Origin of the sequence: Flavobacterium ginsengiterrae (assembly GCF_039539785.1) — a bacterium.
In the GTDB taxonomy this organism is placed as follows: Bacteria; Bacteroidota; Bacteroidia; order Flavobacteriales; family Flavobacteriaceae; genus Flavobacterium; species Flavobacterium ginsengiterrae.
In genome coordinates this window covers 173015-230685 of record NZ_BAABDU010000004.1, presented here as the reverse complement: position 1 = coordinate 230685, position 57671 = coordinate 173015, and the positions used below count along the sequence as shown (strand labels likewise).

General features: G+C 34.1%; 51 protein-coding genes (2 of these 51 running past the window's edge). 39 read left to right on the top strand and 12 right to left on the bottom strand.

All coding sequences use genetic code 11. The features are described from left to right. A protein-coding gene (locus ABD859_RS11450; protein ID WP_345144370.1) for a M1 family metallopeptidase crosses the window boundary here: on the top strand, positions 1-414 show its 3' end. Its footprint begins 1857 nt before the window's first position; 414 of the gene's 2271 nt are visible here — the last part of the coding sequence; its start codon lies beyond the left edge, outside the window; it ends in the stop codon at positions 412-414. A 20-nt stretch (positions 415-434) separates the two neighbouring features. Here the strand turns inward: ABD859_RS11450 and ABD859_RS11445 are convergent, their stop codons facing one another. After that, positions 435-680 carry a hypothetical protein gene (locus tag ABD859_RS11445; protein ID WP_345144369.1) on the bottom strand — a complete coding sequence of 82 codons (246 nt, stop codon included), beginning with the start codon at positions 678-680 and terminating at the stop codon, positions 435-437. A 201-nt stretch (positions 681-881) separates the two neighbouring features. On the opposite strand from ABD859_RS11445, the gene ABD859_RS11440 reads away from it, so the two are divergent. The 13 genes from ABD859_RS11440 to ABD859_RS11380 all read left to right on the top strand — a co-directional run bounded on the left by ABD859_RS11440 (position 882) and on the right by ABD859_RS11380 (position 14862). Continuing rightward, positions 882-1517 carry a GNAT family N-acetyltransferase gene (locus tag ABD859_RS11440; protein WP_345144367.1) on the top strand — a complete coding sequence of 212 codons (636 nt, stop codon included), beginning with the start codon at positions 882-884 and terminating at the stop codon, positions 1515-1517. A 61-nt stretch (positions 1518-1578) separates the two neighbouring features. After that, positions 1579-2772 (top strand): argininosuccinate synthase, encoded by a 1194-nt coding sequence (locus ABD859_RS11435; protein WP_345144365.1) that lies wholly within the window; start codon positions 1579-1581, stop codon positions 2770-2772. Continuing rightward, positions 2765-3742, top strand: a complete 978-nt coding sequence (gene argC, locus ABD859_RS11430) for an N-acetyl-gamma-glutamyl-phosphate reductase (RefSeq protein WP_345144363.1) — start codon at positions 2765-2767, stop codon at positions 3740-3742. Before ABD859_RS11435 ends, argC begins: the two co-directional genes overlap by 8 nt. A gap of 157 nt (positions 3743-3899) precedes the next feature. Beyond that, entirely contained in the window at positions 3900-5039 is a 1140-nt protein-coding gene (locus ABD859_RS11425; RefSeq protein WP_345144361.1) for an aspartate aminotransferase family protein, read from the top strand. Between the two features lie 98 nt (positions 5040-5137). Then, a complete protein-coding gene (locus ABD859_RS11420; RefSeq protein WP_345144359.1) occupies positions 5138-6331 on the top strand; it encodes a glutamate-5-semialdehyde dehydrogenase in 1194 nt (397 codons plus the stop codon). Positions 6332-6510: 179 nt separating this feature from the next. Then, positions 6511-7272 (top strand): glutamate 5-kinase, encoded by a 762-nt coding sequence (proB, locus tag ABD859_RS11415; RefSeq protein ID WP_345144357.1) that lies wholly within the window; start codon positions 6511-6513, stop codon positions 7270-7272. A 140-nt stretch (positions 7273-7412) separates the two neighbouring features. After that, positions 7413-7793: a GxxExxY protein gene (locus ABD859_RS11410; RefSeq protein ID WP_345144355.1), complete on the top strand. Its 381-nt coding sequence runs from the start codon at positions 7413-7415 to the stop codon at positions 7791-7793. A gap of 83 nt (positions 7794-7876) precedes the next feature. Further along, positions 7877-8830, top strand: a complete 954-nt coding sequence (locus ABD859_RS11405; RefSeq protein WP_345144353.1) for an N-acetylornithine carbamoyltransferase — start codon at positions 7877-7879, stop codon at positions 8828-8830. A 103-nt stretch (positions 8831-8933) separates the two neighbouring features. Further along, the gene (argB, locus tag ABD859_RS11400) at positions 8934-9707 is read left to right on the top strand and encodes an acetylglutamate kinase (RefSeq protein ID WP_345144351.1); all 774 of its coding nucleotides are present in this window, start codon (positions 8934-8936) and stop codon (positions 9705-9707) included. Positions 9708-9963: 256 nt separating this feature from the next. Further along, positions 9964-11034: a M20 family metallo-hydrolase gene (locus ABD859_RS11395; RefSeq protein ID WP_345144349.1), complete on the top strand. Its 1071-nt coding sequence runs from the start codon at positions 9964-9966 to the stop codon at positions 11032-11034. Between the two features lie 171 nt (positions 11035-11205). Beyond that, positions 11206-12486 (top strand): argininosuccinate lyase, encoded by a 1281-nt coding sequence (gene argH / locus ABD859_RS11390; RefSeq protein ID WP_345144347.1) that lies wholly within the window; start codon positions 11206-11208, stop codon positions 12484-12486. Between the two features lie 208 nt (positions 12487-12694). Then, positions 12695-13693, top strand: coding sequence for a DUF2157 domain-containing protein (locus ABD859_RS11385; protein ID WP_345144345.1), 999 nt, complete (start codon positions 12695-12697; stop codon positions 13691-13693). Then, a complete protein-coding gene (locus tag ABD859_RS11380; RefSeq protein ID WP_345144343.1) occupies positions 13690-14862 on the top strand; it encodes a hypothetical protein in 1173 nt (390 codons plus the stop codon). Before ABD859_RS11385 ends, ABD859_RS11380 begins: the two co-directional genes overlap by 4 nt. 81 nt (positions 14863-14943) lie before the next feature. Here ABD859_RS11380 and ABD859_RS11375 read toward each other — a convergent pair whose 3' ends face one another. Further along, entirely contained in the window at positions 14944-15486 is a 543-nt protein-coding gene (locus ABD859_RS11375) for an HD domain-containing protein (protein ID WP_345144341.1), read from the bottom strand. Positions 15487-15506: 20 nt separating this feature from the next. Continuing rightward, positions 15507-15896 carry a bacillithiol system redox-active protein YtxJ gene (gene ytxJ, locus ABD859_RS11370; protein WP_345144339.1) on the bottom strand — a complete coding sequence of 130 codons (390 nt, stop codon included), beginning with the start codon at positions 15894-15896 and terminating at the stop codon, positions 15507-15509. A 202-nt stretch (positions 15897-16098) separates the two neighbouring features. Here ytxJ and clpB point away from each other — a divergent pair, with 202 nt between their 5' ends. From clpB to ABD859_RS11345, 5 genes are all read left to right on the top strand, one after another. Continuing rightward, positions 16099-18699, top strand: a complete 2601-nt coding sequence (gene clpB / locus ABD859_RS11365) for an ATP-dependent chaperone ClpB (protein WP_345144337.1) — start codon at positions 16099-16101, stop codon at positions 18697-18699. Between the two features lie 358 nt (positions 18700-19057). Beyond that, positions 19058-19948, top strand: a complete 891-nt coding sequence (locus ABD859_RS11360; RefSeq protein ID WP_345144336.1) for a DUF808 domain-containing protein — start codon at positions 19058-19060, stop codon at positions 19946-19948. Between the two features lie 262 nt (positions 19949-20210). Then, positions 20211-20621, top strand: coding sequence for a hypothetical protein (locus ABD859_RS11355; protein ID WP_345144334.1), 411 nt, complete (start codon positions 20211-20213; stop codon positions 20619-20621). 175 nt (positions 20622-20796) lie between these two features. After that, positions 20797-21213: a hypothetical protein gene (locus ABD859_RS11350; protein ID WP_345144332.1), complete on the top strand. Its 417-nt coding sequence runs from the start codon at positions 20797-20799 to the stop codon at positions 21211-21213. Positions 21214-21355: 142 nt separating this feature from the next. Further along, a complete protein-coding gene (locus ABD859_RS11345) occupies positions 21356-22246 on the top strand; it encodes a carbon-nitrogen hydrolase (protein ID WP_345144330.1) in 891 nt (296 codons plus the stop codon). 293 nt (positions 22247-22539) lie between these two features. Here the strand turns inward: ABD859_RS11345 and ABD859_RS11340 are convergent, their stop codons facing one another. Next, the gene (locus ABD859_RS11340; RefSeq protein ID WP_345144328.1) at positions 22540-23802 is read right to left on the bottom strand and encodes an OmpA family protein; all 1263 of its coding nucleotides are present in this window, start codon (positions 23800-23802) and stop codon (positions 22540-22542) included. A 200-nt stretch (positions 23803-24002) separates the two neighbouring features. Continuing rightward, positions 24003-25520, bottom strand: coding sequence for a choice-of-anchor I family protein (locus ABD859_RS11335; protein ID WP_345144325.1), 1518 nt, complete (start codon positions 25518-25520; stop codon positions 24003-24005). A gap of 186 nt (positions 25521-25706) precedes the next feature. On the opposite strand from ABD859_RS11335, the gene ABD859_RS11330 reads away from it, so the two are divergent. Continuing rightward, the gene (locus tag ABD859_RS11330; RefSeq protein ID WP_345144323.1) at positions 25707-26747 is read left to right on the top strand and encodes an agmatine deiminase family protein; all 1041 of its coding nucleotides are present in this window, start codon (positions 25707-25709) and stop codon (positions 26745-26747) included. A 214-nt stretch (positions 26748-26961) separates the two neighbouring features. Further along, positions 26962-28146 carry an endonuclease/exonuclease/phosphatase family protein gene (locus tag ABD859_RS11325; protein ID WP_345144321.1) on the top strand — a complete coding sequence of 395 codons (1185 nt, stop codon included), beginning with the start codon at positions 26962-26964 and terminating at the stop codon, positions 28144-28146. A gap of 119 nt (positions 28147-28265) precedes the next feature. Here the strand turns inward: ABD859_RS11325 and fahA are convergent, their stop codons facing one another. Next, positions 28266-29549, bottom strand: coding sequence for a fumarylacetoacetase (fahA, locus tag ABD859_RS11320; RefSeq protein ID WP_345144319.1), 1284 nt, complete (start codon positions 29547-29549; stop codon positions 28266-28268). Positions 29550-29658: 109 nt separating this feature from the next. On the opposite strand from fahA, the gene glyA reads away from it, so the two are divergent. The 4 genes from glyA (at position 29659) to ABD859_RS11300 (ending at position 33532) form a co-directional block, all read left to right on the top strand. Then, on the top strand, positions 29659-30933 hold the full coding sequence (glyA, locus tag ABD859_RS11315; RefSeq protein ID WP_345144318.1) for a serine hydroxymethyltransferase: 1275 nt from the start codon (positions 29659-29661) through the stop codon (positions 30931-30933). A gap of 227 nt (positions 30934-31160) precedes the next feature. Then, positions 31161-31754, top strand: coding sequence for a MiaE family protein (locus ABD859_RS11310; RefSeq protein WP_142449243.1), 594 nt, complete (start codon positions 31161-31163; stop codon positions 31752-31754). 238 nt (positions 31755-31992) lie between these two features. Continuing rightward, positions 31993-33033 carry a GMP reductase gene (locus ABD859_RS11305; RefSeq protein ID WP_345144315.1) on the top strand — a complete coding sequence of 347 codons (1041 nt, stop codon included), beginning with the start codon at positions 31993-31995 and terminating at the stop codon, positions 33031-33033. A 1-nt stretch (position 33034) separates the two neighbouring features. Continuing rightward, on the top strand, positions 33035-33532 hold the full coding sequence (locus ABD859_RS11300) for a GNAT family N-acetyltransferase (RefSeq protein ID WP_345144313.1): 498 nt from the start codon (positions 33035-33037) through the stop codon (positions 33530-33532). A gap of 293 nt (positions 33533-33825) precedes the next feature. On the opposite strand, the gene ABD859_RS11295 is transcribed toward ABD859_RS11300, so the two are convergent. Further along, positions 33826-34404, bottom strand: a complete 579-nt coding sequence (locus ABD859_RS11295; protein WP_345144311.1) for a pentapeptide repeat-containing protein — start codon at positions 34402-34404, stop codon at positions 33826-33828. A gap of 159 nt (positions 34405-34563) precedes the next feature. Here ABD859_RS11295 and aspA point away from each other — a divergent pair, with 159 nt between their 5' ends. The 7 genes from aspA to ABD859_RS11260 all read left to right on the top strand — a co-directional run bounded on the left by aspA (position 34564) and on the right by ABD859_RS11260 (position 42165). Beyond that, positions 34564-35973: an aspartate ammonia-lyase gene (gene aspA / locus ABD859_RS11290; protein WP_345144309.1), complete on the top strand. Its 1410-nt coding sequence runs from the start codon at positions 34564-34566 to the stop codon at positions 35971-35973. Between the two features lie 227 nt (positions 35974-36200). Continuing rightward, complete coding sequence (locus ABD859_RS11285; protein WP_345144307.1) at positions 36201-37397, top strand: BamA/TamA family outer membrane protein; 1197 nt, start codon at positions 36201-36203, stop codon at positions 37395-37397. Between the two features lie 112 nt (positions 37398-37509). Beyond that, on the top strand, positions 37510-38130 hold the full coding sequence (locus ABD859_RS11280) for an outer membrane beta-barrel protein (RefSeq protein WP_345144305.1): 621 nt from the start codon (positions 37510-37512) through the stop codon (positions 38128-38130). Positions 38131-38291: 161 nt separating this feature from the next. Further along, entirely contained in the window at positions 38292-38966 is a 675-nt protein-coding gene (locus ABD859_RS11275; RefSeq protein WP_345144303.1) for a response regulator transcription factor, read from the top strand. Position 38967: 1 nt separating this feature from the next. After that, positions 38968-40371, top strand: coding sequence for an ATP-binding protein (locus tag ABD859_RS11270; RefSeq protein ID WP_345144301.1), 1404 nt, complete (start codon positions 38968-38970; stop codon positions 40369-40371). A gap of 77 nt (positions 40372-40448) precedes the next feature. Next, positions 40449-41171, top strand: coding sequence for an adenine nucleotide alpha hydrolase family protein (locus tag ABD859_RS11265; RefSeq protein WP_345144299.1), 723 nt, complete (start codon positions 40449-40451; stop codon positions 41169-41171). A gap of 46 nt (positions 41172-41217) precedes the next feature. Next, positions 41218-42165, top strand: a complete 948-nt coding sequence (locus ABD859_RS11260; protein WP_345144298.1) for a bestrophin family protein — start codon at positions 41218-41220, stop codon at positions 42163-42165. 105 nt (positions 42166-42270) lie between these two features. Here ABD859_RS11260 and ABD859_RS11255 read toward each other — a convergent pair whose 3' ends face one another. Then, the gene (locus tag ABD859_RS11255; protein WP_345144296.1) at positions 42271-43695 is read right to left on the bottom strand and encodes an aminotransferase-like domain-containing protein; all 1425 of its coding nucleotides are present in this window, start codon (positions 43693-43695) and stop codon (positions 42271-42273) included. 93 nt (positions 43696-43788) lie between these two features. On the opposite strand from ABD859_RS11255, the gene ABD859_RS11250 reads away from it, so the two are divergent. Together ABD859_RS11250 and ABD859_RS11245 are read left to right on the top strand one after the other, a co-directional pair. Continuing rightward, positions 43789-44706, top strand: a complete 918-nt coding sequence (locus tag ABD859_RS11250; protein ID WP_345144294.1) for an EamA family transporter — start codon at positions 43789-43791, stop codon at positions 44704-44706. A gap of 288 nt (positions 44707-44994) precedes the next feature. After that, positions 44995-47253 carry an acyl-CoA dehydrogenase family protein gene (locus ABD859_RS11245; protein ID WP_345144292.1) on the top strand — a complete coding sequence of 753 codons (2259 nt, stop codon included), beginning with the start codon at positions 44995-44997 and terminating at the stop codon, positions 47251-47253. A gap of 107 nt (positions 47254-47360) precedes the next feature. Here the strand turns inward: ABD859_RS11245 and ABD859_RS11240 are convergent, their stop codons facing one another. Next, positions 47361-47705 carry a 5-carboxymethyl-2-hydroxymuconate Delta-isomerase gene (locus tag ABD859_RS11240; RefSeq protein ID WP_345144290.1) on the bottom strand — a complete coding sequence of 115 codons (345 nt, stop codon included), beginning with the start codon at positions 47703-47705 and terminating at the stop codon, positions 47361-47363. A gap of 124 nt (positions 47706-47829) precedes the next feature. Between ABD859_RS11240 and ABD859_RS11235 the strand changes: the two genes are divergently transcribed. From ABD859_RS11235 to ABD859_RS11215, 5 genes are all read left to right on the top strand, one after another. Continuing rightward, entirely contained in the window at positions 47830-49473 is a 1644-nt protein-coding gene (locus tag ABD859_RS11235) for a DUF6377 domain-containing protein (protein ID WP_345144289.1), read from the top strand. Positions 49474-49681: 208 nt separating this feature from the next. Beyond that, entirely contained in the window at positions 49682-51898 is a 2217-nt protein-coding gene (locus tag ABD859_RS11230; RefSeq protein WP_345144287.1) for a glycoside hydrolase family 3 C-terminal domain-containing protein, read from the top strand. A 221-nt stretch (positions 51899-52119) separates the two neighbouring features. Next, positions 52120-52767, top strand: a complete 648-nt coding sequence (locus ABD859_RS11225; protein ID WP_345144285.1) for a DUF1349 domain-containing protein — start codon at positions 52120-52122, stop codon at positions 52765-52767. 102 nt (positions 52768-52869) lie between these two features. After that, the gene (locus tag ABD859_RS11220) at positions 52870-54003 is read left to right on the top strand and encodes an acyltransferase family protein (protein ID WP_345144283.1); all 1134 of its coding nucleotides are present in this window, start codon (positions 52870-52872) and stop codon (positions 54001-54003) included. A gap of 239 nt (positions 54004-54242) precedes the next feature. Further along, positions 54243-54626: a hypothetical protein gene (locus ABD859_RS11215; RefSeq protein ID WP_345144282.1), complete on the top strand. Its 384-nt coding sequence runs from the start codon at positions 54243-54245 to the stop codon at positions 54624-54626. Positions 54627-54668: 42 nt separating this feature from the next. Here the strand turns inward: ABD859_RS11215 and tyrS are convergent, their stop codons facing one another. The 3 genes from tyrS to ABD859_RS11200 all read right to left on the bottom strand — a co-directional run. Continuing rightward, on the bottom strand, positions 54669-55871 hold the full coding sequence (gene tyrS, locus ABD859_RS11210; RefSeq protein ID WP_345144280.1) for a tyrosine--tRNA ligase: 1203 nt from the start codon (positions 55869-55871) through the stop codon (positions 54669-54671). A 409-nt stretch (positions 55872-56280) separates the two neighbouring features. Further along, positions 56281-57387 carry an NADH:flavin oxidoreductase gene (locus tag ABD859_RS11205; protein ID WP_345144278.1) on the bottom strand — a complete coding sequence of 369 codons (1107 nt, stop codon included), beginning with the start codon at positions 57385-57387 and terminating at the stop codon, positions 56281-56283. Between the two features lie 6 nt (positions 57388-57393). Then, a protein-coding gene (locus ABD859_RS11200; protein ID WP_345144276.1) for an ArsR/SmtB family transcription factor crosses the window boundary here: on the bottom strand, positions 57394-57671 show its 3' portion. It continues 25 nt past the right edge of the window; the window shows 278 of its 303 coding nt (coding positions 26-303); the start codon falls outside the window, past its right edge; it ends in the stop codon at positions 57394-57396.

Below are 57671 nucleotides of genomic sequence, written 5' to 3'. Positions count from 1 at the left end.
CTTCCGGTAGAGATCTGGCAGCGTAATAATGAATGGTCTTTCAAACATAATTCTACTGAAGAAATTGAAAGCATTACCTTAGATCCTGATAATGCATTCCCTGATAATAACGAATCAAATAATGTTTGGACAGCAGGAAAAGGAAAAATTGAAAAAGATGTTATTCTGGACGGATATCTTGGAACTTTTGTTACAAACAGAGCACCGCTTACAATTGAAGTTACAGAGAAGAACAGCACATTGAGCGTTGAAATTACAGATTTTCCTAAGTTTACAGTAAAACCAGTTCCAAACGAAAAAGATACTTTTGAATCTAAAGGAGCAGGTTTGAAATTCAAATATAATGAAGCTAAAACAGGTTTTGATATGATTGTTTTAGGAAACGGACAAGTGCTCCCTTTTACTAAGAAATAATATCTTTAAATATAAATAGCTTAAAACCCGATAATTACTTTAATTATCGGGTTTTGTTTTTGTGTAAATTCACAAAACGCAAAAAAAATGTTAGAATTTAATTTTTTTGTTTTGTAAAATAAAAAATAGTGTACATTTGCAGCGATGAATAAAATAAGTTTACATATAACTTCTTTGTCACGGACAAACTCACCGATTACTTCTCCCGAAGTACGGACACTATTTCTATAGTATCCACTGAGTTTTATAGCCGTATATTTATTCATATCCATTTTTCATTTTGAAATCACATAATTTGTCCATTGGACAAACATATCCTAAAACTACATATTTTTTTGTGAATTTTCTTGATCAAGTTTTTGATTTTGAGAATGTTACTTCTTTTATGCTTAATTTTATTGGATTCAATTCTGGATTTCAATCGAATCAATATGCTTTAATTTTTAACTCTAACTTCAATTATTGAAATGAAGATCTCTATTGTTGTTACCCAGGAAGAACACTTCAAATTCGCACAGGAAATCTGCGATACGATAGAATCATCTGCCTTGTTAAGAGGTACGGGGATTGCTAAAAGAACTCCTGAGTACATTCAGAAAAAAATGTCGAATGGTGATGCGATGATTGCTCTGGCCGATGGAAAATTTGCAGGTTTTTGTTATATCGAAAGCTGGGAACACGGAAAATTCGTGGCGCATTCTGGCTTAATTGTGCATCCTGATTATAGAAGTTTAGGTTTGGCAAAAAAGATAAAATCGAAAGTTTTTGATTATTCTTTGAAAAGATATCCTGATGCTAAAATATTCGGAATTACAACTGGTTTGGCGGTTATGAAAATCAATTCAGATCTAGGATATAAGCCTGTTCCATTCTCAGAATTAACAACAGATCCGAGTTTTTGGGCGGGCTGTAAAACCTGTACAAACTTTCCAATTTTACAAAGCAAAGAAAACAAAATGTGTCTTTGCACCGGAATGTTATACGATCCAAAAGAAAAACAAAAAACACCGCCGAGACATCCTTTTAATGAGGCTGTTTTAAGCAGACTTAAAAAAATCAAACAAGCTTTATTCTTAAATAAAATAATAGCATTTTTTGTTTAAACCATTAATTAGAAAAAATCTCAACTGCTGCATACGAAAGTATTAGCCTAAATTATAAAAAATGAAAAAAGTAGTATTAGCTTATAGCGGAGGATTAGATACCTCGTATTGTTTGAAATATTTAAAAAATGAAAAAGGATACGAAGTTCACACTGTTCTTGTAGACACAGGAGGATTTTCTGCTGAAGAATTAACAGCTATTGAATCAAGAGCTTACGAATTAGGAAGTGCGCAACACGCCAACCTTACCATCGTAGACAAATATTATGATAAAGCAATAAAATATTTGATTTTCGGAAACGTATTAAAAAATAATACTTACCCGTTATCAGTAAGTGCAGAGCGTGTTTTTCAGGCAATTGAAGCTATAAAATACGCTAAAAAAGTAGGAGCAAGCGCAATCGCTCACGGAAGTACAGGTGCAGGAAACGATCAAATTCGTTTCGATTTGATTTTCCAGACAATCGCTCCGGAAATCGAAATCATCACACCAATTAGAGATTTAAAATTATCAAGACAAGAAGAAGTAGATTATTTGGCTCAAAACGGAGTTCACTATTCTTGGGAAAAAGCTCAATATTCGATCAATAAAGGGCTTTGGGGAACCAGTGTTGGAGGAAAAGAGACTTTGACTTCTGGTCAGCCATTGCCAAGTGAAGCTTATCCTTCACAATTACAAAAAGAAGGAGAAGAAAAAGTTACACTTCATTTTGAACAAGGAGAATTAGTTGGTCTTAACGGAAAAACTGATAAACCTTCAAATAATATTGTAGCGTTAGAAAAACTAGCAAACGCTTACGCAATTGGTAGAGATATTCACGTTGGAGATACCATTATCGGAATTAAAGGAAGAGTTGGTTTTGAAGCTGCTGCTCCGTTAATTATCATCAAAGCGCACCATTTATTAGAGAAACACACTCTAGGAAAATGGCAGCAATACTGGAAAGAACAACTAGGAAACTGGTACGGAATGTTATTTCACGAAGGTCAGTTTCTTGATCCGGTTATGAGAAACATCGAAACTTTCCTTCAGGACACTCAAAAAACTGTAAACGGAACAGTAACAGTTTCATTAAAACCCTACCATTTCTCACTTGACGGAATTGAATCTGAAAATGATTTAATGAACACAGGTTTCGGTCAATACGGCGAAATGAACAATGCTTGGACATCTGATGATGCAAAAGGATTTATTAAGATTTTAGGAAATGCTCAAAACATCTTTTCATCTGTAAACAAATTAGATCATGATTAATGTCGGAATTATTGGTGGTTCGGGCTACACGGCCGGAGAACTCATCAGAATTTTAATGTATCATCCAAAAGTAAACATCGATTTTGTTTACAGTACAACAAACGCCGGAAAGCCTCTTTCTGTAGCGCACCATGATTTGATGGGCGATATAGAAATGAACTTTACAGACGAAATCAATCCGAATGTAAATGTGGTATTCTTGTGTTTAGGACATGGAAAATCGATTTCATTTTTGAAAGAAAATCAGTTTGGCGGACATACTAAAATCATCGATTTAGGAAATGATTTTAGATTGAATAAAGATGCTCATTTTGAAGGAAAAGATTTTGTTTACGGTCTCCCGGAATTGAACAAAACCGAAATCAAAAAAGCAAATTATATTGCAAATCCGGGTTGTTTTGCAACTGCTATTCAATTGGCATTATTGCCTTTAGCAAAAGACGGATTGTTGAATAATGACGTTCATATTAATGCGACAACAGGTTCTACGGGAGCGGGAGTTGGTCTTGCTGAAACATCTCACTTTAGCTGGAGAAACAATAATTTCTCGCATTATAAAGCTTTTGAACATCAGCATTTAGGTGAAATCACAGAAAGTTTGGTGCAGTTACAGGATGATTTCGAAAGTGAATTGCTTTTTATTCCGAACAGAGGAGATTTTCCAAGAGGAATTTTTGCAACGCTTTACACGAAATCAGACGACAGTTTAGAAACTCTGGTTGCAAAATATGAAGAGTTTTATAAAAATGAGCCTTTTGTAACGGTTACAACGACGAACATCAATATGAAACAAGTCGTACAAACTAACAAATGTATCATTAGTTTATTGAAAAAAGGAAACCGGGTTCTCATAACATCAATCATAGATAATTTAACCAAAGGTGCTTCGGGACAAGCGATTCAAAACATGAATTTAATGTTCGGATTAGAAGAAAGCACAGGTTTACATTTGAAACCAATCGGATTTTAATTTTTTAGTTTCAAGTTTAAAGTTTCAGGTTTCACGTTCTGTACGTGACTTGAAATGAATAAAAAGAAACATAACTAGTTTTTAGTTTTAAAGTCTCAGTTTTCACATTCAGTGAATAACTTGAAACTTGAAACCTGAAACAAAACAAACAAAAAAAATGAACTTATTCAACGTTTACCCATTATACGACATTACTCCAGTAAAAGCAGTTGACTGCACAATTATTGACGACAAAGGAGTAGAATATTTAGATTTATACAGCGGACATGGCGTAATTTCCATCGGACATACACAGCCGGATTATGTGGCTAAATTGAAAAATCAAATTGATAATTTAGGATTTTATTCAAACGCGATTCAGAATCCTTTGCAGGTTGAATTGGCACAGAAATTAGGAAAACTTTCTGGTCTTGAAGATTATGAATTGTTTTTATGCAGTTCTGGAGCTGAAGCAAACGAAAATGCTTTAAAATTAGCTTCTTTCCATAACGGAAAATCAAGAGTTGTGGCTTTTGATAATTCTTTTCACGGAAGAACTTCTGCAGCCGTTGCGGTTACCGATAACAAAAAAATTGTTGCTCCAATAAATGCACAGCAAGAAGTTACTTTTCTTCCTCTAAATCAAATCGAATTAGTTGAAGCTGAATTAGCAAAAGGCGATGTTACAGCAGTAATTATAGAAGGAATTCAAGGAGTTGGAGGTTTAGATCAGGGAACAACGGAATTTTTTCAGGCTTTGGAAAAAGCATGTAAAAAATACGATGTCGTTTTAATTTTAGACGAAGTACAATCAGGATACGGAAGAAGCGGTAAATTCTTCGCTTTTCAACATCACGGAATCAACGCTGATATCATCTCCGTTGCAAAAGGAATGGGGAACGGATTTCCAGTTGGAGCGATTTTAATTTCTCCAAAATTTGAAGCAAGTTTTGGATTATTAGGAACTACTTTCGGCGGAAGCCATTTATCTTGTGCAGCAGGAATTGCCGTTTTAGACGTAATTGAAAAGCTTGATTTACAGAAAAATGTAAATGAAGTTTACGAGTATTTCTTAGAAAAAATCAAAGAAGTAGACGGAATCAAACAAGTAAAAGGAAAAGGATTAATGCTTGGAGTAGAGTTTGATTTTGATGTTGCTGCTTTAAGAAAGAAATTAATTATTGAAAAACACATTTTTACAGGAAGCGCCAACAACAAAAATCTATTGAGAATTTTACCACCGTTGACTGTGAAAAAAGCAGATATTGATACGTTTGTAAAAGCGTTGAAAGAAAGTTTAGAAGAATTAAAAAACTAAACAATATACTATTATCCTGGCAGGTTTTTAAAACCTGTCAGGTATAAAAAAGTTTCGATTACAAGAAACAACCAAAAAACAACCAACCACTTGAAATTATGAAACCATTATCAATTGAAACGCGCAACGTAGTTTTGCGGACCATGGCAAAACTGGTCGAACAGGAGCGGAATCAGATTATTTTGACTAATCAGGAAGATCTTGCAGATTACGACGGTTCTGATCTTGCGATGGAAGAACGCCTGAAAGTAGATGATAAAAAAGTAGATGAAATGATTTTGTCATTAAATCAGTTAGCATCTCAGGAAGATCCAGTTGGAGTTGAGCGCTTTCATTTTACACACGATAATGGAATCAAAGTCATCAATAAAACTGCAGCTTTTGGAACGATTTTAATTATTTACGAATCGCGTCCTGATGTAACCATTGAAGCTGGCGGAATCGCTTTTAAATCCGGTAATAAGATTTTATTAAAAGGAGGAAAAGAGTCTTTAAAATCCAATTTAAAAATTGTAAGTCTTTGGCATAAAGCTTTAGAAGAAAATAAAGTTTCAAAAGACTGGGTTGAATATTTAAATTATAACAGACAAGAAACCCAAGCCTTTTTAGAAAAACCAACACAAAAAGTAGATTTAATTGTTCCGAGAGGAGGAGAAAAATTAATTGAATTTGTAAAAGCACACGCGACTTGCCCGGTTATCGTAAGCGGACGCGGGAATAATTTTGTTTACGTTCATAAAGATGCCGATACTGATTTGGCTTTAAAAATAATTTTAAATGCTAAAACAGCTAAAATTTCGGCTTGTAATGCAGTTGATAAAGTTCTAATTGATTCAAAACTTCCCAATTTTGAAGGGTTTACTGCTATTTTAATCGAAACATTAAAAGAAAAAAATGTGGAAATTATTGTAGATAAATCGCTTGAAAGTTTTGAAGATACAGAAACACTTCAAAACGAAGATATTTGGTACGAAGAGTTTCTGGATTATAAAATAGTAATCGGAACCATTGATTCTGACGAAAATGCAATCGACATGATTAATAAATACTGCGGAGGACATTCGGCAGCAATTATTACAAGAGATAACGAAGTTGCCAAACAGTTTATGGAATCTATAGATGCTGCAGCTGTTTATCAAAATGCGTCAACACGTTTCACAGACGGCGGACAATTCGGCCTTGGCGGTGAATTAGCAATCAGTACCGATAAACTGCATCAACGAGGTCCAATTGGTTTACAGCATTTGGTAACTAATAAATGGTACGTTTACGGAGAAGGACAGATTAGGTAATTTTAGAGTTCAGATTTTAGATTTTAGATTGTGAATTACTGATTTTTGAATTTGATATTCATTGGAATTTGGAATTTAAATTTGGAATTTAATTAAAGTTTTAGCTTTGCGAACTTAGCGTTTATATAGACAAACAAAATCAAAAAAACCTTGCGCCCTTTGCGGTTAAAAAACAAAATATGGGTAAGAAACGGATTTTATTAAAAATAGGAAGTAACACCTTAACAAAGGAAACCAATCATATTTCTCGGGGAAAGATTGAAGACCTCGGAATTCAGATTGCAGCTTTAAACGACGAATATGAATTTATCATCGTAAGTTCTGGAGCAATTGCAGCGGCAAAGCAATTTGTAAAGCTGGATAATCAGGATAAAGATGTTTTTGTCAAACAGGCTTTAGCTTCAATCGGACAGCCACATTTAATGCGGATTTACAATGAAAATTTTAAGGATTTAGGATTAAATACCTCGCAGTGTTTACTTTCTTATTCTGATTTTGAAAAAGAACAGACCAAAAAGAACATTGTAAATACGATTAATGTATTAGTTAAAAACAATTACATTCCGATTATCAATGAAAATGATACCGTTGCGACAGATGAGATTCGGTTTGGCGATAACGACAAATTAGCGGCATTAACGGCAGTTCTTTTAAATGTTGACATTCTGATAATTGCAACCAATACAAACGGAATTTATACGAAAGAATCCATTCATAATGAAAATCCGGAAACCATAAAATTAGTTGAAGATTTAAAATCTCTTGAAAAAGAAATCGGAGATTCAAAATCCTCGCACGGAACAGGAGGAATGCAGTCGAAAATAGAAGCTGCAGGAATTGCAAAAGCAGCCAACATAGAAACCTGGATAGTCAACGGATTAAATGATAATTTTATACTGAAAGCATTAAAGGAAGAAATTTCTTTCACAAAAATTGTGTAGATTTATACGCGGATGAAACGGATTTGCTATCGCAAAGACACGGAAAAGAACGGATTTTTTATTTATTAAATTAAAAATTTGTTTTTATTAGTGTTTTCACGAAGTGAATTTGTAGAATCGGTGTCTAAATTGAAGCAAACATGAGTACAGGATTATTACATGAAAAATTGACAAAAGAGATTATTAAAACTTTTTATGAAGTTTACAATGAACTAGGATATGGATTTTTAGAAAGAGTTTATCAAAATTCATTGTATTTAGAATTAAAAAGTAAAGGTTTTTTTGTTGAAGCTCAAAAGAAAATTAAAGTTTACTACAAAGGAATTGAAGTCGGAGAATATTATGCCGATTTAATCATCTTAGAATTAAAAGCAGCTGATTGTATAATTCCTGAATTCGAAAATCAAATTATAAATTATTTAAGAGGAACAGATTGTGAAATAGGTTTGCTTTTAAATTTTGGAAAAAAACCGGAATTCAGAAGAAAGATTTTTGAAAATAAAAGAAAAACAAGAATATAAAAATCCGTATAAATCAGCGACTTCGCGATAGCGAATCTGTTTTATCAGCGTACAATTTTTGACACAAAAAACAAAGAAAACAAATGAATTACATCTCAATAAAAGAAATCAACTCATTATCAAAATGGGTAAAACAAGCGATCAAAATCAAAAAAAATCCGCTTAAAAATCAAAGTTTAGGAAAGAATAAAACGCTGGGAATGTTATTCTTTAACCCAAGTTTAAGAACGCGTTTGAGTACTCAAAAAGCGGCGATGAACTTAGGAATGAACGTTATGGTAATGAATTTTACCAACGAAGGCTGGACTTTAGAGTTTGAAGACGGAGCTGTAATGAATTCTGGCGCTTCAGAACATATCAAAGAAGCGGCTGAAGTAGTCTCTCAATACTGTGATATCATCGCAATCCGTGCTTTTGCTGGTTTGGCTGATAAAGAAAAAGATTATCAGGAAACGGTAATTTCAGGATTTTTGAAATACGCTACAGTGCCAATCGTAAACATGGAAAGTGCTATACGTCACCCGTTGCAATCATTAGCAGATGCAATTACGATGGAAGAATTTAAGCCTAGACACAAAAACAAACCAAAAGTAGTTTTGTCTTGGGCTCCACATCCAAAAGCGCTTCCGCAGGCAGTTGCAAATTCATTCGTAGAAATGATGCAGATGCAAAAAGATATGGATTTTATAATTACACATCCAGAAGGTTATGAATTAAGCCCGGAAATTACAAAAGACTCTAAAATCGAATACGATCAAGACAAAGCCTTTGAGAATGCTGATTTCGTTTACGTAAAAAACTGGAGTAATTTCAACGATTACGGAAAAGTAACCAATTCAGATCCAAACTGGACAGTTACAGCAGAAAAAATGGCTTTAACCAACAACGGAAAATTCATGCACTGCCTTCCAGTTCGTCGTAATGTAATCGTAAGTGACGAAGTTTTAGACGGCGAAAACTCAATTGTAATTGAGCAGGCGAATAACAGAACGTATTCGGCACAATTAGTTTTACAGAAGATTTTGAAGAAATTATAAATTTAAGTTGCAAAGTTACAAAGTGACAGAGATTCAAAGTTTTATTGACTTTGAGAAAAAACTCTGATCCTTTGTCTCTTTGTCCCTTTGAACCTTAAAGATAATGAACGTTTCAGTAATAAAAATCGGTGGAAATATCATCGACAATCCATTAGAATTAGAGCAGTTTTTAACTGATTTTTCTAAAATTGAAGGGCATAAAGTATTAGTTCACGGCGGTGGAAAATCGGCTACAAAAATGGCGCAGAGTATTGGTTTGGTGCCGCAGATGATTGATGGACGCCGAATTACAGATGCTCCAATGCTTGATGTTGTGGTCATGATTTATGCAGGACAAATCAACAAACATATTGTAGCTCAATTGCAGGCAAAAGACAATAATGCAATCGGATTTTCTGGTGCTGACGGGAATTTGATTCAATCAACGAAAAGAAATCATCCAACGATCGATTATGGTTTTGTAGGCGATGTAAAGCAAGTAAATACTAAATTACTGGCAACTTTATTAGAAACTGGAATTGTTCCTGTTTTCTGTGCGATTACACACGACAAAAACGGACAATTATTAAATACAAATGCCGATACAATTGCAAGCGAATTGTCAATAGCTTTATCTGAAGTTTTTGATGTAACGCTAACATACTGTTTTGAAAAACAAGGCGTTTTGCAAGATTCAGAAGACGATTCATCTGTTATATTAGAAATCAACGAAACATTATATAATAAACTTAAAGAAGAAAAAGTAATCCACTCCGGAATGATTCCAAAACTGGATAATTGTTTCAACAGTTTATCAAGAGGCGTGCAGAAAATCAAAATTGGACATCATAGAATGCTTCAAAATTCAGATGTTCCGCATACCACAATTACGTTATAAAAAAGTTGCCACAAATTGACGCTAATTTTCTCAGTTAAAAGAGAAAATAGTTTTAGGTTCATATTAAAAAAATCATTTTGATTTTAAATCTGTGACAAAAAAGTAATTTGCTAAAAGTAGTGTAATTGGTGGCAAAAAAACACATCTGCGCAGTACTTTTAAAGATTAATTTTAGAAATTTGCGCAAACTTAAAATGTCACAGTTTGAATAAAAAACTTTGTGACTTTGTGCCTTCGTGGCAAACAACTCATACTTATGAAGAATATTGCAACGCTTACCAAAGAAGCCATTGAATTATTAAGAAACCTGATTGAAACCCCTTCATTTTCAAGCGAAGAAGATCAAACAGCTCTTTTAATAGAAAATTGGTTCAATCAAAACGAAATTCCGTTCAAGAGAGAAAACAACAATGTGTGGGCTTTCAATAAATATTTCGACGAAAACAAACCAACACTTTTATTAAACTCACATCACGATACCGTACGTCCAAATCAGGCGTATACAAACGATCCGTTTAAAGCTATTGAAAAAGACGGTAAATTATTCGGTTTAGGAAGCAACGATGCCGGAGGTTGTTTAGTTTCGCTTTTAGCAACATTTGTTCACTTTTACGAAAACCAAAACTTATCACACAATATTGTGATTGTGGCTTCCGCCGAAGAAGAAAGCAGTGGTAAAAACGGTTTAAACAGCGTTTTAAAACACTTGCCAGAACTAGATTGTGCTATTGTTGGGGAACCGACTTTAATGCAATTAGCTGTAGCCGAAAAAGGGCTTTTAGTTTTAGATGTAAAAGTAAAAGGAACCGCAAGCCACGCAGCGCATCAAAATGATGATAACGCATTATACAAATCAATTCCGGTAATGGAATGGTTTAAAAACTATAAATTCGACAAAATCTCAGACGTTTTAGGTCCCGTAAAAATGACCGTGACGCAGATCAACGCAGGGAAACAGCATAATGTTGTACCGTCAGAATGTGATTTAGTAGTAGATATTCGTGTAACGGATCGCTATACAAATGCTGAAATCTTAGAAGTAGTAAAAGCAAACGTAAATGCAGAAGTAACACCAAGATCAATGCATTTAAATGCTTCGTCTATTCCGGTTGAGCACGGTTTAGTTCAAGCCGGAATTGCGTTAGGAAGAACAACTTATGGCTCACCGACACTTTCAGATCAGTCGGTTTTAAGCTGTCAGTCTTTAAAATTAGGACCTGGAGAAACGTTGCGTTCGCATTCAGCAGACGAATTTATTTTTGTAAATGAAATAGAAGAAGGAGTCGATCTTTATATTAAAATATTGACTGATTTCTTTAAATTATAATATTAATTAGGAGCTAATCCCGCTATCCGTTCCAATCTTTTCCTGGCTAAAGGAGCCAGAAAAAGGATTTCCACTACTATCGGGGCTAGAAACACCAACAGTATAAATCAAGACGTTTTGGGGTTATAAGATCTAAAATCTAAAAATCCAAGAAGTCTAAAAATCTAAGTTATGAAACTTTGGGAAAAAGGAATACCAACAGATAAACAAATCGAGCAATTTACAGTTGGAAACGACCGTGAACTGGATTTAGTTTTAGCAAAATACGACGCTTTAGGTTCAATCGCTCACGCAAAAATGCTGGGACAAATTGGGTTATTAACTGAAGAAGAAACAACTTCTTTAGTCGATGCTTTAAATGAAATCATTGCAGATATCGTAGTTGGAAATTTCGAAATCGAAGACAGTTTTGAAGACGTACATTCAAAAATCGAATATTTGCTGACAGAGAAACTTGGCGATGCAGGAAAGAAAATCCACACCGCACGTTCTCGTAACGATCAGGTTTTAGTTGATGTTCATTTGTATTTAAAGGACGAATTAAAAGCGATCAAAGAACAGGTAAAAACATTGTTTGATTTGTTAATGGAATCGGCAGAAAAATATCAAAACGTTTTATTGCCAGGATATACACATTTACAAATTGCAATGCCATCGTCTTTCGGAATGTGGTTTTCTGCTTACGCTGAAAGTTTGATTGATGATGTAACAATGCTGAATGCAGCTTCGAAAATTGTAGACCAAAATCCGTTAGGTTCTGCAGCAGGTTACGGAAGTTCATTTCCAATCAACAGAACTTTTACCACTCAGGAATTAGGTTTTGAGACCTTAAAATACAATGCTGTTGCGGCACAAATGAGCCGTGGAAAAGCAGAAAAAACAGTTGCTTTTGCCATGACAAGTGTTGCAGGAACCTTATCAAAATTTGCAATGGATGTTTGTTTGTATATGAGTCAAAATTTTGATTTTATTGGTCTTCCGGCACATCTTACAACAGGTTCAAGTATTATGCCTCATAAGAAAAACCCGGATGTTTTCGAATTAATCAGAGGAAAATGCAATAAGATTCAGGCGCTTCCTTATGAGATTACTTTAATTACGAATAACCTTCCAAGCGGATATCACAGAGATTTACAACTTTTAAAAGAAGGTTTATTCCCTGCGATTCAAAACTTAAAAGCGTGTCTGGATATTGCGATTTTCTCAATAAAAGATATCACGGTAAAAGAAGGAATATTAGAGGATAAAAAATATGATTATTTGTTTACAGTAGATACTTTAAACGAAATGGTAGTTGACGGAATGCCTTTTAGAGATGCTTACAAAGCTGTTGCGGAACAATTAGAAGCAGGAACGTATAAATCTCCAAAAGAAACGAAACACACACACGAAGGAAGTATAAATAATTTGTGTTTAGATGCAATTAAAGATAAAATGAAAGCAGCTTTCTAAAAGCTCTTTTAAATCTAAATAAAGATGCTAAGTCTATAAACTGCTAAGCTTCTAAGTTTTTCTTTTTAAAACTTAGAAGCTTAATTTTTTTATATTTTAGAATCTTAGCACCTGGAACCTTGTTTCTTTAAAATAAGTATTTATACCTTAAGAAAATTCGACCTAAATTCTATACATTTGAGAAATAGTTATTTTTAAGTTAAGAAATATGACGCAATTTGACGAACAGTTAACTCAGGAGCTTTTCGAGAAAAATTTAATTACTGAAAATCAGTTTCAGGAAGTTAAAGAATATCGAAATCTCAATATTTTCTCTTTAAATGTAGAATTAAAATTATTGCTTTCTCTTGCAGTTTTAATGTTTACCACCGGAATAGGAATCCTTATTTATGATAATATAGACAGTATTGGTCACATCGCACTTTTGGCTATTTTATTTATAGTAACATGCGGATGTTTTTATTATTGTTTTAAAAATTCTAAAGGATTTCAAAAAAATGAAACTACATCAGAAAGTCCGTTTTTAGAATATGTCGTATTAACTGCAAATGTTTTAACCTGCATTTTTATAGGTTATCTTCAATTCAAATATGAAGCTTTTGGAACTCATTATGGTCTGGCGACGCTGGTTCCAACAATTGTTAGTTTTGGATGTGCTTATTATTTCGATAATAAAAGTGTTTTAACAATTGCTGTTACAGGTTTGGCGGCGTATGTTGGTCTTTCGGTAACGCCGCAGGATATTTTTAACGACAATAATAACTTTTATGCGAATCAGAGTTTGAGTTATTCGGCTGTTTTTCTGAGTGTATTATTAGTTTTATGGACAACTTACAGCTATAAAATTAACCTAAAAACGCATTTTGCATTGGTGTATCTCACTTTTGCACTTCACATTATAAGTGTTGCGTGTATAAGCAATATGGTTGGTGATGAGTTAACATGGCTGTTTTTTACTTTAATTCTGGCTGGTTCATCTGTTTATTTTTATAAAGCCAGTTATCAGCAAAAATCAATTTCGCTGTATGTTTTTATGATTATTTATGCTTTTATAGGATTAAATATTCTTCTGTTTAGAATCTTTGATCATATTGATTTAGATGATTTCTGGGAACTTTTGATTCTTATTCTGCCGATTTACGCAATTGGATCAATTGTAATGTTTATAAGATTGATTAAAAAATTCAACAAAGAAATTTCAAAATGATAGTACACGATAAAAATTTGTTGCACAATGCAGCTTTGATTGATGAGGCTGAAAATCTTGAAAATGGCGGTTTTATCAGCAAAGAACAAAAAAAGATCATTAAAAAATCACTTCCGGCTTTTAATAGTCAAAGTAATATTTTAGTTCGTATTGGATTCTTTTTATTAGGATCATTTCTTCATTCGTCAATTTGCGGGGTTATTGCTCTTGTGGGATTCAGCGGTATGTCAGATTCTTTTTTAAAGGTTTCTATGTATCTTTTTGCGATTATTGGTTTTGCCGGAGCAGAGCTGCTTGCTTCTCAAAAATACCATAATCATGGTTTAGATGATGCTTTTATTTTGGGAGGCATTTTAAATCTTGGAATTGCGGTTGTTTTTTCAACAGAACACTATTATACGGGAATTATTCCTGCCATTTTTATCGCTGTAGCTTCTATTATCGCTTTTCTTCGATATCTGCATTTGCTGTCAATGCTTGTTTTTTGTTTTGCTGCTTCGGCTGTTTTATTTTTTGGAATGTTTGAAATTGGCGATCTAGGAAAAACAATTCTGCCATTTGTGGCAATGCTGGTTTCGGGCGGGTTTTATTTCTTTACAAAACAAAGACTTAAGCATTTAAAAGAATCTTATTATTATAACGGATTATTGTTAGCAAACAGTTTTTGTTTAATTCTGTTTTATCTTTCCTGTAATTATTTTGTAGTAAGAGAACTTTCATTAGAACTTTTAGGAGTAGACGTTCTTCCCGGGCAGGATATTCCGTTTTCATTTTTCTTTTATGCTTTTACATTTTTAGTTCCTGCGGTTTATCTGGTTCAGGCATTAAGAACAAAGGACAGAATAATGCTTTGGATAAGTTTTGCAGCAATAGCATTCACAATTTTTACGATTAGATTTTACTATTCTGTTCTGCCTATTGAAGCCGCATTAACTATTGGCGGACTTATAATGTCTGCGATTGCGTATTTTTCTATTCAAAAATTAAAAAATAAGGAATCAGGTTTGACTTTTAAACCAGATAGAATTACTCATTCAACTGCTATTTTAAATGCCCAGACTTTAATTGTTGCTTCGGCTTTAGGAGTAAAACCAGAAGTAAAAACAACTTCGCCAATGGATTTTGGAGGCGGAGGATTTAGCGGTGGCGGATCTGGAGGAAGTTTTTAAATATATGTTGTAAAATGTAAAAAGTGAAATGTAATCTGTATTCCAGTTTACATTTCACTTTTTAATTTTTTACAAAGAAAACTAATCTAAGTATCGCTCGTATTCTTCTATTTTACTGCGTAAACGATTTTCTAAATAAGCGTTTCCGCCTTTTAATTTTTCTAGAATAATAGCCGCTTCTTTTTTATAATTCTGTCTTTTAAGATTGTCCCAGGTTTTTGGCGGTTTTTGCAAATTTGTAATTCTATCCGCTAATTTTACAGCCCAGACTTCTTTTCTTAGTTTTGAAATTCGGTCTAAACTATCCAGCATTTTTTCTTCTTTTGGGAGATTTTCATTTTTAGTAAGCGCCGAAACTCCTTTGGCAATTTCCAGTCCAAATTCTGTTTCCAATTCCTCAAATGTCGTATTGGTATCTTCTAAAGTATCATGAAGCAAGGCAACTTGAACAGCAAAATTCAAATCAAAATTATCAGAATGATTTGCTGCAACCAGAATTTCCATTGTAACATTACTTAAGTGAATAACATACGGAAGATTTGAATCTGTAATCGTTTGATTGTTTTCTAAATGCTTTATTGTGGCAAAAATTATTGTTTTTTGATAAACCGTCTGAACATCCATTTAAATCATCTTTAGAATTACTAAACTTTACTTTTTAAAGCTTCGGCATCGATATCACTATGCGAAACATTGTAAACTGCTTTTCCGTTTTTGATTAAAATAAGTTGTGGCGATTCATGATACACACCAAATCGGCTGGCAATTTCATTGGAAACATCTCTGTGAGCAATTAAATCCAGAAAGTAAGCATCAACAACTCCTTCAAGATTGTATTCTCTTTCAAATTGTTTTAAAGCCATACGGCTTATACTGCATCTGGTACTGTGTTTAAAGATTACAACCGGCTTTTCGTTAGAAATAGCTTCAATTTCCATTAACTGATGAATATCAGTCAATTCTGTCCAGTTTACTTTACTTTTTGAAGCTTCTGAGTTCTCTGAACTTCCGAAGATTGAATTAAAAAAACTCATATTTGGCTTGTTTTATGACTTTTTGACGTGTAAAAATGATTAAATTCAAGTTTTTAGCGTCATTTTGTCTGTTTTTTTACTATGGAATATAATTTGTCTATTCGAACACAAAGTTAAATTATTTTGAGTTAAAAAATGATCTCAATAAATCGTAACTTTAATCTTATAAAATAAATAACAATCAATCATAAATCGAAAAAATATGAATATAAATAAGTTTACTATTAAATCGCAGGAAGCCATTCAGTTGTCGCAGCAATTAGCGCAGCGAAACGGCCAGCAGCAAATTGAAAATGAACACATTTTCAAAGCTATTTTTGAAGTTGATGAAAACGTAGCGCCATTTATTTTGAAAAAATTAAACGTAAATGTGCCTTTGTTTTTACAAATTTTAGACAGTACAATTCAGAGTTTTCCAAAGGTTTCCGGAGGTGATATTTTACTTTCAAGAGACGCTAATAAAGCTTTGAACGAAGCTGAAATTATTGCACAAAAAATGAACGACGAATATGTTTCGATCGAACATTTAATCTTAGCCATTTTTGATTCTAAAAGTAAAGTTTCTCAGATTTTGAAAGATCAGGGCGTTACTGGAAAAGGTCTTAAAGCGGCGATCGAAGAATTACGTAAAGGCGAAAGAGTAACTTCGGCTTCGGCAGAAGAAACCTATAATTCGTTAAATAAATATGCTAAAAACTTAAACGAATTAGCCAGAACGGGAAAACTGGATCCGGTTATTGGTCGTGATGAAGAAATTCGCCGCGTACTTCAGATTTTGACTCGTAGAACCAAAAACAATCCAATGCTTATTGGTGAGCCCGGAGTTGGTAAAACGGCTATCGCAGAAGGTTTGGCACACAGAATTGTTGATGGTGACGTTCCGGAAAACCTGAAAGATAAAATCGTTTTCTCATTAGATATGGGAGCTTTGATTGCCGGAGCAAAATTTAAAGGTGAGTTTGAAGAGCGTTTAAAATCGGTTGTAAAAGAAGTTACAGCGGCAGAAGGTGATATTGTTCTTTTTATTGATGAGATTCATACGCTTGTAGGAGCGGGCGGAGGTGAAGGCGCAATGGATGCTGCCAACATTTTGAAACCGGCTTTGGCTCGTGGAGAACTTAGAGCAATTGGTGCTACAACTTTAGATGAATATCAAAAATATTTTGAAAAAGATAAAGCTCTTGAAAGACGTTTCCAAAAGGTACTTATTGATGAGCCGGATACCGAAAGCGCGATTTCAATTTTGCGTGGTATTAAAGAAAAATACGAAACGCACCATAAAGTTCAGATTAAAGACGAGGCAATTATTGCGGCTGTCGAACTTTCACAGCGTTATATTACAAATCGTTTCTTGCCAGATAAGGCAATTGACTTAATGGACGAAGCAGCTTCGAAACTGCGTATGGAAATCAATTCAAAACCTGAAGAATTAGATGTTTTGGATCGAAAAATTATGCAGCTTGAAATTGAAATTGAAGCCATTAAACGTGAAAAAGAAGAAAGTAAGCTTAAAATTCTTCACATGGATTTGGCTAATTTAAAAGAAGAACGCAACGAAATCTATGCAAAATGGAAATCTGAAAAAGATATTGTTGACGGAATTCAGGCTGTAAAACTTGAAATTGAAGATTTTAAATATGAAGCTGAACGCGCTGAACGTGACGGCGATTATGGAAAAGTAGCTGAAATTCGTTACGGAAAAATCAAAGAAGCACAAGAACGTCAAGAAACGCTGCAAAAACAACTGCAGGAATTTCAACAAGGTAATTCTTTAATTAAGGAAGAAGTTACAAGAGAAGATATTGCTGAGGTTGTTGCAAAATGGACAGGAATTCCTGTAATGAAAATGCTTCAGACAGAAAGAGAAAAACTATTGCATCTTGAAGATGAATTACACAAACGTGTAGTAGGTCAGGAAGAAGCGATTGAGGCTGTAAGTGATGCCGTGAGAAGAAGCCGCGCCGGTTTACAGGATATGAAAAAACCAGTTGGAACATTCTTATTCTTAGGTACAACCGGAGTTGGTAAAACGGAGCTGGCAAAAGCTTTAGCCGAATATCTTTTTGATGATGAAAATGCGATGACTCGTATCGATATGAGTGAGTATCAGGAACGTCACAGTGTGAGCCGTTTAGTTGGTGCGCCTCCGGGATACGTAGGTTACGATGAAGGCGGACAATTAACAGAAGCCGTTCGTAGAAAGCCGTATTCTGTAATTTTGTTAGACGAGATCGAAAAAGCGCATCCGGACACGTTCAATATTTTACTCCAGGTTTTAGATGAAGGCCGATTAACTGATAATAAAGGACGTCTGGCTGATTTTAAAAACACGATTATTATTATGACTTCAAACATGGGAAGTAATATTATTCAGGATCGATTTGAAAACCTGAAAGGAAGTGTTGAAGCAGCAATGGAATCTGCAAAAGATGAAGTTCTGGGATTATTAAAACAAACCGTTCGTCCTGAGTTTATTAACCGTATTGACGAGATTGTAATGTTTACACCGCTTACAGTTGATAATATTTCTAAAATTGTAACGCTGCAGTTAAAAAGTGTTACCAAAATGCTGGCACTGCAAGGTATTACAATGGATGCAACTCCAGAAGCTATTGCTTACTTGTCAGACAAAGGATATGATCCGCATTTTGGTGCAAGACCTGTAAAACGTGTGGTTCAGAGAGAAGTTTTAAATCAATTGTCGAAAGAAATTTTGGCAGGAAATATAACAACAGACAGTATCATTCTTCTTGATGCTTTTGATGGAAAATTGGTTTTTAGAAACCAAACAGGTAATGTTTAATGATTTGTTTAGTTAATTATTACATTCGAAGGACACCGGCAGCAATGTCGGTGTTTTTTATTTATAACCGTGAATAATGAAACTTTTAGAAAAATTAATATAAAGAAAATTTTGTTCTTAATTCTCAAATTTACAGTAACATAAAAACAAATTACTATGAACAATTTATTTAGAGGATTACTGGCTGGTTACGGAGCAAAAAAATTAGGCGGAGGATGTTTTGGAACGATAATCGTTTTTATAATTCTTTGGGTTTTATTAGGTCAGTGCAGTTAAAATTAAATCCAATTTTCGTTAAAGAGATTAGCGTAAAAAGTAGTAGATTCGCACAGCTAAACATAAAACAAAGACAAATATAATGGCATCAGGTTTTTTCGTATTATTAGACGATATCGCAGCAATTATGGACGACGTTGCTGTAATGAGTAAAGTTGCAGCAAAAAAAACAGCAGGGATTTTAGGCGACGATTTAGCCGTAAATGCAGAGAAAGCTTCGGGATTTGCATCCTCAAGAGAGCTTCCTGTTTTATGGGCAATTAGTAAAGGATCGCTTCTTAATAAAATAATTATCCTGCCGATTGCGTTTTTATTAAGCGCATTTTTTCCGGTAGCGATTATTGTAATTCTAGTTCTTGGAGGCTTGTTTTTAGCTTACGAAGGAGCAGAAAAAATATACGAATTTATTTTTCCTCATAAACATGAAGAATCTGAAGGAATTACCGAAGAGACTTTTACGGAAGAACAAATCTTGGAAGCAGAAAAAGGAAAAATTAAGTCTGCAATCGTAACTGATTTTATATTATCTGTTGAAATCGTAATTATTGCATTAGGAACTGTTATTGGTCAGCCTATTGCGCAGCAGATTATCGTAACTTCTATTATCGCACTAATTGCAACGATTGGTGTTTATGGTATTGTAGCGCTTATTGTTAGAATGGATGAAGCTGGTTATAAACTTATAAAATTCAGCAAAAGAGAAAAAAGCATCTCAAAATTTATTGGGAATATTTTGGTAAAAGCACTTCCGTTAGTTATTAAAGGTTTAACGGTTGTTGGTACAATAGCTTTGATACTAGTTGCAGGCGGTATCTTTGTACATTACATTCCATATTTTCATCATATAGCAGAGGAAATCAATATTCCTTCTATTATTAAAGAATTTGTAATAGGACTTATATTAGGTTTTGTTGTTTTAGGTCTTGTGAATTTGTTTAAAATGATTTTCAAAAAGAAAGAACCAGCATCGTAATTATACTTTCTAAAAATATAAAAAAACACCAGTCGAAAGACTGGTGTTTTTTTTATTTCTACTCATAAATGATTATCAATATCAATAGTTTTAAAAGTTTGTTTTGTACAGTAAAACTTACTTGTATGAAAAATATTTTAAACAATAAGTTTTTCAAATTCAATTGTTTAGTCTTTTTAATATATCAATTAACATTTTGTATAAGCAACCATTATCGTCGCTTTACATCTTCATAGTAATTAACAATTAATTATTATTTTATATGAAAAGTTTTAGATTAAATTTTGCTTTAGTAGTATTATTTTTAACAATTGCATTTGTTTCATGCAATAATGATGACGATCATGCTGAAGCACCTGTTAAAACAAAAACAGCATTTGTAACAGATATTAAAGGGCCGGCAACGGGAAAAGTAAATGATGAATTGAGTTATGATGTAACTTTTGTGCTAGACAATGCTTGTGGCGAATTTGTAAAAATTAGTGAAACAGCAATTGGCGCTGCAAAAGGATTTCAGGTTGAAGTAAAATATCCTTCAGAAGTTTGTACACTACAGATTCCGGAACCTAAAAAAACAATTTACAAATTTAAATCTGCAACAAAAGGAACTTTTGAAATCAAATTTAAAAAATCAGAAACTGAATTCTTAACTCAAAAAGTGGTTATTGAATAGGTTTTAGCTTTAGGTTATATTAACCATTTTGCATCTGTTTGAAATTTTAAAACATTTGTAAAATGGTTTTATTTTTAAAGACGTAGAAAAAAAAATAGATTATTTAACATTTTATCAAGCAACCTTTGTATTTTAGCTTCATCTTCATAATAATGAACAATTAATTAAATTTTATATGAAAGTCTTTAGATTACAATCAGTTCTAATAATGTTATTTTTGGCCGTTTCTTTGGTTTCATGCAGCAGTGATAATGATAATAAGAGTGAAACACCGCAAACTACTTCGAGATCTGCAAATGTTACTGCAATCAGCGGGCCGGCTACTGGCAAAATTGGAGTTGATATTAATTATGATGTTTCGTTTATCGTAGATAATGCTTGTGGTCAATTTGACAGAATCAGCAGTATATCTATAGGAAAAGAAGAAGGATTTCAGGTAGAAGCTAAATATCCATTAGAAACTTGTTCAAACCAAACACCAACAGCTCTTCATACTGTTTATACTTTTTCACCGGTTTCAAGAGGAACTTTTGAAATTAAATTCAAAAAATCAGAAACAGAGTTTTTAGTAAAAAAGCTAGTGATTGAATAGTTATTCTACAGCATATTAAACGAAACCATTTTACAGCACTGTAAGATGGTTTTTTTATTTAGAAATATTTATCATTTCATAGACATCTCCGTTTTTGCTGTTCCTTTAAAAATTACTATTTTTGCACTCTAAATTTTATGTCATGTCTAAAAGAAAATATAAAATATCCGTTATTCAGTTAAATCTGAATGATGTTGCCGAAAATAATCTTAAAAAATGTATCAGCTGGGTAAGAGATGCTGCAAGTCAGGGAGCAGAAGTTATCTTACTTCCGGAATTATATAGCAGTCATTATTTCTGCCAAAGTGAAGATGTAGATAATTTTGCATTAGCAGAACCATTGTACAGTACTTCATTTATTGCTTTCAGCGAATTGGCAAAAGAACTTGGAGTAGTTATTATTGTTCCTTTCTTCGAAAAAAGAATGGCTGGAATTTATCACAATAGTGCTTATATTATTGATGCAGATGGAACTGAAGCTGGTTTATACCGTAAAATGCACATTCCGGACGATCCGCATTTCTATGAAAAATTCTATTTTACACCGGGAGATTTAGGTTTCCAAGCTATCGAAACTAAAAAAGGAACTGTTGGAACATTAATCTGCTGGGATCAATGGTATCCGGAAGCGGCTCGTATTACAGCTCTTAAAGGTGCAGAAGTTTTATTTTATCCAACAGCAATTGGATGGCATCCTAAAGAAAAAGAACAATACGGTGAAAACCAATATGGCGCCTGGATGAATGTAATGAAAGGGCACGCAGTTGCAAATGGAGTTTTCGTAGCAGCAGCGAATAGAATTGGTCTTGAAAAATACATTGACGGAACTGAAGGAATTCAATTCTGGGGAGCTTCTTTCATTGCTGGACCACAAGGAGAAATTTTAGCTCAGGCTTCTCATGATAAAGAAGAAATCTTAATTGCTGAGGTTGACTTAGATTTACAAGAAAACGTTCGTCAAAACTGGCCGTTTTTCAGAGACAGAAGGATTGATGCTTTTGGAGATATTACAAAAAGAGCAATCGATAAATAATTAGGATTTACCTATAATTAAAAAAGCTGTCTTTTCTAGACAGCTTTTTTTGTATGCTCCAGCGGAGCAAAATATTTATAGTGTTTCAGCACAATACAAATGAAAAGAGCTCCAGCGGAGCGATATCTATAAATTGTTAACATGTCGCTCCGCTGGAGCTCTTAATGCACATGTCTTTTCTTTTCCATAAATATTTCGCTTCTCCGAAGCTCTTTTGTAATTTATATTTAAAACAAAAAAGAACTGTTTCATTATTGAAGCAGTTCTTTTTCTTGTTTTTATGTTTATAGGGATTACTTCACCTGGAAAGTAACTCTTCTTACGATTTGACGAGCTTCTTTAGAATTTTTATTTACAGAAGTATCTTCACCGTTTGCAATTACATTTAATCTTGAAGCATCTATTCCGGCATTTACGGCTACTTTTTTCACAGCCTCAGCTCTTTTTCTAGACAATTCAGTATTGTAAGATGTGTTTCCAATTTCATCAGCATATCCAATAATGTCAGCTGATTTTCCTGGATTGTTTTTCAAGTATTTCACTAAGAAATCAACACCAGATAAAGAAGCATTTGTTGGTTTAGACGAATTAAAGTCGAAGTAAACATTTACATAGCCGCCATTGATTAACTGTTCAACAGATCCGTTTGTTGCTGTTTCGCTTCCTTTTTTAACATAAGTGTTTTCTAAGTAGCTTTCTAACTCGTCAGGCACACCATTTTGATTTGTATCAATAGATTGACCTTTTGTGTTAACTGCAACACCAGAAACAGTGTTTGGTTCTAAATCGTATAAATCAGCTACACCATCTTTATCAGAGTCAATAAGACCTGTTTCGATTACATCAACTCTTTTTTCAAGTTCACCAATTCTGTCTTCTTCGCCAACCCAGTCAGCATGTTTTTCGTTTTTACCTAAGTAGAAAGTTAAACCAACAGAAGCATTTAATAGAACTCCATCAAATGAACCAGTTGTAGTATTTCCCATTCCGTCAAAGTTCCAGTTTTGTCTTCCGTTTACAATTCCGGTAAGGTCTCCAGTTAAAGCAACTCGGTTACTTAATTTAATTTGTCCTGTTAAACCGGCAATTCCGTGCGCCATGTAATCTTGTCCTCCAAAACCAGTTTCAGTGCTGATTTGCGAAACTCCAAAACCACCATGAGCCAAAATACCAATTGTATTAGTCCATGTTTCAAAGTTTAAAGCACGTCCAATGTTTACAACACCTTGGAAACTAGCTCTTACATATCGGCTTTCAAAATCAGGAGTGTTTTTTTTCTCTTTAAACTGATCGTATCCAACATCTAATTTAACCCCGAATTTTGGATTAAACATATATCTAACACCTAGATCCCCGTGAAAGAAATTTAATGATTCAGTTGTATAACCTGCAGTCATTGCTCGGGTTGGTTTGTTAACACCACCATTTAGTTCGATAGACCATTTGTTGTATTCAGGTTGGTTGGCTGCTGGTTTTGCCGACGTAGTAGCCATATTTTGTGCACCTGCTGTTAGTGCTAATAGTAAAAGGGAAAATGATGCTAATTTCTTTTTCATGATATCAAAAATTTAATTGGGTTTTTATTTAAACTCCAGACAAAATTAAAGGTCATGTTTAAGACAAAGTTCTATTTACTCTTACATAATTTCCACTAATTAACGTATAATTCTGAAAATCTGTTAATTAAAATTCAATTTTTAATCAAAAAAAAGGGTAAAATTTAAATTTTACCCTTTTTGAAATAGCGAAATAATGGTTATTTTAAATCTGGCTGATAAATTTTTACAGTTCCGTCGCCTTCGCTGCTTACTACTAATAAACTTCTTTTAGTAGGGCTTTTTGAAGCTGGAATAAAAAGAATTCCTTCTGGTGCATCGCCTGTTTTTACAGTTTGTAAATATTGAGGAGAAACTGGATTTGTAGCGTCATAGACCATAAAAGCGTCAGATCTTTCAAGACCTACGAATATAATATTCTGATTTCCCATTTTTGCAGCAACTACCGCTTCTGGTTCAGAACCCTTGTCGTCACTTCTTTTATCATCATACGTTCCTAATTCGTTTGTTTTTTTGTCAACATCATTTTTGCTGTCATAAACAATTTTTCCAGTGTTGCCGTTCCAGATAGAGAATGATCTTGCACCAAAACTTACCATTTCGTCTAAATCACCGTCACCGTCAGTATCTCCCATATCGGCAACAAGATTTAATCTTCCCATATTGGCATCTAATTTTAAAGTTGCTGCATCTGGAAAAGCAGTTGGGTCAAGCTTCATGTTTTTCATACGTTTCACATCAGAATAAGCATTGTATTCTCTTGCATCACCTTCATTGGCTGTAACAAAGTACGGAGTGTTATTTACCGTAAAATGACTTATAGCATCCGGCATATATAATCCTTTTACTTTCCATGGATTAAAAGCAATTTTGTCATCACTGTCACTCACATCAATTGCATTTTCGGCAGTATTAAAATCTTTTAAACCCAAAGGATAAATAGCAGTAATTGTTTTAGAAGTTAAATCAACTTTTGCAACGCCATTGTTTTCTTGTAAAGTTACCCAAGCCGTTTTAGAATCATCAGAAATTGTAATGTATTCCGGTTCAATATCCTGAGCAAAACTTTTAGCAAATTTTGAAATTCTGAATCCGTCTTTTGCTAATGCAGCTGCCTGACCTGCAAATGAGCTAAAATCAAGTGTCGTAACTGTATAAGAAGCAGTTTCGATAATTGAAATCGTTCCGTTTGGATCTAATGAATAATCTGTATTTGGTTCCCCTTCATTTGCTGTCATAATATATTTACCATCTGGAGAAAACGTAATCATATCAGGTAATGCACCAACCGTAACTTGTTTGATTAAACTGTAATCTGAAGTGTTAAAAACAGCAACTTTACCATTTGCCTGTTTGTTAGTAGTCGATTCTAAAGCAACAGCAAGTTTTCCATCAAAAACAGAAACACTGTTTGCAGCACCCTCATAAGCAGCTAAATCAATTTGTCCAATTTTGGCTGGTTTCGTTGGGTCAGTAATATCAATAATATCAATTTGGTTAACTCCGCTGTTATTTACCGTAAATAATCTTTTTGTTTTTTCGCAGTAAGCAGAGATTTCGGCTGCAGCTTCACCGCCAATAGTAATAGATCCAATTTCTTTAAAAGTTCCCGGATTTTCGTTTATTGTAACTTCTGGTTCGTTTTTAGGATTTTCATCGTTATTGCAGCTTGTCATAAATACAAGAGCGGCTAATAATGTGATGCTTAAATTTTTCATTTTGATTGTGTTTTAGTTTTCGCCAAAAGTAATTCCCGGATTTGGGTGGAATATTAAGGATGTATTATTTAATCTTTAACTTAAATTTTATAAGATATTTTATATGAAATGTTACATCTTTTCAAAGACTTGTTTTATAATCCTATCGAATGATTATCTTTGCACTTTCTAAATTAGAACGTATTTATGTCAACAAATAATAGAAGATTTCCAGCAGAATGGGAAAAACAGCAAGGAATTGTATTGTGTTTTCCACATAATGGTAATGACTGGCCGGGCAAATATGAAGCTGTTCAATGGGCTTTTGTAGAGTTTATTAAAAAAGTAGCCGCATTTGAAACTGTTTTTTTGGTAGTTGCCGATGAAAAATTAAAAGAAAAAGTTGCCGAAATGCTTGAAAGAGCTCGTGTTAACCTTAGTAATATATCGTATATCATTCATAAAACGAATAGAAGCTGGATGCGTGATTCGGGACCTATTATTGTAAAAAATGGTTCAAAAAGAGAAGCATTAAACTTTAATTTTAATGGCTGGGCAAAATATAAAAATTACCAGTTAGATAAATTCGTTCCGGGTAAAGTAGCCGATTTTATTGATGTGCCATTAACTCAGGTTATGTACAAAGGAAAGCCGGTAATTGTAGAAGGCGGCGCTATTGATGTAAATGGAAAAGGAACCTTATTAACTTCTGAAGAATGTTTAATGCACCCTACAATTCAGGTTAGAAATGCCGGATTTACAAAAGAAGATTACGAAGCTGTTTTTAAAGAATATCTTGGAGTAACAAATGTAATCTGGCTTGGAGATGGAATTGAAGGAGATGATACACACGGTCATATCGACGATTTATGCCGATTTGTAAATGAAGATACAATCGTAACTATTGTAGAAACCGATAAAAATGATTCTAATTACAAACCGTTGCAGGATAATTTAAAACGTCTTCAAAACGCAAAATTAGAAAACGGAAAATCTCCTGTAATTGTAGCATTACCAATGCCTAAGCGTGTTGATTTTGAAGATTTGCGTTTACCGGCAAGTTATGCAAACTTCTTGATTTTGAATAATTGTGTTTTAGTACCAACATTTAATGACAGCAATGATAGAGTGGCATTGAATATCTTGGCAGAATGTTTCCCTGATCGTGAAGTAATCGGAATTAGCTGTATTGATTTTATTTGGGGCTTTGGAACTCTACATTGTTTGAGCCAGCAGATTCCGGCATAATTTTCCGTCGTTAATTATACTGATTTTCAGATATCTTTTGATAAAATAGAGAATTTTTTTATTGACAGAAAGATTCTTTTATATTATTTGAGCTGTCACTTTTAGTGGCAGCTTTTTAATTGACATATACTTAACATAACAGTCTGCCGAGTGTACTAACAACCTTCTTATATTCGTGCAGTTAACAATGCAGAAATGCAGATTCAATTTTTATATGAATAAAATATTTTTTATCCTTTCTTTGCTTTCTTCCGGAGCACTTTTTTCACAAACTGATTTACAAAAAAATCCTGAACTTACATTTGCGACTTACAATGTAAGTATGGAATCTGAAAATTATTCGCCAAGAGGTGCAAAAGGAAATTCAGAACAAATATTGATTAATGAGCTAAATTCAGGAAAGAATCCTCAAATCAAAAACATTGCACAAATTATTCAGACCGTAAGACCGAACGTTATTCTGTTAAACGAGTTTGATTACATTGAAAATCCTAAACTGGGTGTAAAAGCTTTCATTAAAAATTATTTAAAAGTGAGTCAGGGCGGAGCGACGGCTATTGATTACCCTTACTATTATTATTCAACTGTGAATACGGGTAAGCCAAGTCCTTTCGATTTGAACAATGATGGCAAATTAGACAATTATGGAAATGATGCCTGGGGATTTGGTATGTATCCGGGCCAATACGCTATGGTGCTTTTGTCAAAATATCCTATTGATGTTAAAGCGGTTCGTACTTTTCAAAATTTCAAATGGAAAGATATGCCTGGTGCATTGCTTACTAAAAAGCCTGATGGATCAGATTGGTATAGCAAAGTGGCATGGGCACAATTTCCGTTATCTTCTAAATCTCATTGGGATGTTCCTGTTTTAATAGGAAAGAAAACAGTTCATATTTTAGCCAGTCATCCAACTCCTCCTTCTTTTGATGGCGCCGAAGATCGTAATGGAAAAAGAAATCATGATGAAATCAGGTTTTGGAAAGACTACATTTCAGATGATTCTGCTTCCTATATTTATGATGATAAAGGTGTAAAAGGAGGTCTAGCCTCGAATTCTCAATTTGTTATAGTGGGAGATCAAAACGCTTCGCCTGTGGAAGGAAGTGCAATCGCAGAAGGTATTAAGTCATTATTAGCTCATCCTAAAGTTAACAGTGAGTTTACACCCGCAAGTAAAGGCGGTGCTGAATATACACCGCAAAACCCTTTTGGAGTTAATCATACAGCATTTTGGAGAATGCGTGCTGATTATGTATTACCTTCTAAATTTGGTTTTAAAGTTATTGATAGTGGTGTATTCTGGCCGGCCAAAGGTGAGCCAATGTCTGAATTGGTTGAAAAACGTGAATCAAGTTCAGATCATCGTTTAGTTTGGGTGAAGGTAGTTTTAGAGTAGTTTTTTATGCTTGAAATAAAACTTTAGATAGTTCTAAATAAAAAAGCTTGTTAGAGAATATCTAACAAGCTTTTTTAAAATATATTCTACATTAAAAATTAATGTATACTATCTTCTCTTCATTGTCTGATAAAAGGAGGTAATAACTGGCTTGAAACTTCACCAAAACCAATTCTTACTTCGTTATTCTCACAGAAACCGCGAATAATAACCGTATCGTTATCTTCAATAAATTTACGTTCCTCTCCGCCATTTAATTTTAACGGATTTTTTCCGCCCCAAGTTAATTCCAGCATAGAACCAAAACTATCCGGAGTTGGTCCTGAGATTGTTCCTGATCCCATCATGTCACCAGAATTTACACGACATCCGTTAGACGTGTGATGTGCTAATTGCTGGGTCATAGACCAGTATAAATATTTAAAATTAGATTTTGAAATAACCGTTTCTTCCTGATCTTCCGGTTTTAAAGAAACTTCTAAATGAATATCAAAAGCTTTTTTACCTTTTGTTTGTAAATACGGAAGCGGAGTAGGGTCTTGTTTAGGACCTTTAGTTCTAAAAGGCTCTAAAGCATCAAGCGTTACAATCCAAGGAGAAATTGAAGTAGCAAAGTTTTTAGCTAAAAATGGTCCAAGCGGCACATATTCCCATTTTTGAATATCTCGTGCGCTCCAGTCATTTAGTAAAACCATTCCAAAAATATAATCTTCAGCCTCATAAGTAGAAACATTTTCGCCCATTACATTGACATCAGTAGTAATAAAAGCAGTTTCTAATTCAAAATCTACTAAACGTGAAGCACCAAAAACAGGAGTGTCGTGTCCGGCAGGAAGAGTTTGTCCCATAGGTCTGTGAACCGGAATTCCAGATGGTACAATTGTAGAGCTTCTTCCGTGGTATCCAACCGGAATATGCAGCCAGTTTGGCAGCAAAGCATTGTCTGGATCACGGAACATTTTACCTACGTTTGTAGCATGTTCTTTACTTGAATAAAAGTCAGTATAATCACCAATTAAAACCGGCAGCTGCATCTCTACATCTTCGATTTTAAATATAACAATATCTCTGTGTTTTGTTGTATCTCTTAGTTGAGGATTAGTTTCGTCGAAAATATCAGCGATACGATTTCGAACCAAACGCCATGTTTTTTTTCCATCAGAAATAAAATCATTCAGCGTGTCCTGCATGAACATATCATCTGTTAATTCTATTCCCTCAAAATAGTTTAATTGTTGTAAAGCCCCTAAATCTATAGCATAATCGCCAATTCTGGTTCCCACTGTAACGACATTTTCTTTGGTAAGAAACACGCCGAAAGGAATATTTTGAATAGGGAAGTCACTATTTTCTGGTACTTCTAACCATGATTTTCTATTGGTATCGTTGGCGGTTATTGGCATGTTAGATGTTAATTATTTGTTGAAAAATTACATGTCAAATATATCATAATCTAACAGTATCACAAACGTTTTTTTGTATTTTTGCAGGAAATTAACGAAAAACGAAAAAATGCAACGCGACGAACAAATTTTTGATCTTATCCAAGAGGAAAAAGAAAGACAAATTCACGGACTAGAGCTTATCGCTTCAGAGAACTTTGTAAGTGATGAAGTAATGGCAGCAGCAGGGTCTGTTTTAACGAATAAATATGCTGAAGGTTATCCAGGTAAAAGATACTATGGTGGCTGTGAAGTAGTTGATGTTATCGAGCAGATTGCTATTGACAGAGCTAAAGAATTATTTGGTGCTGAATATGCAAACGTACAGCCACACTCGGGTTCTCAGGCAAACACTTCTGTTTACCATGCTTGTTTAAATCCTGGTGATACTATTTTAGGTTTTGATTTATCTCACGGAGGTCACTTAACGCACGGATCGCCTGTAAACTTCTCAGGTCGTTTATACCGTCCGGTTTTTTACGGTGTAGATGCTGAAACAGGTCGTTTAGATTATGATAAAATTCAAGAAATTGCTACAAAAGAAAAACCAAAATTGATCATCGCCGGAGCTTCTGCTTATTCTCGTGATATGGATTTTGCTCGTTTCAGACAAATCGCTGACAGCGTTGGAGCAATCTTATTTGCTGATATCTCGCACCCAGCTGGTCTTATTGCAAAAGGATTAATGAATGACCCAATTCCACATTGTCATATTGTTTCTACAACAACTCATAAAACATTAAGAGGACCACGTGGAGGTTTGATCTTAATGGGGAAAGATTTCCCAAATCCACAAGGATTAACAACTCCAAAAGGAGAAATCAGAATGATGTCTTCATTATTAGATTTAGCTGTTTTCCCTGGAAATCAAGGTGGACCATTAATGCACATTATCGCTGCTAAAGCGGTTGCATTTGGAGAAGCATTAAAAGATGAATTCTTTACATACGCTATGCAATTGCAGAAAAATGCAAATGCAATGGCAGATGCTTTCGTAAAAAGAGGATACAAAATTATCTCTGGCGGAACTGATAATCACATGATGCTTATTGACTTAAGAAATAAAAATATTTCTGGTAAAGAAGCTGAGAATGCATTAGTAAAAGCAGAAATCACAGTAAATAAAAACATGGTTCCATTTGATGATAAATCACCATTTATCACATCTGGTATTCGTGTAGGAACGGCTGCAATCACAACTCGTGGTTTAGTTGAAGCTGATATGGAAACTATCGTAGCTTTAATCGATAAAGTTCTTTCTGATCATACAAACGAAGATCTTATCGAAGAAGTTGCTGCTGAAGTAAACGAAATGATGAGCGAAAGACCGATTTTCAAATACTAATTATTTAGTTTCAGGTTTATCCCGAAACTTCGGGATCAAGTTTAAAGTTTTGTAATGCGGAAACAAACGTATTACAAAGCTTTAAACTTTTTTAGCTTTAAGCGAAATTTAAAATATAATTGTTAAATAAGTTTTGGTTCAATAAGGATAATTCTGTTTTGTCAGGCTGAGCGAAGTCGAAGCCCACAACCTGAAACTTGAAACCTAAAACAAAACAAACAAAAACTATGGGCGTACTAAGATTACAATTGCCAACCGACCCAAGATGGGTAAATATCGTTGAGAAAAACATCGAAGAAATCCTTACCGATCACGCTTGGTGCGAGCAAAAAGCAGCAACAAACGCGATTACGATTATTACCAACAACTCTGAGCATCAGGATTTAGTAAAAGATTTATTGGCTTTAGCCAAAGAAGAAATCGATCATTTTGAGCAGGTTCACAACATTATCATCAAAAGAGGATTGAAATTAGGGCGCGAACGTAAAGACGATTACGTAAATGAATTGTATCAATACATGAAGAAAAGCGGAGACGGAAGCCGTGTTTCAGGTCTTGTAGAAAGACTTTTATTTTCTGCAATGATCGAAGCAAGAAGCTGTGAGCGTTTTAAAGTGTTGTCTGAAAATATTCAAGACGAAGAATTAGCTGTTTTCTACAGAGAATTAATGGAAAGTGAAGCTGGACATTACACTACTTTCATTACATACGCAAGAAAATACGGAACAGGAATCGACGTTGAAAAACGATGGAGAGAATGGCTGGCTTTTGAAGAATCAATTATTACCAATTACGGAAAAGGAGAAACGATACACGGATAGTTTTTTAGTGATCAGTGTTCAGTTTTTTTAGTGTTCAGTTTTCGGGTTTTATAGGCTCAGCGAAGTCGAAGCCAATTCTAAGGATATAAAGTTTTAAAAAAAATCCGTGAAAATCCGCGTTTTCGCGAAAGCGAATCCGTTTAATCCACGTTCAAAATAAACATTTAGTATATTAATCTAAAATCTACATTCTAAAATCTAAAATTCCTATATTTGAGAGTAACCAAAATCTCGAACAATGAGAATAGAAATGGACTTAAAATTAGGGTTTAAAGATGTCATGTTTAGACCCAAAAGATCAACACTGAAAAGCAGATCGGAAGTTAGTTTAGAACAAAATTTTAAGTTTTTGCACAGTACAGCAAATTGGACAGGAATTCCGATTATGGCCGCCAATATGGACACAGTCGGAACTTTTGAAATAGCTAAAGTTTTGGCTAAAGAAAAGCTTTTTACAGCCATTCATAAACATTACACTTTAGAACAATGGAATGATTTTCTGAAAGATGCAAGCCCAGATTTCTACGATTATATTGCCGTAAGTACTGGAACCGGAAAAGAAGATTTTGATAAAATCGGACAGATTATTACTTCAAATCCGCAATTAAAATTCATTTGTATTGATGTTGCAAACGGGTATTCAGAACACTTTGTTGAGTTTTTGCAGAAAACCCGAAAACAATATCCGGATAAAATCATTATTGCCGGAAATGTAGTTACAGGTGAAATGACCGAAGAATTGCTTTTGGCTGGAGCCGATATCGTAAAAGTCGGAATTGGTCCTGGTTCTGTCTGTACAACTCGCGTAAAAACAGGCGTAGGATATCCGCAATTGTCTGCAATTATTGAATGTGCTGACGCTGCTCACGGTTTAGGCGGACACATTATAAGCGACGGAGGCTGTACAACTCCAGGAGACGTTGCTAAAGCTTTTGGCGCCGGTGCTGATTTTGTAATGTTAGGTGGTATGCTTGCCGGACATACGGAAAGCGGCGGTGAACTAATCGAAATAAAAGGCGAAAAATTCAAACAGTTTTACGGTATGAGTTCCAAAACCGCCATGGACAAACATGCCGGAGGTGTTGCAGAATATCGTGCAAGTGAAGGAAAAACAGTTCAGGTTCCGTTTAAAGGAGAAGTGATTTATACTGTTTTAGATATTCTCGGCGGCATTAGAAGTACTTGTACGTATGTTGGCGCTTCAAGATTAAAAGAATTAACTAAACGAACGACTTTCATCCGCGTAAGCGAACAAGAAAATCAAGTTTTTACAAAATAATATGATTAAAATTACTGACGCATCAATTGAAGATATTGCTAAAATTCAAGAGATTGCACACATAACCTGGCCAATTACGTACGGCGAGATTCTAACTGCTGAACAATTAGAATATATGCTCGATTTAATTTATTCTGATGAAGCTTTATCAAGACAAATTCAGAATAAAGAGCAGTTGTTCTATTTAATTTCAGATGCTGATTCCGTAATTGGTTTTATCGGAATTGAGCATAATTATAATAATGAAGCTGTAACCAAAATTCATAAAATCTATCTTTTGCCGGAAACGCAGGGAAAAGGTTATGGGAAAATAGTTTTTGAGGAAATTGGAAAAATGGCTTTAGAAAACCATTCCAAAGATCTTTTATTAAACGTAAACCGTTTTAATACCGCTTTAAATTTTTACAAAAAATTAGGTTTCGAAATTAAAGAAACTGTTGATATTGAAATTGGAAACGGTTATTTAATGGAAGATTATATAATGGGAAAGCGAATATAATTTTTTGAAAAAACTGCCAAATTTTGAACGCGAATAAAACGGATTTGCTATCGCAAAGACGCGGATTTACACAGATTTTAAAATTTCAATTGCTACCAGCTTTAGCTGGAGATGTTTCAAATAAACTAGAAGGGCTTTAGCCAAATGCAAGTTTTGGCTAAAGCCTTTTGTATTTTTAATTCTATCCCCACAGCTAAAGCTGTAGGCAATTGATATATTGATTAGACAGGATTAAAATCCGCGTTAATCCGCGTCTTTGCGACAGCAAATTTGTTTTATCCGAGTATTATTTACTACGTCACAATAACATCATGCGTAAACAGTAATCCTTTTACTTCTTTCAAAGAAAAAACAGCTTTCTTCAATTTAGTTTTTGATGGATCAATGGTATAATTAAAACTTGTTCTAAAATTAGCTTTGTTGGCAATTGCTTTTGAAAACTCTGAACGGTACAAATCGCAGTTATCAAAAAGAACTTCGGTTAAATCGGCAGCCATAAAATCGACGGCAACAAGACTGCAGCTGTTGAATGTAGTTCCTTTTAGTTTTAAAGTATAAAACTTCGAAAAATCTAAAATACAATCGTAAAAGTGAACTTCAAAAATCAATTTATCGCACATCGCAAAATTGACGTCTTTTATTTCACAGTTATAAAAAGTAACACTTCTAAAAGCGACATAATTAATTTTGGCTTCGCTGAAAATACAATCATTAAAAGTGCAGTCAATAAAAGTAACGGCCAGAAAAGTGCAGGCAGAAAAATTACAATTATTAAAAACGCAGCATTCAAAATCTTTAAAATTCAGATCGTCTTTGGCGTAAATAATCGTATTATATTCTTTATCAAGAAAATATTCGCTTTCTTTTTTCAACTCTTTTTCAATAATTATTTGAGAGTGAAAAGGTAATAATTTACAACAGAATATGCTGTAGAAAATCCTAAATCATTTTGATTTTATTCACAATTTTAATCCATAATTTGATGTAGCTTTACACTTATTTTTAAGTCAAAAACATATCAATTTTATTATATGGAAGCAACAAGAAAGGAGCATGATTTTTTAGGAGAATTAGAAATTCCAAATCATCTGTATTACGGAATCCAAACCTTTAGAGCAGTAGAAAACTTCAATATTACCGGAATTCCAATTTCAAAAGAACCTTTATTTATCAAAGCTTTAGGATATGTAAAAAAAGCGGCAGCTCTTGCAAATAAAGACTGTAATGCAATCGATCCTAAACTGGCAGAAGCCATTTGTTATGGAAGTGATGAGGTAATTTCAGGAAAATTCGATAAAGAATTTGTAAGCGATTTAATTCAGGGCGGGGCAGGAACTTCTGTAAACATGAATGCTAACGAAGTTATTGCCAATATTGGTTTGGAATATTTAGGTCATAAAAAAGGAGAATATCAATTTTTACATCCTAATAATCACGTCAACTGTTCGCAGTCAACAAACGACGCCTATCCATCGGCTTTTAGAATTGCTTTGTATTTAAAAATGGAAAGCTTTATTAAAACTTTTGCCGGTTTAGAAGTTGCTTTTGCTAAAAAAGGCGAGGAGTTTAAAGAAGTTCTAAAAATGGGAAGAACACAGCTTCAAGACGCTGTTCCTATGACTTTAGGACAAGAATTTAAAGCCTACGCCACAACAATTGGAGAAGATATCATTCGATTAAAAAATGCTCAGGAATTATTATTAGAAATCAATATGGGTGCAACGGCAATTGGAACAAAAGTCAATGCGCCGGAAGGATATCCGGAATTATGTGTACAATATTTAGCCGATGAAGTTGGAATTCCGTTAACGCTTTCGCCGGATTTAATTGAAGCAACCGTTGATACCGGAGCTTATGTGCAGATTATGGGAACTTTAAAACGTTCTGCCGTTAAGATTTCTAAAATCTGCAATGATTTACGATTGCTGAGTTCAGGACCAAGAACTGGTTTTAACGAAATTAATCTTCCAGCGCGTCAGCCGGGATCATCTATTATGCCCGGAAAAGTAAATCCTGTAATTCCAGAAGTTGTAAACCAAACTTGCTTTTATGTTATTGGTCAGGATTTAACCGTTACAATGGCTGCAGAAGCAGGACAGTTACAGCTTAATGTAATGGAGCCAGTTATTGCTTTTGCTATGTTTACTTCTTTAGATTATCTATCAAATGCTATCCAGACTTTAATAGATAAATGTATCAATGGAATTACGGCAAACGTAGATCATTGCTATAATATGGTTATGAACAGCATTGGAATTGTAACCCAGTTAAACCCAATTATAGGTTATGAAGAAAGCGCCAGCATTGCCGGAGAAGCTTTAAAAACAGGAAAAAGCGTGCACCAAATTGCTGTTGTAGAAAGAAAACTTATTACACAGGAAAAATGGGATGAAATATATTCTTTAGAAAATTTAATACATCCAAAATTTATCACAAAATAAAATTGTTATAAATATTTTAATAACAAGCCGTCAAACACTGACGGCTTTTTTTGTTTTTATATAAAAAATGTTTTTACGTAAAGTGTTGAAAATGAATTATATTTACAAGAAGTTTAATTTGTTGTAATAGAAATTAAAATTTTTAGAGAGTGAAAATCTTAAGAAATATAAATTTTCGGTGTAAAAATAAAAAAGCATTTTTGCTCTTTCTGTTTCCATTATATCTAATGGCTCAAATTGAAACAGAATCAAAAGAAAAAGAAATATGTCCGCCCAAAACTATTTTCGAAGTCTTTAAAAAGAAGGATTCGGTTTTGCAGATCAAACCCGCAAAAAACAATTTTTTTCTGGTAATTCCCGCTATAGGTTCTCAGCCTGCAACCGGATTCTTTTTTGGGGCCGTTGCGCAATATACTTTTAAAGGAAAACAAGAATCAGATAAATATTCTGTTGCCAATCTGGGCATAATCTATACGCTGAAAAAGCAATGGATGATTAACGTAAAAAATAATATTCTCCTCAAAAACAACCGAATATTTTTAAGCGGCGATTACAGGCTTTACATCTTTTCACAGCCCAACTATGGTTTAGGAACTGATATAATTCCGCGTCGTCGAGATCGCGATCCCAGTTTTAGCATTGATTCTCTCGCACAGGCTATGGATTACAACTATTTCAAATTCCATCAAACGGCTTCATTTGAAATAAAAAAGAATTTTTATGCGGGCGGCGGTATCAATATCGATTGGTATACTAATATTAAGGATAAAGAATTAGACATTGATAACGGAAATCTAACTTATCATTACAATTACAGTCAGGAACATGGTTTTGATACTTTAGAATATTTTCTAACCGGTGTAAGTTTAAATCTTGTTTACGATTCGCGCGATAATCAGGTAAATTCTTCACGTGGCTGGTTTGCTAATATTAATTATCGTTTTAATCCGGTTTTGTTTCATAATCAAAAATACAGTAATGTGCTTTATGCAGAATATCGAAATTTTATTCCGGTTTCGAAGAAAAATGACCGATATATTCTGGGAATCTGGGCTTACGGGCAATTTATAACCAGAGGAACAGTTCCGTATTTAAACCTGCCAGCCATTGGCTGGGATCAACGAAGCAGGAGCGGAGAAGGTTATACGCAGGGATTATTTAGAGGAAACGGACTGGTTTATCTCTCAACAGAATTTCGTTTTCCCATTACCTGCAATCAAATGCTGAGCGGCACGGTTTTTACCAATTTTGTAACCGCCAGCAATGCTGATACTAATACAGCGCTTTTTCATTCAATTCAACCCGCAGCCGGAGTGGGTTTAAGACTTTTAATAGATAAAAAAACGCGGACAAATTTTGTTGCAGATTATGCATGGGGAAATAATTCGAAAGGATTTTACTTAAATGCTGGAGAAGTTTTTTAATTTTTGAATATGTAAATATTTGATTATGTGTAAATTATGTTCTTAAAAGTAAAAAATTTAGAAGAAAAAACTTAATTTTGGATTACCTTTTAACAATCAAAATCCAAAATTTATGAAAAAGTACAGTTTATTATTAGTTGTGTTTCTTTCAGGGATAGGAATGCAGGCTCAGGATGCAAGATCATTTTCTCTTAATTTGTATGGAGGATATAATTTTTCAGATGAGCTGGATTACGACGGTTTTCGCGCTACTGTTGAAGATGGTTTTCAATATGGAGCGGGATTTGAATATTTTTTTTCAACAAATAACTCAGTTGAACTTAAGTATTTAAGAGCAGATACTAAAATACCTTTTTATGATCCGGCAGGAATACAAATTAATGCCGGAAACGATAAAGGTGCTTTCAATTTTATTTTAGCTGATTTTACCCATTATTTTGATACAGGATCAAACTTGCTTCCCTATTTAGGTGCAGGTGCCGGAGTGAGTATTCTGGAAACACCGCAGGGCGGAAGCGGCACTTATTTTGCCTGGGATGTAAAAGGCGGTGTAAAAATTAAAACAGATTCATCAGTGTCTGTAAATGTCAATGCTTATTTACAATCAATGTCGGCGGCAGTTGGCGAGAGTTATTATTGGAGTTACTATTTTGGACCAGTAGCGGTTCAGGATTATGTTTCTACTTTTCAGTTTGGACTAGGCGCCGTAGTAAGTTTTAATTTTAAAAATTAAAATAGATTTCTTAAATTTATTTCAAATCATAAAAAGCATTCATTCTTGAATGCTTTTTTTATGTCCTAAAACCTATTGTTCATAATTTAATCATAATTTATAACTGTTACGAATAATATTTTTGAACTCAATCCTTATTTTTGTTGTATATACAAATTAATATGAAGTTACTGATAGTCGAAGACGAACCAAATCTTTTATCGATTTTACGAAAAGGATTTGCCGAAAACAACAACGAAGTTAGTGTGGCTCTTGATGGTACAACAGCTCTTGAGATGATTCATAACTATAATTTTGATGTTGTAGTTTTAGATGTCATGCTTCCGGATATTAACGGAATCGAAATTTGCAGAAGACTTCGCGCCAGTAAAAACTTTGTTCCTATTTTGCTTTTGACTGCCTTAGGAACTTCAGAAAACATTGTAACTGGTTTAAATTCCGGTGCCGATGATTATCTTGTTAAGCCTTTTAAATTTGGCGAACTTGATGCCCGTGTAAACGCATTACACAGAAGAGCGCATCAGGAAACAGATAAAATTGATGTTATTACTATTGGCGATTTAGAAATAAACGGACGCGCCAAAACGGTAAAACGAGACGGCGAATCGATTATTTTAACTGCCAAAGAGTTTAAACTTCTGTATTATTTAGGAAAAAATGCCGGACGAATCGTATCCCGCGACCAGATTTTAGATAATGTCTGGGATATTAATTTTGATATGAACACCAATGTTGTAGATGTTTATATTACTTATTTAAGAAAAAAAGTAGACAAACCCTTCAGTACTAAACTTATTCATACCATGAAAGGTTTAGGTTATGTTATAAAGCCATAAAATGGATATTAGAAAAAAAATTACTTTTACTTATGTAGCACTTTCTACCTTTAGTACACTGCTATTGAGTTTAATAGTATTCGTTTTATTTAGAGAAAACAACCGCTACCATTTCTTAAAAAGGCTTGAAGACCGTGCTAAAATTGTGGCTTCGATTCATTTTCAAAATGATCCCGAAAAAATCAAATATTACAGCAATCTAAAGAAAAACGGACTGGAAGAACTTATTGAAGAAGAAGAATATGTTCTTAAAATTAACAGTGCCAATAGTTTTGATTATAATACCAAACTAAATCTTCCCAATACATTTTACTCAAATATTCTTGCAACCGGCGAAGACTATTTTGAAGTAAACAGCAAATATTACCTTGGTCAGGTTTTTACAGAAAATAAACAGAAATATATTGTAATTGTAGGCGCGCGCGACCGAAGAGGAAAAACAACCACAGTTTATATTGTCAAAATATTGCTTTTTGGAGGTATTGGCTTTATACTTCTGGCATTCTTTTTAGGTCGTTTTCTGGCAAAACGAGTTATTAATCCTGTAGCCAGAATTACAAAAGAAGTAAATAGAATCAGCGCATCCAATCTTCATAACCGATTACCTGCCGTTAAAAACTCTGATGAAATTTCAGATTTAACGGAAACCTTTAATGATATGCTGGACCGACTCGAAACGTCTTTTGAAATTCAGGCCAATTTTATCAATAATGCTTCACACGAATTAAAAACGCCAATTACGACCATTATTGCCGAATCTGAAATCATGCTCTTAAAAGAGCGTGAAGTAGCAGAATATGTAGAATCATTGCAAAATATTTACAGTCAGGCATCAAGATTAGGAAATCTTACAGAAAGTTTATTAAAGCTGACTCAAACAGGTTATGACGGTAATAAACAAGTTTTGGATATTGCCAGAATAGATGAATTATTATTAGAGGTAAAATCAGATTTAGATAAAATTTATCCGGATAACCGTGTAAGCATTAAACTAAATTTTGCACCAAAAGATTCTAATCTGCTTTTAATTCCGTGCAATAAGCCGCTTTTAGAGCTGGCAATTAATAACATTATTACCAACGGAGTAAAATATTCAGATAATAATGAGGTATTTGTAACCCTTTCTGCCAATCAGGAAGCGATTAAAATTTCGATTAATGATATCGGAATTGGTATTCCGCCAGAAGATATTCCGCATTTGTATGAACCTTTCTTCAGAGGTAAAATTGCTGCCAAATATATAGGTTATGGTTTAGGATTGCCTTTAGCTTCAAAAATCATTCGTATGCACGACGGAGAAATACAAGTACAGTCTGAACAAAATAAAGGCACCATTGTAACAATTATCTTCAAGAAAATAAATCCGAAAAAATCCAGCATTAAAAATTCTAATGTTGAATCTTAGAAAAATCTAATTTTAGATTAAGACCCTTCTAATTTTCAGGAAGTTACTTTGTATGTATAAACTAAAAGATTATACATATGAAAAATTTCCTTATACCTACTACTTTAAAAGATGATACAATTTCTGCTGTAAAATCAGCAATTAGTCAGGCTAAAGAATCAGGCTCAGAAATTGTTTTAATGATGGTTTCTGAAACTCCGGACGCTTTTTCATCATCTAATTTTTTACGAGAAATGAGAACCGGACTTACCAAAAGTCAGGAAGAAGTTCTTGAAACCTGCAGATATATGATTGATCATACTAAAAATTGCAAAATTAAAATTCATAATCAATATGGGCTTTCGTCTCCCATTTTTAAAGGCATAATCGATCATTTTGCTGTAAAACTGGTTATTCTTACGCATTCGTATAAACAGGAAACCAAACGCATTCATCAATATTTAGTACAATTGGCAGGAAATCAAAAATGTCCAATTTTACATTTAGGAAATGAGCATTTCAAACAAGATTTTTCAAAAGCACTTTATATAGAAAACAGCAGTGCAAATGTACATGTAAAAGATGTGCAGCAATATTTAAACGAAAATTTCTCTTATGAAATTGTAAGTCAGGCTTCTAAAATTGATGACAATTACGAAGATGCAGCGCCTTTTTTAACCGAAGCTATTTCAAAGTATGAAATCGATCTGCTGGTTGAAACCCGTAAAGGCGAAAAAATCAAATTTAAAAAAGTAAAAAAACAATCTATTAATGAAAAACTGGGGCTGCCGGTGCTTTCATTATACGAAGAGCTCGCTTAAACCCGATTTCTTCCTGACGAATATTATTTAATTTAAAACCGAAAATATGTTATTAAGAAAAAGAATACCAATGAAGTACGTTCTCGGGAAAATTAAAGTAGAAATAGCTTTAGTATTGGCTTATACCGTACTATTTGAAATATTTCATCATTATTTTGTTACACTTCCCGTAGATATTCCAATAGCGATTCCAACCATGATTGGAACCATTATTTCCTTATTATTAGCCTTTAAGTCTAATCAGGCATACGACCGCTGGTGGGAAGCCAGAATTGTTTGGGGAGCCGTAGTAAATGATTCCAGAACATTAATTCGTCAGGTACTGACCTTTTATAAAGATCCGGATTTTTCTGTTGAAGCAAGCGAATTCAAAGAAAACTTTGCCAAAAGACAAATTGCATGGTGTTACAGTCTGGGTGAATCGCTTCGAAACAGAGATGCCGTAAAACCCTTAAAAGGTTTAATGAGCGACGAAGAAATCAAATATATAAAGAATCATCAAAATGTGCCAAACGCCATTTTAATGCTTCATGCACGCGATCTTAAAAATGCTAAAATCGAGAAAAAAATCAACATGTATCAGCAGGTTGAAATCGATAATACACTATCAAGATTGTGTGACGAAATGGGAAAATGTGAGAGAATTAAAAACACGATTTTTCCAACCACTTACAGCATGTATATTAGACTAACCTTGTGTTTGTTTATTTTATTACTGCCTTTTGGATTAACAAGTGTGTTGAGCTGGTTTGCTATTCCGCTGATTACAGCAATGGGTGCCGCTTTCTTTTTGATCGAAAGAATGGCAATTCATTTACAGGATCCTTTTGAAAACAGACCAACAGATACACCTGTAACAACAATTGCAAATACAATTGAAAAAAACATAATACAAATGCTTAACGAATATCAAAGTGAATTTGATATTCTGAAAGAGTTTGATTTAAATAACGAACCTAAGAAAGTCGAAAAAGACGCTTACTTCGTATTATAACTTTTTAATTTTGGTACTCTTTAATTAATTGTTGACCGGATAGTGAGTAGTTGCACTGTCCGGTTTTTTTTTTTTTGTCATTGCGAGAAACGAAGTAATCTAACGTTACAACTGTTTAGCGGCAAGTCTTCCTAAAGTTCTTATAGATTCGCGAAGTTCATTTGTCCACGGAAGACCAAAACTCAAACGCATACAATTAGAAAACTGATCCTGAAAAGAAAAAATCCTTCCCGGTGCAATGCTTATATTATGTTGTAAAGCCAAATGATAAAAAGCAGCAGTGTCTATTTTTTTATCTAATTCGACCCAAAGAAAAAAACCGCCCTGAGGCTGACTAACTTTTGTTCCTGCCGGAAACGATTCTAAAACCGTATTAATATAATTATTGCAATTGCGATTTAATATCTGTCGTATTTTTCGAAGATGATTTTCATAACGTCCGTTTTTCAAAAAATCACCTACAACCTCATGCGTAATAGTAGGAGAGGATATCGTATGATATAATTTTGTTCTCAGGATTTCTTTTTTAAATTTTCCCGGAGAAACCCAGCCAACACGATAACCCGGCGCTAAAGTTTTAGAAACCGAACTGCACGAAAGAACAATCCCGCTTTGGTCATACGTTTTACAGCTTGTTGGCCTGCTGGCGCCAAAGTACAAATCGCTGTGAATATCATCTTCGATTAATGGAACGTTGTAAAAATCCATTAAGCGTACTACTTCTTGTTTGTGTTCATTTGGCATCATACTTCCAGACGGATTGCTGAAATTACTCATTAAAACACAAGCTTTGACCTTGTTTGAAGCAAGTGTTTTTTTAACAGCTTCAAGTTCAATTCCGGTTGTCATATTAGTAGGAAGTTCCATAACATATAAACCTAAAGAACGGGCAAGCTGAAGAATTCCAAAATAAACCGGACTTTCGGTAATAATTGTATCTCCCGGTTTTGTCAGCGTTAACAAACAATCTGAAATAGCCGAAATACAGCCCGGAGTCGTAATAATATCATCTTCGGTAAGAGAACCGCCCCAGGTAAAAGACCAGCGGGCAATTTCTTTTCGCAGATTGCTGTTTCCCTGAATTTCCTCATAACTTGTACCGCTGTTTGGTAACTGACGCATGGCCTGAACCATGCCTTTATTCAGTTTTGCAATAGGAAGCAGTTCATTTGAAGGAAAACCAAGCGAAAGCATCGTAAGATCTTTTTTGCGCATATCGCCGTAAACCAAATCGACTAAATCTTCACGTTCGATATTTTCTACACTCAAAATAGGAGTACTCGCAGAAGGTTCTGTAATAATTCGTGCCGAAATATTACTGACATAATAACCAGACTGCGGACGCGATTCAATCAGCGATCTGCTCTCTACTTCATAATATGCTTTGCTTACAGTACTCATGCTGTAACCTGTTTCGGCACAGACTTCTCTAATCGAAGGCAGTTTATCGCCCACGTTTAAAAGACCAGATTTTATTTGCTTTTCTATCACATCTGCAAACTGCAGATATAAGTAATTTGAGTTTCCCATAAAAATAAACTGTTATGCTGCAATTTACAAAAACTGTATCTGTATTGCTATTTTATTTTTTAGAAATTTGTCTCATCAAAAACAAAGAAAAAAGTGAAAACTACAAAATACTACATAGCAGCTATTACCGCTTATACCATTTGGGGATTTTTTAGTTTGGTTTTAAAACCAATTCACGAATATCCAGCACTTGATATTTTGTTTTATCGAGTTTTCAGTTGTAGTATTTTAATGCTTTTGATTACTTTTTTGTTTAAAAGAAGTAAACTCAAAGAAAGCATTGTTACTTTTAATTCTTTAGCAAGCCCTGAAAAGAAAAAAGCAATTTTGTTAAATATTGGCGGAAGCTTCTTTTTGATGGCTAACTGGTTTACATTCATCTATGTAATGAATCATGTAAGCGTTAAAGCAACTTCTCTGGCATATTTAGTATGTCCAATTTTAACGACTTTACTTGCCTTTTTTATTTTAAAAGAAAAATTGGCTAAAACGCAGTGGCTTGCAGTTGGATTAAGTATTTTTGGATGTCTGCTTTTATCGTATGCAGATATTATGGATATGTTTTTCAGCATCATTATTGGTCTTACGTATGCTTGTTATTTAGTGAGTCAGCGTATAAATAAAGGTTTTGATAAATTTATTGTGCTTACGTTTCATATTACTTTGGTCGCCATATTGTTATTCCCTTTTTACCCGGAATACAGCGGACCAGTTCCTACTGAATTTAAATTTTATTTCTGTATAGAAACCATCGCTATTGTATTTACAATTATTCCGTTGTTCCTAAACTTGTACGCCCTTTCAGGAATAAACTCATCAACTGTTGGAATGCTGTTAAATATAAACCCGATGATCGCTTTTTTATTAGCAAACTTTGTCTATCACGAAAAAATCAGTGCTTTGCAAATCAGTGCTTACGGCATAATTTTTATTGCAGTGTTAGTTTTTAATTCACATCATATTTTTGCTAGAAAACAGAAATATATCCTGTCGTCTAAAGATTCTCACTAAGTTAATCTTGTATTTTTTATTGGTTTAAGGTATAAAATTACGAGAATCTTAACAGGATTTTAAAACAGGAATGAGTATTTTTCATTCCTGTTTTTTTATGCAGTAAAAAGAATTTTAATGCCACAGATTTTACAGATTAAAAGAATTATTAATTGCTTATTTTAGTTGGCCGCGAATTGCACTAATTTTTTCAAATTATGATTTGTGTAATTCGTGACAAAAGAAAAATCCTTTTAATCTGTAAAATCTGTGGCTAAAAAATAAATACTATATCCAAATCTATTTTCTATGAAAAATACCAAACTTCAAGCCTTTATTCCTTTGTTTTATTTAGTGTGGTCTGATGATCTTCTCACGCAGAAAGAATTTGCTACACTAAAAGAGTTTATACATTCTCTAAATGTTTTATCTGAAGAAGAAAAAGAATATTTACTTTCTAAAGTAGATATTTCAAATCCGCCTTCGCGAAATGAACTTACACAATGGAAATTGGATATTGAAAAAAGTATTCAGGATAAATCGTCTCTTAAATCCATTTTTGATATTGCAAAAGCACTTTCCGGAAATGATCTGGATTTAACGCCTATTGAATCTGATTTTAAAAAACTTGAAAATGATCTTGGGATTTTAGGCGAAGAAGCTTTGCAAAACTTTAAAACAAAAGCAGATTCGTTTACCGCAAGTTCAAAAACGTCAAGTAATTTTGATATTCAAAAAATAACCCAATTGCTGGACGGAAAAGAAGCTCCGATTATTAAAAAAGTAAAATCAATAATTTCAAGACCTGAATTTGCTTACGAAACTTCGACTGATATTAATGTTTTCCGCCAGACCGTTTACAACTGGTGTAAAATTCTTGCCGATGAAAACTTAGGAAATATGGCGTATCCAAAGGAATACGGCGGAGGAGGAAATGTAGAAGATTACTTCGCGATTATGGAAACGCTGAGTTATCACGACTTAAGTTTAGTAATAAAATTTGGTGTTCAGTTTGGGCTTTGGGGAATGAGCGTTCAGTCGCTTGGAACCGAAAAACATTATGCAAAATACTTAAAAGATATTGGTTCACTAAAACTTCCGGGTTGTTTTGCCATGACCGAAACGCATCACGGGTCAAACGTAAAAGGTTTAGAAACTACAGCCACATACAATCATAACGATAAAACATTTACCATTCATACACCCAATAAAAATGCTCAGAAAGAGTATATTGGAAACGCTGCAGTTCACGGACAGGCAGCAACTGTTTTTGCAAAATTAGTTATCGACGGCCACGATTATGGCGTAAATGCATTTGTGGTACCATTACGAGATACAAACGGAAATACATTAAAAGGAATAACCATTGGCGACTGCGGTCATAAAATGGGATTAAACGGCGTTGATAACGGAACCATCAGTTTTGATAATGTGGTAATTCCGAAAGAAAATATGCTCGATCGTTTTGCATCTGTAAATGATAAAGGAGAATTTGAAAGCCCGATTCCGAGTGATAACCGAAGATTTTTTACTATGCTGGGAACTTTGGTAGGAGGAAGAATAGGAATTCCGCGTTCGGCATTGGCGGCAGCCAAATCAGGATTAACAATTGCCATTCGCTACAGCGATCAAAGAAGACAATTTGGACCAGAAGGCGGATCTGAAGTTCCAATTTTAAATTACAGAATGCACCAGCGAAGATTATTGCCGCATTTGGCAAAAACGTATGCTGTTCATTTTGCACTTCAATATCTTACCAACAGATTTTTAAACAGAACCGAAGCCGAAATGCAGGAAATCGAAGCTCTTGCAGCAGGAATGAAAGCTTATTCAACCTGGAGTACAAGAGATATTCTGCAGGAATGCCGTGAAGCTTGCGGCGGAAAAGGTTATTTATCTGAAAACAGAATCGATGCTTTAAAAAATGATACTGAAATTTATACCACTTTTGAAGGCGATAATACCGTTTTAATGCAGTTAACAGCTAAAAACCGTTTATCTGAATTTAGAAAATCGTTTGGTGAAATGGGGTCTTTAGGAATCATTAATTATGTGTATGAAAATGCGAAAACGGTCATTACAGAAAAAAATCCAATCGCGACGAGAAGAACTGATGATGAGCATTTATTAGATGCCGAATTTCATTTGCAGGCTTTTGTACATAGAGAAAAAACAATTTTGGCATCGGCAGCGCGACGTATTAAAAAATTAGTCGACAGCGGTTTAGAAGCTTATGATGCTTTTAATGTTGTTCAGCATCAAATGATTGATGTTTCTCAGGCATATTTAGAACGTATTGTTTTAGAGCAGTTTCAGGAAGCCTTAAAAACAATTGAAGATGAAAACTCAAAAAATATATTAACCAAATTGTACCAGTTGTATGCGCTTTCGCAGATAGAAAAAAACAAAGCCTGGTATCTTGAAGACGGTTATATGGAAGCTGTAAAAACCAAAGCTGTCCGTAAAATCGTAAATCAGCTTTGCTGGGATATTCGTCCCGATGCAGTGGCACTGGTAAATGCATTTGATATTCCCGAAAGCTGTCTGGCTGCGCCAATTGCGGTTTAATTTTAAACTATATAAATCAAAAAAACTTTGTCGGAACTATACGCTTTGACAAAGTTTTTTTTATTTTATTTTCTTTTTGTGATAAAATTATTTATATCTGTTATTCTTTAAATCATGGTTTTATTAAAATAATTTGACTTTTCAAATTCCTGAATATTAATTGAAATTACAGGAACATTTGGAAGTATCTTATTCAAATTTGTAACGATCACTTTAGATAAAGCTGCCTTTTGTTCGTCATTTCGTCCTTCCATAATATAACTAAAAACATGAACGAAATCATCTAAAGAATCTCCGTTGTTGTAATAGCTGAAAGGATTAATGCGGACTTTAATTTCAGAAGCCGTAAACAGGTTAGTCGATAAAGCCGAGTCAAAAACATCCTGCATTATTTCATCTGCAGATTTTAGTCGTATTACATTTTCAGAGCAGTCAATTATAAAATGCGGCATAATTTTAAGTTTTAGGGTTGCTGTAACAAAATTATGAAAAAGCATACTTGTAATAGTGTTGGAAAATCTATTTTTCTATAGACACTTTATTATATTTGTACGTTTCATTTATCTTTTTATTAGTTTGAAAAATCTATTTCTGTTACTTTTTAGCGTTCTTATCAGTTTTCCTGTTTTTGCATTGGACAACACTGATGTTATTTTGAATAAGCTGAATGCAGCTTTAAAAAATAAAGAACATTATGTACGATTAAAAGAAGAACGAATTTTAAACTTCAAAAAAATAAAATCTGAAAACTTAACGCAGGAACAGGAATATAATTACAACAAAACTTTATATGTAGAATATCAAAAATTCAATTCAGATTCGGCGATACTGTATGTAAAAAAAAATCTGAAAATTGCCGTACAGCTTCAAAACAAAGAATTAGAAGATTTGGCAAATCTGCAGCTGGTTACACTTTATTCTTCTTCAGGAAAATACCGTGAATCTGAAGCTATTCTCAAAAGCATCAACAAAAAAACACTTTCTGCACAATTACTGCCAACCTATTACATTTCGTATCGCGAGTTTTTTGAGCATTATGCTGCAAATAGTTATAATGAACAATATCGTCTACAAATTATAAAATACAGAGATTCGCTGCTATCAATTTTAAATCCTAAAACATTAGATTATAAGGTTAACAGAATCCAGCAGGACATTTTTCTTAGAAAATTTGATAACACGCAAAAACAGTTACTCACATTACTAAAAAATACTCCTGAGGAAAATCCGCAGTACGCCATGATTACCTATTTACTGGGTAAAATTAACGAAGCGACAAATAATCTGGAACTTAGAAAAAAATATTACGCGCTTTCGGCAACATCAGATTTAAAAAATGCCAATAAAGACAATGCTTCACTGCAGGAACTGGCTTTGGTTTTTTATGAAATTGGCGATGTCGATATGGCCTATAAACTTACACAGTCGGCTATTGAAGATGCATTGTATTGTAATGTGCAGTTTCGAACGCTGTTAATGTCAGAAGTATATTCGATTATAAATACCGTTTATCTTGAAAAAGAAGCCAAACGAAAAACCGAATTGCAACTTTATTTATTGTGTATCAGTTTATTGTCTGTCTTTTTAGTTGCTGCAGTAATCTACGTTTACAAACAAATGAAAAAGGTTTCGAGAATTCGGGGAGAACTTTATGAAACGAGTCAGGAATTAGCAAAATTAAATAAAGAAATAACCGAAACAAACGAACAATTGCAGGAAACCAATTCGCAATTATCTGAATCTAATCATGTTAAAGAAGAATATATAGCGCATTTTTTCAGCCTTTGTTCAACTTACATTAATAAGCTCGAGAATTACCGTATTATTTTAAATAAAAAAGCGACTGCCAAACAGTTTGATGAAATCTACAAAATTCTAAAATCAACTACTTTAGTCGATAATGAACTCGAAGAATTGTATAAAAACTTCGATATTATCTTTTTGAATTTATACCCAACATTTGTAAAAGACTTTAATGCGCTATTAATTCCCGAAGAACAGATCGTTTTAAAACAAGGCGAATTATTAAACACTGAACTTCGAATTTTTGCTTTAATCAGACTTGGAATTACAGACAGTGTAAAGATAGCGGCATTTCTTCGTTATTCTTTAAGTACAATTTACAATTACCGAACCCGAGGCCGGAATAAAGCCGCAGTTTCGCGAAATGATTTCGAAGAAATGGTCATGAAAATAGGCTCAATGGCATTGAAATCATAAAAATATATTTTAAAAGCACTACTTTTTTTAGTGCTTTTTTTTATTTATATAATTGTTAATCAATGTTTTAATTTTTTAATTCACTACTTTTTTGCGTTTAAAAATCTAAGATGTACGATAACGTTTTAGTTTTACAATATTATTAAAAGGTACAATTGACCACTTGTACCATTTTACAAATTGAATGCTTAAATAAATTATAATAGTTATGTTTAAAAACGTTAAAACAATCCTTGTTTTAGTTTTATTGAGTTCATTCGGATTGAATGCACAAAATAAAGTTCCGGTTTATCTAGATGATAAAAAGCCAATCAATGAGCGTGTAGAAGATGCGCTTAAAAGAATGACAACCGAAGAGAAAATTGCCATGATTCATGCGCAGTCTAAATTTAGTTCACCTGGTGTAAAACGTTTAGGAATTCCTGAAAACTGGATGACCGACGGACCTCATGGAATTCGTACCGAAGTAAAATGGGACGAATGGGATCAGGCAGGATGGACAAATGATTCTTGTATTGCATTTCCGGCTTTAACGGCACTTTCTTCAACATGGAATAAAGAACTAGCTTCTTTATATGGAAAGTCAATTGGAGAAGAAGCGCGTTTCCGTAACAAAAACGTACTATTAGGACCTGGAGTAAACATTTACAGAAGTCCGCTTAACGGACGTAACTTTGAATATATGGGAGAAGATCCGTTTTTGGCTTCAAAAATGGTAGTTCCTTATATTAAGGGTGTTCAGTCAAACGGTGTTGCGGCCTGCGTTAAACACTTTGCATTAAACAATCAGGAAACAAACCGTAACTCTGTAAACGTAATTGTAGAAGATCGTGCGCTATACGAAATTTATCTTCCGGCTTTTAAAGCGGCAGTTCAGGAAGGAGATGTTTGGTCGATTATGGGTTCATACAATAAATATAAAGGACAACAGTGCTGCCACAACGAATACTTATTAAACGATATTCTTCGCGGAGAATGGGGCTTTAAAGGTGTTGTAGTTTCTGACTGGGGCGGTGTACACGATACTAAACAAGCTATTCATAATGGTTTAGACATGGAATTTGGTTCTTGGACAAATGGTCTTACATGGGGAACCAGCAATGCTTACGATAATTACTATCTGGCAAAACCATACGCTGAAATGATTAAAAAAGGTGAAGTAGGAACAAAAGAATTAGACGAAAAAGTACGTCGCATTCTTCGTTTATCTTTCTTAACTACAATGGACAGAAACCGTCCGTTTGGATCTTTTGGAACAGAAGAGCATGCTTTAGCTGGCCGTAAAATTGCCGAAGAAGGAATTGTATTATTACAAAACAACAATAACATTCTGCCAATCAATCTTTCTAAAACTAAGAAAATTGCTGTAATTGGAGAAAATGCTATCAAAATGATGACAGTAGGAGGAGGAAGTTCTTCTCTTAAAGCAAGATACGAAATCACACCGCTTGAAGGTTTAAAGAAAAGAATTGGAAATCAGGCTGAAATCGTTTATGCAAGAGGTTATGTTGGAGATCCAACAAGTAACTATAATGGAGTAGTAGCAAAAGTAAGTTTAGAAGAAAAACGTCCGCAGGCAGAATTAACTGCTGAAGCTTTAAAAATTGCTAAAGATGCTGATATCGTTCTTTTTATTGGAGGTTTGAACAAAAGTCCAAATCAGGATGACGAAGGACATGATCGTAACGAATTAGGATTACCTTACGGTCAGGATAAATTAATCAGCGAATTAGCGAAAGTAAATAAAAACATTGTTTTCGTAAATATTTCTGGAAATGCTGTAGCAATGCCTTGGATTAAGGAAGTTCCGGGAGTTGTTCAGGGATGGTTCTTAGGAACTGAAGCAGGAACTGCTCTAGCAAATGTTTTAGTAGGAGATGTAAACCCATCTGGTAAACTATCTTTTACTTTCCCGGTAAAATTAGCAGATAACGGAGCACACGCTTTAGGAGAATTTCCAGGTGGAGATGAGGTAAAGTACAACGAAGGAATTTTTGTTGGATACCGTTGGGCAGACAAAAATAAAATCAAACCATTATTCCCATTTGGTCACGGATTAAGCTATACAACTTTTGCTTACGGAAAAGTTACGGCTGATAAAAAACAAATGACTGCTGGAGATAAAATCACATTCTCTGTTTCAGTTAAAAATACAGGAAGCCGTGAAGGAGCTGAAGTTGTACAATTGTACATTACAGATTTAAAATCTTCATTACCGCGTCCGGTAAAAGAATTAAAAGGATTTGAGAAAGTTTCGTTAAAAGCCGGAGAAGAAAAAACAGTTACGTTTACAATCGACAAAACTGCTTTAAGTTTCTTCGACGATAAAAAACATGACTGGGTTGCAGAACCGGGAGCTTTTGAAGCAATCGTTGGAGCATCTTCAGCAGATATCAAATCAAAAGTGGGATTCTCACTTCAATAATTTCATTTATTTCTAAACTTTGGTTGGTTTGTAGAGCTGCAATGGTAAAAGTTGCAGCTTTATTTTTAAGCCTTAATTATTTTAACCATTAAGAGATTAAGAAAATTAAGATTTTAGTCTAGATAATTTTTTTAAGTTTGATTACGTCTTAATGAAACTTCATAGGCAAAGAAAACATACCCAACTACTTAATTGACTTAATGATTCAAAAAAAGAATAATATGAAGAAAATTATACTTGGAGCTATTACTATATTTTTAGCACAAAATCTTTCGGCTCAAACATTGAGTAAAATGCAGTGGTTTAATGAACCTGAAAAATGGGAAATTAAAAACAACGCCTTAATTATGAATGTTACGGCAAACAGCGATTACTGGAGAATTTCTCACTACGGATTTACGGTTGATGATGCACCGTTTTACTACGCAACTTATGGCGGAGAGTTTGAAGCTAAAGTAAAAATTACAGGAAATTACATTGCCCGTTTTGACCAAATGGGATTAATGATTCGTGTTGACGAAAAAAATTACATTAAAACCGGAGTTGAATTTGTTGACGGAAAATTCAATATCAGCACCGTGGTAACGCACGACAAAAGCGACTGGAGCGTAACAACCTTAGAAAAAGCACCGCCGTTTGTATGGATTAAAGCCGTGAGAAGATTAGATGCTGTTGAGGTTTTTTATTCTTTTGATGATAAAAACTATATCATGACCAGAAATGCGCCTTTGCAAGACAACACACCTGTACAAGTTGGATTAATGGCTGCTTCTCCAGATGGAAAAGGTTTTGAAGCTAAATTCGAAAACTTTACTGTAAAGCATCTTCCGGATCAAAGAAGATTAGAATGGCTTAAAAATCATCAGTAAAAATTAAAAAATCCCAAATCTTTAAATTCCAAAAGAGCAAGCGATTTTTAAAAAAATCTAAAATCTAATCCCGAAGTTTCGGGACTAAAATCTAAAATCTAAATGACCGAAATTAAACCAAAAAAACATTACGAAATTCTTGACGGACTTCGAGGTGTGGCCGCCATTTTAGTAGTTGCCTTTCATATTTTTGAAGCGCATAGCGGCGGTAACCGATTTGTACAAATCATTAATCACGGATATCTTGCCGTTGATTTCTTTTTTCTTTTATCAGGATTCGTTGTAGCGTATGCTTATGATGACCGCTGGGGAAAAATGGGACAGTGGGAATTTTACAAACGAAGATTAATCCGTTTACAACCCATGGTAATTATGGGAATGATTATAGGAGCGATATTTTATTACTTTCAGGCTTCGGATATTTTGTTTCCAATGATTGCCGGAATGGAAGTCTGGAAAGTAATTTTAACCATGGTTATTGGTTTTACATTACTGCCAATTCCACCATCAATGGAAATTAGAGGCTGGGGAGAAATGCATCCGTTAAACGGACCTGCATGGTCACTTTTCTTCGAATATATTGCGAACATACTTTATGCCGTTTTATTCCGTAAGTTTTCAAATAAAGTAATGACCGTTTTGGTTTTAATCTTCGCTGGATTATTGATTAATTATACCGTTTTTGGTCCAAAAGGAGATGTGATAGGAGGCTGGTCATTAAATCTGGAACAAATGAATGTTGGTTTTACGCGTTTGTTATATCCGTTTTTTGCCGGTGTTTTATTATGCCGTTTAGGAAAACTAATTCATATAAAAGGCGCTTTCTGGATTTGCAGTCTGTTGATTACTGTAATTTTAGCTATTCCAAGAATTGGAGATGAAAACAGTTTATGGATGAACGGACTTTATGAATCATTTGCTATTATTTTAGTTTTTCCTTTAATAGTAGCGATTGGAGCAGGAGGGGAAATCAAAAATGCTTTTTCATTAAAAATCTGCAAATTATTAGGCGATATTTCATACCCAATTTATATTACACATTATCCGCTTATTTACTGGTATACAGCATGGGCTGTAGACAATAAGGTTTCTTTGGCCGATGGTTACAAAATAGGACTTACTGTTTTATTTGCAAGTATTGTTTTAGCTTATTTATGTTTGAAATTGTATGACGAACCTGTACGCAAATGGCTTCAGAATAAATTTCAAAAGCAAAAACCTGTATCGGCTGCATAATTGTTGAGTTTGTAATCTTTGTTAGTTACAAATGTTAAAAGGGATGAAATTAAATTATTTCATCCCTTTTTTACTTTAAATTTATGCAGTTTTTTAAAAGTAAATAAATGTCTCCATTAGAAGAAACCCATAATATGCCGATTTATCAAAAGGCAGAACAAATTTTTCAGCTTACACAGGGATTAATTCAGATTGTACCGGAATAAAATGAATTTTTGCAGGAAACGGTTGTTAAATTCATGGCTGAAAATGCCATGCTGATTCCGGTTAAAATTGCCGGAGCAGAAGGAGGGGATTTTTATGATCTGCGAATGGAAAATGCTGCCATAATTAGAAAAGCGGCCAGAGAACTTTATGTGCAGGCCGGAAGTCTGCGTTTTGAAGAAGGAATCCGTGATAAAGATTATATCGAATTACTGCGAAACACAATTGAAGAATTTCGTCTTTTGTTTGTAGACTGGGTTGCCGGATTTGATCAGTGGAATTATATTAAAGACAGCTGGGGATTATTTAATCCGCCCGGAGTTCATGCACACGATAAAGATCCTGACGAAGATATTCCGTTTAATATAGATGAGTTTTTTGAATATGGAGGTGAAGATGATGACGATGACGATTTTTAAATATTAAAATGGGATGAAACACAATGTATCATCCCATTTTTTTTATATTAATTCGAAAAAATCCCTTTTTCCAATTTTTACTTTGGTTTCTTTTTTCAGCTGAATCAATTCGTATGGATTTGTAATTTTTGCATTATCAATCTGCACAGCACCGCTTTCTATCAATCTTCTGTTAGCAGATTTTGTAATATCATTTTTAATAGATACACAAAGATCAATTAAGGCGATCTGATCTGATGAATTTTCAATAGATGAAATCAAAACCGGCACAAACGTTTTTGATGCCGCATTTTTACTTTGAAACTGATTTGCAAAAAAGATTTCGGCTTCATCTGCCAGTTCTTTTGAATGGTATTGACTGATAATATTTTTAGCAATCAGTTTTTTAATATTCATTGGATTTTCAGTCTCTAAACGATTTTTAATTTCCTGTTTTTCTTTTAATGAAAAATTAGTCGTTAAGTCTAAAAATTCTAAAATAAGACTATCCGGAATCGACATTGTTTTTCCAAACATTTCGTTAGGTTCATCAATTAAACCTATGGTATTATGAAGCGATTTGCTCATTTTTTCTTTTCCGTCCAATCCTTTCAGGAGCGGCATGCACATAACAATCTGAGCAGGCATTTTACAGTTTTCCTGCAATTGTCTTCCCATAGTACAATTAAATAACTGATCTGTGCCGCCCATTTCAATATCGGCGTTAATTTTTACCGAATCAAAAGCCTGTAAAATTGGGTAAACCAGTTCATGCATGGCAATTGGTGTATTTTCGGTAAAACGTTTATTAAAATCATTTCTGTGCATTAATTGTGCAACAGTAACATTCGACATAATCTGAATCACTTCAGAAAAAGAAAGCGTATCAAGCCATTCCGAATTAAAAACAATTTTTGCTTTTTCAATATCAATAATTTTAGACAATTGATTAATGTAGGTTTCGGCATTATGCTGTACTTCTTCAATGTTTAAAGGTTTTCGGCTTTTGTTTTTTCCTGTTGGGTCACCAATTCGGGCTGTAAAACTCCCTACGACAATTACAATTTGATGTCCTAAATCCTGAAATTGTTTCATCTTTTTTAGTACAACAGCATGTCCTAGATGTAAATCCGGAGCCGTTGGATCAAAACCCAGTTTTATAATCAGTTTTCTGTTTTCTTTTTCAGCCAGCTTTAGTTTTTCTTCTAAACCATTTTCAGGAAGAAAGATGGCTGCATTTTCTTTTAATTTTTGAATTGTTTCCATTTTGTTTAAATAAAAAAAGCCCGGACAAAATGCCCGGGCTTTAAGGTTATATAATTTTATATCTGTTATTTTACGAAAGTAAATACGTTGAATTATAAGCATAGCCAATCCGAGCAGTTATTACTTCGTGATAATAAGTGCTGAAAAAAGGAAGGCGTAATATGCTGTTCAAGAATTTCATATTGACTGCAAAGATAAATGTTTTGTGCTAAATAAAATCTAATTTGATCTGCTTTAATCTCTATAAATCTGCGTAAAAAAATCTATGCGTTAAAGTATTTCACGCAGATTTTTAAAATTTCAGCAGATTTACACAGATTTGAATTTAAAACTGTTGTATAGAAAATAAAAAGGTCCAAAGGAAAAACTTTGTCCCTTTGAACCTTTGTAACTTTGTATCTTAAAAAAATTATTCTAAAACCAATTGTCCTAAAGCTTCTTTACTAAAACCTTTTAATTCATCTGTTTTTCCGGCTTTGATTTTAGACACCCAGTTTGGATCTGATAAAAGTGGTCTTCCAACAGCAACTAAATCAAAATCACCTCTGTCGAAACGTCTGTTTAATTCTTCAAGAGAAGTAGGCTCAGAGCTTTCTCCTGCAAAAGCACCAAAGAAATCTCCAGAAAGACCAACAGAACCTACTGTAATAGTTGGTGCTCCGGTAACTTTTTTTGCCCAGCCTGCAAAGTTCAAATCAGAATCTTCAAATTCAGGTTCCCAGAAACGACGTTGTGAAGCGTGAATAATATCAACACCAGCGTCAACAAGAGGAGTAAGCCAGGCTTCTAATTCCTGTGGATTTTTAGCCAGTTTATAATTGTAATCTGAAGGTTTAAATTGAGAAAAACGCATAATTACAGCGAAATCATTTCCAACTTGTTTTCTGATTTCTTTTATAACTTCAATTGCAAAACGGTTACGTTCCGGCAATGTTTTTCCGCCGTAAACATCTTCACGTACGTTCGTTTCGGCTCTAAAAAACTGGTCAATTAAATAACCATGTGCGCCGTGAATTTCGATAGTATCAAAACCTAATCTTTTCGCATCGGCAGCAGCTTTACCAAAAGCCAGGATTGTATTTTCAATATCTTTTTCAGACATGGCAATTCCGTTTCTAAAATCAGGACGGTTTAGACCAGAAGGACCTTCAAACGGAACCGGAGGCACCCATCCAGAATGGTGGTTGTCCATAATTCCCATATGCCAGATCTGCGGTCCCATTTTACCGCCCGCAGCGTGAACTTCATCAATCACTTTTTTCCATCCGTTTAAAGCTAAATCGCCATAAAAGTGAGGTACATTAGCATCATTAGAAGATGATTTTCTGTCAATAACAGTTCCTTCAGATAATATTAAACCAACTTCGCCTTCAGCCCTTTTTTGGTAGTAAGCTGCGACATCATCAGTTGGTACTCCGTTAGGAGAAAAAGAGCGCGTCATAGGCGCCATTACGATTCGGTTTTTTAAGTTTAACGATTTTAAGTTAAACGGAGAAAACAGGTTGTTTGTGCTCATAGTAATTTACAAATTTGTTTGAATTAATTTACTGAGTGCTTCAAAGGCACCTTCGTTACGTTTATAATAAGTCCATTGTCCAACACGTTTGGCTTCGATAAAACCGGCGCGCTGTAAAATAGACAGGTATTCTGATACTGTAGATTGTGTTAAACCGGCTTTTGCCTGAATCTGTCCCACACAAACTCCGTGTTCAAATCCGCCGTGTTCCAGCTGACCCGGAAAGTTAAATTCGGGATCTTTAAGCCATTCCAGCATTTGCAGTCTGGATTTGTTAGAGAGTG

Coding starts and splice junctions, on each gene's coding strand:
- ABD859_RS11205 (WP_345144278.1), bottom strand. CDS start 57,387: ATGAGCACAAACAACCTGTTTTCTCCGTTTAACTTAAAATCGTTAAAC.
- argH (WP_345144347.1), top strand. CDS start 11,206: ATGAAACTTTGGGAAAAAGGAATACCAACAGATAAACAAATCGAGCAA.
- ABD859_RS11260 (WP_345144298.1), top strand. CDS start 41,218: ATGTTATTAAGAAAAAGAATACCAATGAAGTACGTTCTCGGGAAAATT.
- ABD859_RS11420 (WP_345144359.1), top strand. CDS start 5,138: ATGAAACCATTATCAATTGAAACGCGCAACGTAGTTTTGCGGACCATG.
- ABD859_RS11310 (WP_142449243.1), top strand. CDS start 31,161: ATGGGCGTACTAAGATTACAATTGCCAACCGACCCAAGATGGGTAAAT.
- ABD859_RS11360 (WP_345144336.1), top strand. CDS start 19,058: ATGGCATCAGGTTTTTTCGTATTATTAGACGATATCGCAGCAATTATG.
- ABD859_RS11305 (WP_345144315.1), top strand. CDS start 31,993: ATGAGAATAGAAATGGACTTAAAATTAGGGTTTAAAGATGTCATGTTT.
- argB (WP_345144351.1), top strand. CDS start 8,934: ATGAACGTTTCAGTAATAAAAATCGGTGGAAATATCATCGACAATCCA.
- ABD859_RS11285 (WP_345144307.1), top strand. CDS start 36,201: ATGGCTCAAATTGAAACAGAATCAAAAGAAAAAGAAATATGTCCGCCC.
- argC (WP_345144363.1), top strand. CDS start 2,765: ATGATTAATGTCGGAATTATTGGTGGTTCGGGCTACACGGCCGGAGAA.
- ABD859_RS11350 (WP_345144332.1), top strand. CDS start 20,797: ATGAAAGTCTTTAGATTACAATCAGTTCTAATAATGTTATTTTTGGCC.
- ABD859_RS11425 (WP_345144361.1), top strand. CDS start 3,900: ATGAACTTATTCAACGTTTACCCATTATACGACATTACTCCAGTAAAA.
- ABD859_RS11405 (WP_345144353.1), top strand. CDS start 7,877: ATGAATTACATCTCAATAAAAGAAATCAACTCATTATCAAAATGGGTA.
- ABD859_RS11335 (WP_345144325.1), bottom strand. CDS start 25,520: ATGAAAAATTTAAGCATCACATTATTAGCCGCTCTTGTATTTATGACA.
- ABD859_RS11265 (WP_345144299.1), top strand. CDS start 40,449: ATGAAAAATTTCCTTATACCTACTACTTTAAAAGATGATACAATTTCT.
- ABD859_RS11220 (WP_345144283.1), top strand. CDS start 52,870: ATGACCGAAATTAAACCAAAAAAACATTACGAAATTCTTGACGGACTT.
- ABD859_RS11380 (WP_345144343.1), top strand. CDS start 13,690: ATGATAGTACACGATAAAAATTTGTTGCACAATGCAGCTTTGATTGAT.
- ABD859_RS11280 (WP_345144305.1), top strand. CDS start 37,510: ATGAAAAAGTACAGTTTATTATTAGTTGTGTTTCTTTCAGGGATAGGA.
- ABD859_RS11440 (WP_345144367.1), top strand. CDS start 882: ATGAAGATCTCTATTGTTGTTACCCAGGAAGAACACTTCAAATTCGCA.
- aspA (WP_345144309.1), top strand. CDS start 34,564: ATGGAAGCAACAAGAAAGGAGCATGATTTTTTAGGAGAATTAGAAATT.
- ABD859_RS11255 (WP_345144296.1), bottom strand. CDS start 43,695: ATGGGAAACTCAAATTACTTATATCTGCAGTTTGCAGATGTGATAGAA.
- proB (WP_345144357.1), top strand. CDS start 6,511: ATGGGTAAGAAACGGATTTTATTAAAAATAGGAAGTAACACCTTAACA.
- clpB (WP_345144337.1), top strand. CDS start 16,099: ATGAATATAAATAAGTTTACTATTAAATCGCAGGAAGCCATTCAGTTG.
- fahA (WP_345144319.1), bottom strand. CDS start 29,549: ATGCCAATAACCGCCAACGATACCAATAGAAAATCATGGTTAGAAGTA.
- glyA (WP_345144318.1), top strand. CDS start 29,659: ATGCAACGCGACGAACAAATTTTTGATCTTATCCAAGAGGAAAAAGAA.
- ABD859_RS11385 (WP_345144345.1), top strand. CDS start 12,695: ATGACGCAATTTGACGAACAGTTAACTCAGGAGCTTTTCGAGAAAAAT.
- ABD859_RS11275 (WP_345144303.1), top strand. CDS start 38,292: ATGAAGTTACTGATAGTCGAAGACGAACCAAATCTTTTATCGATTTTA.
- ABD859_RS11270 (WP_345144301.1), top strand. CDS start 38,968: ATGGATATTAGAAAAAAAATTACTTTTACTTATGTAGCACTTTCTACC.
- ABD859_RS11240 (WP_345144290.1), bottom strand. CDS start 47,705: ATGCCGCATTTTATAATTGACTGCTCTGAAAATGTAATACGACTAAAA.
- ABD859_RS11325 (WP_345144321.1), top strand. CDS start 26,962: ATGAATAAAATATTTTTTATCCTTTCTTTGCTTTCTTCCGGAGCACTT.
- ABD859_RS11230 (WP_345144287.1), top strand. CDS start 49,682: ATGTTTAAAAACGTTAAAACAATCCTTGTTTTAGTTTTATTGAGTTCA.
- ytxJ (WP_345144339.1), bottom strand. CDS start 15,896: ATGAGTTTTTTTAATTCAATCTTCGGAAGTTCAGAGAACTCAGAAGCT.
- ABD859_RS11375 (WP_345144341.1), bottom strand. CDS start 15,486: ATGGATGTTCAGACGGTTTATCAAAAAACAATAATTTTTGCCACAATA.
- ABD859_RS11435 (WP_345144365.1), top strand. CDS start 1,579: ATGAAAAAAGTAGTATTAGCTTATAGCGGAGGATTAGATACCTCGTAT.
- tyrS (WP_345144280.1), bottom strand. CDS start 55,871: ATGGAAACAATTCAAAAATTAAAAGAAAATGCAGCCATCTTTCTTCCT.
- ABD859_RS11245 (WP_345144292.1), top strand. CDS start 44,995: ATGAAAAATACCAAACTTCAAGCCTTTATTCCTTTGTTTTATTTAGTG.
- ABD859_RS11330 (WP_345144323.1), top strand. CDS start 25,707: ATGTCAACAAATAATAGAAGATTTCCAGCAGAATGGGAAAAACAGCAA.
- ABD859_RS11445 (WP_345144369.1), bottom strand. CDS start 680: ATGAATAAATATACGGCTATAAAACTCAGTGGATACTATAGAAATAGT.
- ABD859_RS11355 (WP_345144334.1), top strand. CDS start 20,211: ATGAAAAGTTTTAGATTAAATTTTGCTTTAGTAGTATTATTTTTAACA.
- ABD859_RS11395 (WP_345144349.1), top strand. CDS start 9,964: ATGAAGAATATTGCAACGCTTACCAAAGAAGCCATTGAATTATTAAGA.
- ABD859_RS11225 (WP_345144285.1), top strand. CDS start 52,120: ATGAAGAAAATTATACTTGGAGCTATTACTATATTTTTAGCACAAAAT.
- ABD859_RS11340 (WP_345144328.1), bottom strand. CDS start 23,802: ATGAAAAAGAAATTAGCATCATTTTCCCTTTTACTATTAGCACTAACA.
- ABD859_RS11345 (WP_345144330.1), top strand. CDS start 21,356: ATGTCTAAAAGAAAATATAAAATATCCGTTATTCAGTTAAATCTGAAT.
- ABD859_RS11215 (WP_345144282.1), top strand. CDS start 54,243: ATGGCTGAAAATGCCATGCTGATTCCGGTTAAAATTGCCGGAGCAGAA.
- ABD859_RS11410 (WP_345144355.1), top strand. CDS start 7,413: ATGAGTACAGGATTATTACATGAAAAATTGACAAAAGAGATTATTAAA.
- ABD859_RS11300 (WP_345144313.1), top strand. CDS start 33,035: ATGATTAAAATTACTGACGCATCAATTGAAGATATTGCTAAAATTCAA.